Source organism: Intrasporangium oryzae NRRL B-24470 (genome assembly GCF_000576595.1).
In the GTDB taxonomy this organism is placed as follows: Bacteria; Actinomycetota; Actinomycetes; order Actinomycetales; family Dermatophilaceae; genus Intrasporangium_C; species Intrasporangium_C oryzae.
Genome location: NZ_AWSA01000028.1, coordinates 1 through 56547, shown reverse-complemented (window position 1 = coordinate 56547; position 56547 = coordinate 1). Strand labels below are relative to the sequence as shown.

At 70.6% G+C, this 56547-nt stretch carries 54 protein-coding genes (1 of these 54 only partly in view); 19 read left to right on the top strand and 35 right to left on the bottom strand.

The annotated features are described in order from the left end of the window. Both sigE and N865_RS13530 read right to left on the bottom strand, forming a co-directional pair. Positions 1-173: the beginning of an RNA polymerase sigma factor SigE gene (sigE, locus tag N865_RS13535; protein WP_034806893.1), read on the bottom strand. Its footprint begins 451 nt before the window's first position; only the first 173 of its 624 coding nucleotides appear in the window; the start codon lies at positions 171-173; the stop codon falls past the left edge of the window. A gap of 152 nt (positions 174-325) precedes the next feature. Then, on the bottom strand, positions 326-772 hold the full coding sequence (locus N865_RS13530) for a hypothetical protein (RefSeq protein ID WP_034806891.1): 447 nt from the start codon (positions 770-772) through the stop codon (positions 326-328). Between the two features lie 53 nt (positions 773-825). On the opposite strand from N865_RS13530, the gene N865_RS13525 reads away from it, so the two are divergent. The 6 genes from N865_RS13525 (at position 826) to N865_RS13505 (ending at position 6379) form a co-directional block, all read left to right on the top strand. Next, positions 826-1449, top strand: coding sequence for an O-methyltransferase (locus tag N865_RS13525; protein ID WP_034806931.1), 624 nt, complete (start codon positions 826-828; stop codon positions 1447-1449). A 213-nt stretch (positions 1450-1662) separates the two neighbouring features. Further along, a complete protein-coding gene (locus N865_RS22755) occupies positions 1663-1851 on the top strand; it encodes a hypothetical protein (protein ID WP_157557699.1) in 189 nt (62 codons plus the stop codon). Positions 1852-1927: 76 nt separating this feature from the next. Continuing rightward, positions 1928-2128 carry a hypothetical protein gene (locus tag N865_RS13520; RefSeq protein ID WP_034806889.1) on the top strand — a complete coding sequence of 67 codons (201 nt, stop codon included), beginning with the start codon at positions 1928-1930 and terminating at the stop codon, positions 2126-2128. 83 nt (positions 2129-2211) lie between these two features. Next, positions 2212-4779 (top strand): MinD/ParA family ATP-binding protein, encoded by a 2568-nt coding sequence (locus N865_RS21840; protein WP_157557698.1) that lies wholly within the window; start codon positions 2212-2214, stop codon positions 4777-4779. Between the two features lies 1 nt (position 4780). Then, positions 4781-5464, top strand: coding sequence for a hypothetical protein (locus tag N865_RS22750; RefSeq protein WP_034806886.1), 684 nt, complete (start codon positions 4781-4783; stop codon positions 5462-5464). 66 nt (positions 5465-5530) lie between these two features. Beyond that, entirely contained in the window at positions 5531-6379 is an 849-nt protein-coding gene (locus tag N865_RS13505; protein ID WP_169735743.1) for an AfsR/SARP family transcriptional regulator, read from the top strand. Here N865_RS13505 and N865_RS22300 read toward each other — a convergent pair. Further along, entirely contained in the window at positions 6372-6545 is a 174-nt protein-coding gene (locus N865_RS22300) for a DUF3117 domain-containing protein (RefSeq protein ID WP_076262632.1), read from the bottom strand. The two genes, N865_RS13505 and N865_RS22300, sit on opposite strands and share 8 nt — an antisense overlap. 140 nt (positions 6546-6685) lie before the next feature. Between N865_RS22300 and N865_RS13500 the strand changes: the two genes are divergently transcribed. Further along, the gene (locus N865_RS13500; RefSeq protein ID WP_084328218.1) at positions 6686-7525 is read left to right on the top strand and encodes an enoyl-CoA hydratase/isomerase family protein; all 840 of its coding nucleotides are present in this window, start codon (positions 6686-6688) and stop codon (positions 7523-7525) included. Positions 7526-7695: 170 nt separating this feature from the next. On the opposite strand, the gene N865_RS13495 is transcribed toward N865_RS13500, so the two are convergent. The 5 genes from N865_RS13495 to dapE all read right to left on the bottom strand — a co-directional run bounded on the left by N865_RS13495 (position 7696) and on the right by dapE (position 11788). Further along, entirely contained in the window at positions 7696-7986 is a 291-nt protein-coding gene (locus N865_RS13495) for a hypothetical protein (RefSeq protein WP_034806878.1), read from the bottom strand. A 259-nt stretch (positions 7987-8245) separates the two neighbouring features. Then, positions 8246-9484, bottom strand: coding sequence for a diguanylate cyclase family protein (locus N865_RS13490; RefSeq protein ID WP_051510562.1), 1239 nt, complete (start codon positions 9482-9484; stop codon positions 8246-8248). Beyond that, positions 9481-9906, bottom strand: coding sequence for a hypothetical protein (locus tag N865_RS13485; protein ID WP_034806876.1), 426 nt, complete (start codon positions 9904-9906; stop codon positions 9481-9483). Before N865_RS13485 ends, N865_RS13490 begins: the two co-directional genes overlap by 4 nt. Continuing rightward, positions 9903-10673, bottom strand: coding sequence for an LOG family protein (locus tag N865_RS13480; RefSeq protein WP_157557696.1), 771 nt, complete (start codon positions 10671-10673; stop codon positions 9903-9905). The genes N865_RS13485 and N865_RS13480 overlap by 4 nt, the downstream gene beginning before the upstream one ends. 23 nt (positions 10674-10696) lie before the next feature. Next, positions 10697-11788 (bottom strand): succinyl-diaminopimelate desuccinylase, encoded by a 1092-nt coding sequence (gene dapE / locus N865_RS13475; RefSeq protein ID WP_034806874.1) that lies wholly within the window; start codon positions 11786-11788, stop codon positions 10697-10699. An 86-nt stretch (positions 11789-11874) separates the two neighbouring features. On the opposite strand from dapE, the gene dapD reads away from it, so the two are divergent. Both dapD and N865_RS13465 read left to right on the top strand, forming a co-directional pair. Beyond that, complete coding sequence (dapD, locus tag N865_RS13470) at positions 11875-12807, top strand: 2,3,4,5-tetrahydropyridine-2,6-dicarboxylate N-succinyltransferase (RefSeq protein WP_034806872.1); 933 nt, start codon at positions 11875-11877, stop codon at positions 12805-12807. A 65-nt stretch (positions 12808-12872) separates the two neighbouring features. Further along, entirely contained in the window at positions 12873-13724 is an 852-nt protein-coding gene (locus tag N865_RS13465; protein WP_245603760.1) for a hypothetical protein, read from the top strand. Between the two features lie 161 nt (positions 13725-13885). Here N865_RS13465 and N865_RS13460 read toward each other — a convergent pair whose 3' ends face one another. The 3 genes from N865_RS13460 to fdxA form a co-directional block, all read right to left on the bottom strand. Further along, positions 13886-15169 (bottom strand): citrate synthase, encoded by a 1284-nt coding sequence (locus tag N865_RS13460; protein WP_084328212.1) that lies wholly within the window; start codon positions 15167-15169, stop codon positions 13886-13888. 135 nt (positions 15170-15304) lie between these two features. After that, positions 15305-16426 (bottom strand): succinyldiaminopimelate transaminase, encoded by a 1122-nt coding sequence (gene dapC, locus N865_RS13455; RefSeq protein WP_281173499.1) that lies wholly within the window; start codon positions 16424-16426, stop codon positions 15305-15307. Beyond that, complete coding sequence (gene fdxA / locus N865_RS13450) at positions 16423-16749, bottom strand: ferredoxin (protein ID WP_034806868.1); 327 nt, start codon at positions 16747-16749, stop codon at positions 16423-16425. Before fdxA ends, dapC begins: the two co-directional genes overlap by 4 nt. Positions 16750-16816: 67 nt before the next feature. Between fdxA and N865_RS13445 the strand changes: the two genes are divergently transcribed. After that, entirely contained in the window at positions 16817-17866 is a 1050-nt protein-coding gene (locus N865_RS13445; protein WP_245603759.1) for a GNAT family N-acetyltransferase, read from the top strand. 38 nt (positions 17867-17904) lie between these two features. On the opposite strand, the gene mshB is transcribed toward N865_RS13445, so the two are convergent. From mshB to N865_RS13425, 4 genes are read right to left on the bottom strand one after another with little or no spacing between them, the layout of a single operon-like run. Next, positions 17905-18789: an N-acetyl-1-D-myo-inositol-2-amino-2-deoxy-alpha-D-glucopyranoside deacetylase gene (gene mshB, locus N865_RS13440; protein ID WP_034806864.1), complete on the bottom strand. Its 885-nt coding sequence runs from the start codon at positions 18787-18789 to the stop codon at positions 17905-17907. A gap of 12 nt (positions 18790-18801) precedes the next feature. After that, on the bottom strand, positions 18802-20559 hold the full coding sequence (locus N865_RS13435) for an ABC transporter substrate-binding protein (protein ID WP_245603758.1): 1758 nt from the start codon (positions 20557-20559) through the stop codon (positions 18802-18804). 19 nt (positions 20560-20578) lie between these two features. Beyond that, complete coding sequence (typA, locus tag N865_RS13430) at positions 20579-22483, bottom strand: translational GTPase TypA (RefSeq protein WP_034806860.1); 1905 nt, start codon at positions 22481-22483, stop codon at positions 20579-20581. Positions 22484-22496: 13 nt separating this feature from the next. Next, positions 22497-22955 (bottom strand): NUDIX domain-containing protein, encoded by a 459-nt coding sequence (locus tag N865_RS13425; protein WP_034806858.1) that lies wholly within the window; start codon positions 22953-22955, stop codon positions 22497-22499. Between the two features lie 108 nt (positions 22956-23063). Here N865_RS13425 and N865_RS13420 point away from each other — a divergent pair, with 108 nt between their 5' ends. Next, the gene (locus N865_RS13420) at positions 23064-23384 is read left to right on the top strand and encodes a 4a-hydroxytetrahydrobiopterin dehydratase (RefSeq protein ID WP_034806856.1); all 321 of its coding nucleotides are present in this window, start codon (positions 23064-23066) and stop codon (positions 23382-23384) included. A 7-nt stretch (positions 23385-23391) separates the two neighbouring features. On the opposite strand, the gene N865_RS13415 is transcribed toward N865_RS13420, so the two are convergent. From N865_RS13415 to N865_RS13395, 5 genes are all read right to left on the bottom strand, one after another. Next, the gene (locus N865_RS13415) at positions 23392-24585 is read right to left on the bottom strand and encodes an ABC transporter ATP-binding protein (protein ID WP_157557695.1); all 1194 of its coding nucleotides are present in this window, start codon (positions 24583-24585) and stop codon (positions 23392-23394) included. Beyond that, positions 24585-25637 (bottom strand): ABC transporter ATP-binding protein, encoded by a 1053-nt coding sequence (locus tag N865_RS13410; RefSeq protein ID WP_051510560.1) that lies wholly within the window; start codon positions 25635-25637, stop codon positions 24585-24587. Before N865_RS13410 ends, N865_RS13415 begins: the two co-directional genes overlap by 1 nt. A gap of 28 nt (positions 25638-25665) precedes the next feature. Further along, positions 25666-26682 (bottom strand): ABC transporter permease, encoded by a 1017-nt coding sequence (locus tag N865_RS13405; protein ID WP_034806854.1) that lies wholly within the window; start codon positions 26680-26682, stop codon positions 25666-25668. A gap of 112 nt (positions 26683-26794) precedes the next feature. Beyond that, positions 26795-28558 (bottom strand): ABC transporter substrate-binding protein, encoded by a 1764-nt coding sequence (locus N865_RS13400; protein WP_034806852.1) that lies wholly within the window; start codon positions 28556-28558, stop codon positions 26795-26797. A gap of 104 nt (positions 28559-28662) precedes the next feature. After that, positions 28663-29673: an ABC transporter permease gene (locus N865_RS13395; RefSeq protein WP_051510559.1), complete on the bottom strand. Its 1011-nt coding sequence runs from the start codon at positions 29671-29673 to the stop codon at positions 28663-28665. Positions 29674-30035: 362 nt separating this feature from the next. Between N865_RS13395 and N865_RS13390 the strand changes: the two genes are divergently transcribed. Then, on the top strand, positions 30036-30755 hold the full coding sequence (locus N865_RS13390; RefSeq protein WP_034806841.1) for a DsbA family oxidoreductase: 720 nt from the start codon (positions 30036-30038) through the stop codon (positions 30753-30755). A 1-nt stretch (position 30756) separates the two neighbouring features. Here the strand turns inward: N865_RS13390 and N865_RS13385 are convergent, their stop codons facing one another. From N865_RS13385 to N865_RS13365, 5 genes are all read right to left on the bottom strand, one after another. Beyond that, positions 30757-31497 carry a winged helix-turn-helix transcriptional regulator gene (locus N865_RS13385; RefSeq protein WP_084328211.1) on the bottom strand — a complete coding sequence of 247 codons (741 nt, stop codon included), beginning with the start codon at positions 31495-31497 and terminating at the stop codon, positions 30757-30759. A 164-nt stretch (positions 31498-31661) separates the two neighbouring features. Continuing rightward, the gene (locus N865_RS13380; protein ID WP_034806839.1) at positions 31662-32480 is read right to left on the bottom strand and encodes an ABC transporter permease; all 819 of its coding nucleotides are present in this window, start codon (positions 32478-32480) and stop codon (positions 31662-31664) included. Positions 32481-32491: 11 nt separating this feature from the next. Further along, on the bottom strand, positions 32492-33304 hold the full coding sequence (locus tag N865_RS13375) for an ABC transporter permease (RefSeq protein WP_034806837.1): 813 nt from the start codon (positions 33302-33304) through the stop codon (positions 32492-32494). Positions 33305-33468: 164 nt separating this feature from the next. Then, positions 33469-34683 carry an ABC transporter substrate-binding protein gene (locus tag N865_RS13370; protein ID WP_034806911.1) on the bottom strand — a complete coding sequence of 405 codons (1215 nt, stop codon included), beginning with the start codon at positions 34681-34683 and terminating at the stop codon, positions 33469-33471. An 11-nt stretch (positions 34684-34694) separates the two neighbouring features. Beyond that, positions 34695-35762: an ABC transporter ATP-binding protein gene (locus N865_RS13365; protein ID WP_034806835.1), complete on the bottom strand. Its 1068-nt coding sequence runs from the start codon at positions 35760-35762 to the stop codon at positions 34695-34697. A gap of 99 nt (positions 35763-35861) precedes the next feature. On the opposite strand from N865_RS13365, the gene N865_RS13360 reads away from it, so the two are divergent. After that, positions 35862-36629, top strand: a complete 768-nt coding sequence (locus N865_RS13360) for a FadR/GntR family transcriptional regulator (RefSeq protein ID WP_051510558.1) — start codon at positions 35862-35864, stop codon at positions 36627-36629. Beyond that, a complete protein-coding gene (locus tag N865_RS13355) occupies positions 36626-37354 on the top strand; it encodes a cache domain-containing protein (RefSeq protein ID WP_051510557.1) in 729 nt (242 codons plus the stop codon). The genes N865_RS13360 and N865_RS13355 overlap by 4 nt, the downstream gene beginning before the upstream one ends. On the opposite strand, the gene N865_RS13350 is transcribed toward N865_RS13355, so the two are convergent. From N865_RS13350 to N865_RS13340, 3 genes are all read right to left on the bottom strand, one after another. After that, positions 37341-37847, bottom strand: coding sequence for a GNAT family N-acetyltransferase (locus N865_RS13350; protein ID WP_051510556.1), 507 nt, complete (start codon positions 37845-37847; stop codon positions 37341-37343). The genes N865_RS13355 and N865_RS13350 overlap by 14 nt on opposite strands. A gap of 153 nt (positions 37848-38000) precedes the next feature. Next, positions 38001-38801 (bottom strand): ABC transporter permease subunit, encoded by an 801-nt coding sequence (locus N865_RS13345; RefSeq protein ID WP_034806833.1) that lies wholly within the window; start codon positions 38799-38801, stop codon positions 38001-38003. Further along, on the bottom strand, positions 38791-39702 hold the full coding sequence (locus N865_RS13340) for an ABC transporter ATP-binding protein (RefSeq protein ID WP_034806832.1): 912 nt from the start codon (positions 39700-39702) through the stop codon (positions 38791-38793). The genes N865_RS13345 and N865_RS13340 overlap by 11 nt, the downstream gene beginning before the upstream one ends. 145 nt (positions 39703-39847) lie before the next feature. On the opposite strand from N865_RS13340, the gene N865_RS13335 reads away from it, so the two are divergent. Next, positions 39848-41470: a serine/threonine-protein kinase gene (locus tag N865_RS13335; protein ID WP_034806830.1), complete on the top strand. Its 1623-nt coding sequence runs from the start codon at positions 39848-39850 to the stop codon at positions 41468-41470. Positions 41471-41654: 184 nt separating this feature from the next. Here the strand turns inward: N865_RS13335 and N865_RS13330 are convergent, their stop codons facing one another. After that, entirely contained in the window at positions 41655-43235 is a 1581-nt protein-coding gene (locus N865_RS13330) for an alpha/beta hydrolase (protein WP_245603757.1), read from the bottom strand. A gap of 431 nt (positions 43236-43666) precedes the next feature. Here N865_RS13330 and N865_RS13325 point away from each other — a divergent pair, with 431 nt between their 5' ends. After that, complete coding sequence (locus N865_RS13325) at positions 43667-43984, top strand: carboxymuconolactone decarboxylase family protein (RefSeq protein ID WP_034806828.1); 318 nt, start codon at positions 43667-43669, stop codon at positions 43982-43984. Between the two features lie 32 nt (positions 43985-44016). Here the strand turns inward: N865_RS13325 and N865_RS13320 are convergent, their stop codons facing one another. The 3 genes from N865_RS13320 to N865_RS13310 all read right to left on the bottom strand — a co-directional run bounded on the left by N865_RS13320 (position 44017) and on the right by N865_RS13310 (position 48709). Further along, positions 44017-45744, bottom strand: a complete 1728-nt coding sequence (locus N865_RS13320) for a SulP family inorganic anion transporter (RefSeq protein ID WP_051510555.1) — start codon at positions 45742-45744, stop codon at positions 44017-44019. 155 nt (positions 45745-45899) lie between these two features. Beyond that, positions 45900-46631 (bottom strand): response regulator transcription factor, encoded by a 732-nt coding sequence (locus tag N865_RS13315; protein ID WP_245603756.1) that lies wholly within the window; start codon positions 46629-46631, stop codon positions 45900-45902. Further along, the gene (locus N865_RS13310; RefSeq protein WP_034806826.1) at positions 46628-48709 is read right to left on the bottom strand and encodes a sensor histidine kinase; all 2082 of its coding nucleotides are present in this window, start codon (positions 48707-48709) and stop codon (positions 46628-46630) included. The genes N865_RS13315 and N865_RS13310 overlap by 4 nt, the downstream gene beginning before the upstream one ends. A 182-nt stretch (positions 48710-48891) precedes the next feature. On the opposite strand from N865_RS13310, the gene N865_RS13305 reads away from it, so the two are divergent. After that, the gene (locus tag N865_RS13305; protein ID WP_034806824.1) at positions 48892-49626 is read left to right on the top strand and encodes a hypothetical protein; all 735 of its coding nucleotides are present in this window, start codon (positions 48892-48894) and stop codon (positions 49624-49626) included. Between the two features lie 109 nt (positions 49627-49735). Here the strand turns inward: N865_RS13305 and N865_RS23560 are convergent, their stop codons facing one another. Next, positions 49736-52546: a hypothetical protein gene (locus N865_RS23560; RefSeq protein WP_034806822.1), complete on the bottom strand. Its 2811-nt coding sequence runs from the start codon at positions 52544-52546 to the stop codon at positions 49736-49738. Positions 52547-52821: 275 nt separating this feature from the next. Here N865_RS23560 and N865_RS13295 point away from each other — a divergent pair, with 275 nt between their 5' ends. Beyond that, on the top strand, positions 52822-53217 hold the full coding sequence (locus N865_RS13295) for a tautomerase family protein (RefSeq protein ID WP_034806820.1): 396 nt from the start codon (positions 52822-52824) through the stop codon (positions 53215-53217). Between the two features lie 233 nt (positions 53218-53450). Next, entirely contained in the window at positions 53451-54206 is a 756-nt protein-coding gene (locus tag N865_RS13290; protein WP_051510554.1) for an IS5 family transposase, read from the top strand. Here N865_RS13290 and N865_RS13285 read toward each other — a convergent pair. Further along, positions 54176-55597 carry a sialidase family protein gene (locus tag N865_RS13285; RefSeq protein ID WP_157557694.1) on the bottom strand — a complete coding sequence of 474 codons (1422 nt, stop codon included), beginning with the start codon at positions 55595-55597 and terminating at the stop codon, positions 54176-54178. The two genes, N865_RS13290 and N865_RS13285, sit on opposite strands and share 31 nt — an antisense overlap. Next, positions 55576-56547: DUF4192 domain-containing protein (locus N865_RS21835; RefSeq protein ID WP_157557693.1), on the bottom strand; the 972-nt coding region annotated here is incomplete at its 5' end. The genes N865_RS13285 and N865_RS21835, both read right to left, overlap by 22 nt.

Below are 56547 nucleotides of genomic sequence, written 5' to 3'. Positions count from 1 at the left end.
AGCGAGCGGAAGACGCGCAGGAAGACGTCGTGCGTCAGGTCCTCGGCGTCGTGGGGGTTGCCCGTGAGGCGGTAGGCGAGCCGGTAGACGCGGGCGGAGTGCTGCTCGACGATCTCCTCCCACGTGGGAGGGGTCCACGTCGAGTCGGTCTCGCTCGTCACTGGGGTGGTCAAGATGAACTCGGCCTTTCACGGGAACTGTTGACCGGGTCAACGCCCGGGCACGGTCATTCGTTCCCCACCATGGTCGCGAACCGCCGTTGGGCCCACCCTTGGATAGCCTGTGGATCCGCTGTGGATCGCCGCGGACGGGCGGGACCTCGCGGTCAGGCCTGGTCGGACCCGTCGTGGGGCGTCGCCTCGTGGTGCCGCCTCCCGTGCGTGCGCAGCCGCTCCTTCATCTCGGCCTCGTAGAGGTGCCGACGGCCCCCGACGAGCTCCTCGCGGGCGGCGGCCTCGAGCCGCTTGAAGGTGGCGTAGTAGCCGTCGTCGTACTCCTCGACGAGCTGGAAGGTCCAGCGACCCTCGATGACGTTGCGCCCAACGAGCTCCTCGGCGATCCGGTCGGCGAGCGCGCCGTGGCCCGCCTCGCGGAGCAGGTCGACGGCCTCGCCGAGCGTGAGGTCGCCCATACCGGTGAGGCGGTGGAAGCCGTAGAGGTGTCCGCGGGCGTCCTCGACGACCTCGAGCGCCTCGCTCAGCTTGCCGAGCGCCTCGACGGTCGCGTCGGTTGTTCCGGCGGGTCTGCGGTGCGCGGGAATCGGCTCGTCCATGAGGGCACCCTAGGCGCCCGGACGGCCCGGTGGTTCGCAGTAGGGTGACGGACATGAGCACCCAGAAGGTCGCCGCCTGGTCGCACGCCGAGGGGTTCGTCGCCCCGACCGCGGAGATCGAGCAGGCCCGGAGCCGTGGCGAGGCGCTCGGCGCGATGCCTGTCGGCGCCGGTGTGGGGGCTCTCCTGCAGGTGCTCGCCGCGGCGATCGGCGCCAAGGCAGTGATGGAGATCGGCACCGGGGCCGGCGTCTCGGGGCTCTGGTTGCTCGGCGGGATGCCCGTCGACGGGGTCCTCACGACGATCGATCTCGAGGCCGAGCACCAGTACGCCGCCCGCGACGCCTTCGCGGCGGCCGGCATCGCCCACCAGCGCACCCGGGTCATCACCGGCCGCGCGCTCGACGTCCTCCCTCGGATGACCGACGGTGCCTACGACCTCGTCGTCGTCGACGCCGACAAGCAGGAGTACCCCTCCTACGTCGAGCAGGCCGCGCGCCTGCTCCGTCATGGCGGCACGCTCGTGCTCACCTGGAGCGACGCCGAGTCCGACCCGGCCAACCGCGACCCCCAGACGCGGACGCTGCGCGAGGTCGGCCGGACCCTGCGCGAGCGTGACGACTTCGTCGTCGCCCTCCTCCCGGCCGGCGACGGGGTCCTCGTCGCCGTCAAGCGCTGAGCGGCCCGGTCGAGCCGCCTGACATCCACCCCACCCCGCGGGTATGCCGCTGAGCCGGCCCGCGCGAGCCGGCTCAGCGGCATACGTGCCTCTTTGTCGGGCGTTATCGCGCCGCTTCGGACTGCCTGATAACGCCCGTGTCACGTTGACATCACGGACGGGTCACGGCGCGCTCGCTCTAATGGTCGGCACAGGGGAAGGGAGGTGAAACACATGACCCCAATCACCATGACCGAGCTCGAGTCCGAGAGCATCGAGCTGCTCCCGGAGAAGGAGACGCTCTGGTTCAACACGAAGTGGGCCGGCATCACGGCAACGAACTCGTCGCTCGCACTCAACGCGGCAACGTTCTTCTCGAACGCGACGGCGACGTCGCAGCAGATGATTTCCGTCAACCAGTGAGCTTGCACCGTCCGGTGTCGCGACGCGCGCGAGGGGCGCGAGCCGCGACGCCGGGCGCCGACGGAAGAAGGTTGTCATGCTGACACCGACCGTCGTCACACACGACGACATCGACACGCAGCTGGTGGAGTGCCTGCCAGAACGGGAGACGCTGTTCCTCGACATCACCATCGCCCCGGTCATCGGGGTGAACCTGGCGGTGGCGGTCAACGCGGCCACGATCAACGGCACCGCAACGGCGTTCGCGACCCAGCAGCTGACCAGCTTCATCCACTAGGACGAGGCGAAGTGCTGGTGCGCGGCCCCCAACCGCCGCGCACCAGCACTTCTTCGTGAGCGACCACCGAACGGGGGGACGCCGTGGGGGAACCGGCGCAGGTGCAGGGGGTCGAGGCGGCAGGGTCTGCCGACGCGACCGAGGACGTCCGCTGGGCGCGCACCGAGGGTGTGTCCCTGCTCGGGGCGGTCCGCGACTCGGGGCTGCAGTCGACTCCCCACCTCGTCCGTCGGGCGGACGGGCAGGTCATCCAGGTCTCCCAGCTGCTCGGGCTCGTCCTCGCCCGGATCGACCCCCGGCGCCCCGTCGAGGACATCGCGCGGGCCGTCAGCGTGGCCTACGGGCGCACCCTGCCCCCGGACGGCCTCGACTACCTGCTCCGGACCAAGCTGCAGCCGCTCGGCGTCGTCGCGCCGCTCGGCCCGCACCCCGCACCGGCCGTGACGGCCGCGCCCCGGGCAACCCCGGTCCTCAGCCTCGGCCTGAGGGGAACACTCATCCCGCAGTCCGTGGTGCGCCCCCTCGCCCGGGCCCTCTCACCCCTGTTCCACCCCGTCGTCGTCGTCGCAGCGCTCGTCGCCCTCGTCGTCATGGACGTCCGGCTGCTCCTCAGCGGGGACGTCATGAGCGCCCTGACGGACGTGCTCGCCACCCCGACCCTCCTGCTCGTCCTCTTCGCGCTGTCGACGCTCGGCGCCATCGCCCACGAGCTCGGGCACGCGACCGCCTGCTCGTACTCCGGCGCCGACCCCGGCCGCATCGGCTTCGGCGTCTACCTGCTCTTCCCGGCCTTCTTCACCAACGTCACCGACTCGTATCGGCTCGGTCGCGCCGGACGCCTCCGCACCGACCTCGGCGGCCTCTACTTCAACGTCCTGTGCCTGCTGGCGTTCGGCGCGGTCCACGCGGCCACCGGCAGCGGCCTGCTCCTGCTCCTCATCGTCCTCACCCACGTGGAGATGGTCGAACAGCTCCTGCCGACCGTCCGGTTCGACGGGTACTTCGTCCTCACCGACCTCACCGGCATCCCGGACCTGTTCTCCCGGATCCGGCCCGTGCTGCGCACCCTCGTTCCCGACGGGCGGCCGCCGGACCCCCGCGTGGCCGAGATGTCGGCCACGGCGCGCCGGGTGGTCGTCGCCTGGGTGCTCGTCGTCGTCCCCCTCATCGCCGTGGGAACGGTCTGGACCCTCGTCCACCTGCCGGAGATCGTCCGGACGACGCTCGAGTCGATGGTGACCCAGGTGGAGCTGTGGCGCACCGCCTGGGCGCAGGGCGACTACGCCGCGGTCGCCCTGACGTCCATATCGGCATTTCTGCTTCTCATCCCCCTTGCAGGTCTAGCGTTGTTTTTGTACCGGATCGTTCTGTTGGTGGCCAGGGCCGCGCGTCGGCGGCTAGGCCTCGTCTCCAGGCAGGGGCTCATGAGCACGACCGACCCAGCACCGACGTCCACTCCCGTGATGCCCGTCAACGGCCAGGCACCACCCGCACCGGGGCCGGTCGCCGCACCGCCGCCACCGGCAGCCGCGCCCGGATCGGGTGCCACGGCGGAGCGGGTGCCCCCCGGAGCGTCCGTCGGGGCCACCGACTCCGGGCGCGCGAGCCAGCTGCCCGTGGACGGGGGCAAGGCGGACCAAGCGGATCGGTCGGGACCGCCCGACGGCGCCCCGGAGGCGACCCCCGAGGGCGCGAGCAGGCGTGCCGACTGGTCCACCTGGTTCAGCGCCGACGAGCTGACGGACGACACGTTCTTCGGACCGGAGCGGCCCGTCGCCCGGTCGGGGTGGCGACGTGCGGTCGGCGCCGCCACCGGCGGGAAGATCGCCCTCGGCCCCGGCGCTGCCGAGCAGCGACGCGACGCGATTGCCGCGCGGGTCAGAGCCCCCATCGACGGGAGCCGGCGGATCGTCGTCATGAGCCGCAAGGGCGGCGTCGGCAAGACGACCGTGACCGTGGCGTTGGGCGCCACCTTCGCGATGCGGCGCGGTGACCGTGTCGTCGCCGTCGACGCGAACCCCGATGCGGGCAACCTCGCGCGGCGCATCGCCGGCGACTGCCCACGCACCATCACCGACCTGCTCGCAGACGTGGAGGCGGTCGACACGTTCTCCGCGATGCGGCGCTACACGTCACAGTGCGACGAGTCCCGGCTCGAGGTCCTCGCCTCCGATGACGACGCCCGGATCAGCCAGGGCCTCGACAGGCCGGGCTACCGCCGGGTCGTGTCCCTTCTCGACCACTACTACAACCTCATCCTCCTCGACACGGGGACCGGGATCCTCGACAGCGCCAACCAGGGGCTCATCGCCGAGGCCGACCAGCTCGTCCTCGTCCTGCGCCCTGCCCTGGACGGGGCCAGGGCAGGTGCGCAGACCCTCGACTGGCTCGACCAGCACGGCTACGCCGACCTCGTCTCGTCCGCGGTCGTCGTCATCAACGCCGTCACCCGCCCCGAGGACCACACGGTTCGCATCGTCACCGACCACTTCGCCCAGCGCTGCGCTCACGTGGCGCAGGTCCCGTGGGACCCCGCACTCGAGACGGGCGGACGCACGACGCTGTCCCGGATGGCGCCGCGGACGCAGGAGGCGTTCGTCGACGTGGCGGCTGCGGTGGCGGACCGGTTCTCCACGATGGGCGGTCGCTGACATGGCCGGCAGATGGGCCCGCGGGGCCATCGCGGCCCTGGCCGTCATGGGGGCGGCCCTCGTGCTGCCCTCAGGCGACGCCGCAGCCGAGCACTCACGGGCCATGGTCGTGGCCGCGGCGCACGCCGGGCCGGGAACTCCCGACGACTCCGACACCCAGACGCTGTGGTCCCAGGTCGGGCGCGGGGGGCGCGCCACCGCAACCGCCACCGCCTCGTCGACCTGTGACGGGTGCTCCGGCCGAGCCGACGCCGTCGAGGTGGTCCGGGCCCACGGGGGCGTGACCGCCGAGAACGTCGCGGCCGCGTGGTCCACCTGTGTCGACTGCTCCGCGCGGGCCGTCTCCGTCCAGGTCGTGCTCGTCGCCCAGGATGGCCCGGTCACCGCGACCAACCGCGCGCTCGCCGTCAACGCCGCGTGCACTCGCTGCTCGACCGAGGCCGTCGCGGTCCAGCTCGTCCTCGTGGGGGCTCGACCCGAGGGGCTCCCTGCTTCGGCCCGCAAGCTGCTCGACGACCTCGTCGCGACGCTCGGCGCCGACCCGGCACCCTCGAGCAGCGCCCGCAGCGCCCGCCCGGGCGGGACGAACGAACCTGCCGTCGCCGCCACCGCCCGAGAGCTGCAGAACGCTGCCGGTGCGGCCTCTGTCACGATCCACGTCGATCGGAAGACCGGATCGACCTGATCCATCCGAAAGGGTGTGTTCGGCCTCGGGGGAGGGGGCGTCCGCACCATGACCGAGGGGGATGTCATGGCACGTCCGACCAGGCTGCGCGCAGCGCGGCCCGTCAGGGAGCCCCGGTGGAAGCTCGGCCTCCTCGGCGACTGGCGCCTGCAGGACGGCGAGGGGAGGGTGGCCCTGCTCCACCGCGAGCGCCTCCTCGTCGCCTTCCTCGCCCTGCACGGGTCCCGGCCCCGCGGCTACGTCGCGGGCATCCTCTGGCCCGACGCCAGCGATGCGCACGCCCGCGCCAGTCTCCGGCAGGCGCTCCATGCGGTCCGGGCCCAGGCTCCGGGGCTCGTCGAGGCCGGCGCGGACTCCCTGTCCCTCGCGTCCGGGGTGTGCAGTGACGTCGACGTCCTCCGGGAGTGGTGCGACCGGGTCGAGCGCGGCGCCGAGCACCTCTCGCCACAAGCGGCCGTCGAGGCCCTGCGGATCCTGCCCGGACCCGAGCTGCTCCTCGGCGAGTTCGAGGAGTGGGTCCTGACGGAACGGGGCCGCATCCAGCGCGCGCGCCTGCGGGCCCTCGAGGCGCTCGCCGTCCGCCTCGCGTCGTACGAGCTCCACCAGCACGCCATCGCCGCCTGTGAGCGTGCTGCCGAGATCGAACCGCTCCAGGAGGGCCCGGCCCACACCCTCGTCTCGATCTACGTCGCCCTCGGCAACCGGGTCGACGCCATGCGCGCCTACCACGCGTTCCGAAGGCGCCTCTGGGACGAGCTGCAGGCCGAGCCGTCGCCGAAGATGACGGCACTGCTCGCGTGCGGGCACCCAGCGGCATACGACGTGCTGGCCGAGCTGCGCGAGGCGGGAGACGCAGAACGGCTCCCGACCGTGGGGTCGGGAGCCGTTCTGGAGAGAAGGGGAGGCTTCAGCTGACGCCGTCGCACCCCTGGATCGCGTCGCGGAGCGCCGCGGCCTCGTCAGGGGTCATCTCGACGACGAGCCGTCCGCCGCCCTCCAGGGGCATGCGAAGCACGATGCCGCGACCCTCCTTGACGACCTCGAGCGGTCCGTCTCCGGTCCTCGGCTTCATTGCTGCCATGGTTCCCCTTCCATAGGAATCCGCGTCTTTGACCCCCATTATTCCGTGTCGCAGGGACGAGACCTAATCGGGATGTGACAGAGGGCACGCCCATGGCCGTCCGCTTCCGTCGGGGCGACGAATGGGACAGAGTGACCACCATGACGCAGCCGCCCACTGGACCTGACGACGTGACCAGCCCGCAGCCTCCGGACGACCGACCGGTCGTCGTCGAGACCTCGGACGGGGTCGCCTGGGTGCGGCTCAACCGGCCCGAGGCGATGAACAGCCTCAACCTCGCCATGAAGGAAGCCCTCCTCGCCGCCCTGCGCGAGGCGGCAGACGACCCGGCCGTGCGGTGCGTCGTGCTGACGGGCACCGGTCGGGCGTTCTGCGTCGGGCAGGACCTCAAGGAGCACGTCCAGAGCCTGGCGAGCGCCGACTCGACGCTGGCCACGACGGTCACCGACCACTACAACCCGATCGTCACGCTGCTCGCCACGATGAACAAGCCCGTCGTCGCCGCGCTCGGGGGGGTCGCGGCCGGGGCGGGGCTCAGCTTCGCGCTCGCGTGCGACGTCCGCATCGCCGCCGAGGGGGCCGGCCTCAACACCTCGTTCGCGGGCATCGCGCTCTCGTGCGACTCGGGCGCCTCGTGGACGCTCCCCCGGCTCGTCGGACCGGCCCGGGCCAAGGAGCTGCTCATGTTCCCCCGCACGGTCCCGGCCGAGGAGGCCCTGTCGCTCGGGCTCGTGACGCGCGTCGTCCCGGCGGCCGACTTCGAGGACGCGGTGCGCGAGCTGGCGACGACGCTGGCGCAGGGCCCGACGCTCGCCTACGGGTCGATCCGCAGGGCGGTCGCGGTGAGCTCGGGTGCCGATCTCGCCACCTCGCTCGCGCATGAGGCGCAGCTGATGGAGCTGACCGGCCGCAGCGCCGACCACCGGGCCGCCGTGGACGCGTTCCTCGCCAAGGAGAAGCCGGCCTACACCGGCACCTGAACCTCGGTCCCGCCTGGCGGCCGGCCGTATGCCGCATCGTCTGCACGACACGGGGGTGAGCACCCCCGACTACGTCAGATGAGGCAGCAGGGCAGCTTCGAGCAGGAGGCGTGCGGGCAGCGCACGGGGCTCGTGTCGCCGCACTGACCCGCTCGGGCCGCCGGTCCGCATCAGCACCCCGCCCCGGGAATCCCGGGTAGGGCGGGGCGCCGTAGGGCCGTGACCGCCGGTCGCCGATCGTCTCGGGCCGCCTCGCGGTGGGCCCGCTCGATGCGGACCAGCTGGCGTCGGGGGTCGGCCGCCCGCGCGGCCCGGGTGACTCCGATGACCGTGATCCCCGCCAGCGCGAGATCGCTGCCGCTCTGCTCGAGGTCGTCGAGCCGGACGAGCCGTCGCTGGACCGCCTCGATGAGGATGGCCCTCGCCTGCCGTCCCCCGGCGACGGCCGCGGCATCGACCACGGCCCTTGCCGCCGAGCAGGAGGGCGGCGACGAGGCGCTGCCGCTCGGTGGGCAGGCCGGTGTCGAGCATGAGAACGCCGGGCAGGAGCAGGCGCCAGTCCCGTCCGAGGCGCCATCGGAGGAGCGCGAGGGGTACGCCTCGGACGCGGGGTCGTCTGCCCGGAACGGGGGTCCGAACCCCCGCGACGGGCAGACGACGACGCAGCGCACTCCGGTGCGGGAGGGGGTGCGCAGTCGCCGGATCAGACCTCGCGAACCATCACGGCGGGTAGTCGCTCGGGGGGACGAACCGCCACAGCTCGTCGGTCCACCAGTACTGGCAGACGACGAAGACGACGAGCAGCGGCACCGCCCGCACGAGCAGGCGCGGCCACGTGTTGCCGCGGCGGTCGGACCACCCCGCCCCGAGCACGACGACGAGCAGGGGGAAGAGCGGCACGAGGTAGCGGAAGATGCTCGTGAACGGGTCGAGAACCACCCCGAGGTAGGCCGGGTAGGCGAGCGACCACGTGCGCAGGTCGGCACCGAGCGCCCTGGCCCACGGCCCCGCGACCATGGCGACGATGACGATCGGGGTGACGATCAGCCAGAACGGACCCCACGTGTCACCGAGGAAGTAGCGCGCCTTGTCGAGCCACGGCACGAACGGCTCGACGGTGGCATACCCGCGCCAGGCCGCCATCGTGTCGGTGTAGGCGCTCGAGACCCCCGTCCGCCACCAGGCGATCGCCGGCCAGAGCAGCCCCGCGACACCACAGCCGACGAGCGCAGCGAGCATGGCGGCATACGTCCTCGGGGCGATGGGCCGCTCGGCCCGCTCCCGCCAGCGCAGCACCACGACGACGAGGGTGACGATCCCGAGGGGCACGCCGATGGGGCGCGAGAGCCCGACGAGCACGGCGACCACGGTCGCCACGAGCCACCGCTCGCGCGAGAGCGCGTAGAGGTAGCCGACGAGGAGGAGCATCGCGAGCGACTCCGTGTAGGCGAGCTGGAGCGTCACGGAGGCGGGAAAGCTGGCCCAGAGGACCACGACGAGGTATGCCGCAGGGTCGCCGATGCGGTCGCGGAGCAGCAGTCCGATGAGCACGGCTGCCCCGAACCCGCAGAGAAGCGCCACCGTCGATCCGACGACCGGGAAGTCGAGGCCGGTGACCGCCATGCCCGCGCGGGCGAGGAAGGGGAAGAGCGGGTAGAAGGCCCAGGGGTTCTGCTGGACCTTTCCGGTGCCGTCGGTCGGGAGGGTGTCGGGGTAGCCGTGCTGGGCGATCCACTGGTACCACTGGCCGTCCCAGAGGGCCGTGAACGGGAAGTAGGTGACGGGCACGTCGTCGCCGCCGGTCATCCCGCTCGGCACCTGGTGGGGCATGACGAGCAGCAGGATCGTCGTCGTCACGACCCGGCACAGGGCGTAGGCGACGAGCACCCACGCCACGAAGGTACGCGTCGGGACCGCGGTGACCGGGCGCCTCGTGGCGAGGTCCGGAAGGGTCGTCATGCAGGCTCCGCGGGCTCCGTCGGCTCCGAGGTGCGCTGTAGCTCCGGCTCCGGCTCCGGCCCCGGGTCCGGCTCCGGCTCCGGCTCCGGCTGCGCAGGTGCGACCTGCTCCCCCGGCTCGACCCGTTCGACCGGCCGCGCGACCCCGGCCTCGCCCCGGAGCACGGCGATCTCCTCGTCCTTCTCGCGCAGGGCTCGCCGGAGCCGGTCGACGACCCCGTCGACCTGGCTCATGCGGTAGCCGCGGGCTGTGACGTCGAAGACGAGCTCGTCGAAGTCGGCGTCGTCGATCTCGCCCTCGGGCAGCGGCTCGTGGCTGAGCGACGAAGTCGGACGGCCCATACCCCCGCCGACGAGCCCGAGCAGGAGCGCGACGACGAAGCAGATGACGACGATCCCGACGAAGAGGATGAACCAGTTCACGACGACGGCCCCTCGTGCTCGATGATGGTCCGGACGGCGACGTGCGGGTCGTCGGTCAGCGTGAGGCGCTCGATGTCGCCGGGGCTGATCATGCCGTCGGCCAGGACCCGCTCGCGGAGCCAGTCGACCAGCCCCTGCCAGTACGCGGTGCCCATGAGCACGACCGGGAACTGCGTCACCTTCTGCGTCTGGGCGAGCGTGACAGCCTCGAAGAGCTCGTCGAGGGTGCCGAAACCGCCAGGCAGGACGATGAACCCCTGGGAGTACTTGAGGAACATCGTCTTGCGCGCGAAGAAGTAGCGGAAGTTGATGGCGAGGTCGACGTAGTCGTTGATCCCCGTCTCGAACGGCAGCTCGATCCCGAGACCGACGGAGGTCCCCTTGGCCTCGTAGGCGCCCTTGTTGGCGGCCTCCATCGCGCCGGGACCGCCGCCGGTGATGACGGCGTACCCCGCCTCGGCGAGCAGCCTGCCGATCTCGATCCCCAGGGCGTATGCCGGGTCGTCGGGTCGCGTGCGCGCCGACCCGAAGACCGCCACCGCCGGGCCGAGCTCGGCGAGTGCGCCGAAACCCTCGATGAACTCCGACTGGATGCGCATGACGCGCCACGGGTCGGTGTGGAGCCAGTCGCTCGGCTGGCGCTTGTCGAGCAGGCGCTGGTCGGTCGTCGTCGACGGGACGCGGCCGCGACGGAGGGTGACAGGACCGGTCTGGCGCCGGTCGAGGCGCGGTGGCACCTCGGGTGCGATGTCTTCGCTCACAGGCACACCTTAGGCGGCGCCGGCCGAGGTCAGGCGAGCCACCGCAGGAGCGCGCGCTCCGCGGAGACGTACTGCTCGACGGGGCACCGCTCGTCGTCCATGTGCGCGAGGTTGGGGTCGCCGGGGCCGTAGTTGACGGCCGGGATGCCGAGGGCCGAGAACCGCGCCACGTCGGTCCAGCCCTCCTTGGGGTTGACGCCGCGCCCGAGGGCCTCGACGAACTCCTTCGCCGCCGGCAGGTGCAGCCCGGGCCGGGCCCCGGCCGCGGCATCCGTGAGGACGACGTCGAAGCCCTCGAAGACGTGCTGCACGTGGGCGAACGCCGCCTCGACGTCCTTGTCGGGCGCGAACCGGTAGTTGACCGTCACCGTGCACCGGTCGGGGATGACGTTGCCGGCGATCCCGCCGCGGATGCCGACCGCCTGCAGGGCCTCGCTGTAGTCGAGGCCGTCGACGTGGACGACCGCCGGCTCGTAGGCGGCGAGGCGGGCGAGGACGACCGCTGCGTCGTGGATGGCGTTGTGGCCCTTCCAGGGGCGGGCCGAGTGCGCCGCGATGCCCTTCGTCGTCACCTCGGCCCGGAGCGTGCCCTTGCACCCGCCCTCGATGGAGTCACCGGTCGGTTCGAGCAGGACCGCGAAGTCGCCGGCGAGCAGGTCCGGGCGGGTGTCGCCGACCCGCGCGAGGCCGTTGAACCGCCCGTCGATCTCCTCGCACTCGTAGAAGAGGAACGTGAGGTCGCGCGACGGCTCGGTCAGCTGGGCGGCGAGGCGGAGCATGACCGCGACGCCCCCCTTCATGTCGACCGTGCCGCGGCCCCAGAGCTCGCCTCCGACGCGCCGGGTCGGCAGGTTGGGCGGGGTCGTGAGCGGCACCGTGTCGATGTGCCCGGCGAGGATGACGCGCTCGGGCCTACCGAGCGTCGTCCGGGCGATGATCGTGTCACCGTCGCGGACCACCTCGAGGTGGCCGAGCGGCCGCAGCACCGCCTCGATCGCATCGGCGAGAGCGGCCTCGTCCTGGCTGACCGACTCGATGTCGCAGACGGCGGCGGTGAGCGTCGTGACGTCGCTGCTCAGGTCGAGGACGGCGGGGGCGGGCGAGAGGTCGGTGGGCGGCATACGGCGAAGGCTAGCCGTTTCGACCGACCGTTCCGCGGTCCGGCCGCGGTTCGCCGCCGGACGGGCTGCCGCATACCCTTGGGGCCATGTCGGAGCAGCGCAGCGCATGGGGACACGGACTCGTCACGAGCACGGACGGCGGACAGGTGCTCGACACCTGGTACCCCTCCCCCGCGCTCGGCGAGCCGACGGCCGAGGCAGAGGCTCCCGAGGGACTCGACGGGCTGGCCGCCACCGACGCGCTGAGAAGGGTGCGCACGGAGGTCCGTCGCGTCGTGATCGACCTCGACGCCGCCCCGGCCGACGTGCCGGACGCCTACCTGCGCCTCCACCTGCTCTCCCACTGCCTCGTGGCCCCCAACACGATCAACCTCGATGCCATCTTCGGGATCCTGCCCAACGTCGTGTGGACCAACCACGGCCCGTGCGCCGCCGACGGCTTCGAGCAGACCCGGCTGCGCCTGCGCGCCCGCGGGCCGGTCCAGGTCTTCGGCGTCGACAAGTTCCCCCGGATGACCGACTACGTCGTCCCGCCGGGGGTGCGCATCGCCGACGCCGACCGGGTCCGCCTCGGCGCGCACCTCTCCCCCGGCACGACGGTCATGCACGAGGGCTTCTGCAACTTCAACGCCGGAACGCTCGGCACCTCGATGGTCGAGGGACGCATCGTCCAGGGTGTCGTCGTCGGCAACGGTTCCGACATCGGCGCCGGAGCGTCGATCATGGGCACGCTCTCCGGCGGCGGCACGGAACGCGTGAGCATCGGTGAGCGTTGTCTCGTCGGTGCCAACGGTGGCATCGGGATCGCGCTCGGCGACGACTGCGTCGTCGAGGCGGGCCTCTACGTGACGGCCGGGACAAAGGTGACGATGCCCGACGGCGCCGTCGTCAAGGCCCGCGAGCTGTCGGGTGCGAGCAACATCCTCTTCATCCGCAACAGCGAGTCCGGCGCGGTCGAGGCCCGAGCCCGGAAGGGGACCGGGATCACGCTCAACGCCGCGCTCCACGCCAACGACTGACCGCACGACGACCGCCACGACGACGACCTAGGGACACCATGCTGCTCGACCGACAGGAACCGGCTGTGGCCGATTCCCACCGGCCGCACCGGACCGAGCGCCAGAAGCGCCGCGGGCGGATCGCGCTGCTCGTCATCGTCCTCATCGTGGCGTCGGCGGGCTTCCTCGGCACGCGGTTCCTGTGGAAGAGCGTCCAGACGCCCGAGTGCACGATCACGGCCGGGGGCATGACCGAGACCTTCGACCCCGAGCAGACCGGAAACGCGGCCCTCATCTCGGCGCTGTCGATGAAGCGCGACATGCCGCCCCGGGCGGCGACGATCGCCCTGACGACCGCTTTCCAGGAGTCGAAGATCCGCAACATCCGCTTCGGCGACCGCGACTCGGTCGGGCTCTTCCAGCAGCGGCCGAGCCAGGGCTGGGGCACGACCGAGCAGATCCTCGACCCCGTCTACGCGACGAACAAGTTCTACGACGCGCTCGTGAAGTACAAGGGCTACGAGACCGCCGACATCACGAAGATCGCCCAGCGGGTCCAGCGGAGCGGCTTCCCTGAGGCCTACCGCGACCATGAGAGCCAGGGCCGGGTCCTCGCCTCGACGCTGACCGGGCACTCCCCCGCCGGCCTGACGTGCCGCCTCGACGAGGCCACCGCACACGCCGCGCCCCGGGCTGTCGCCGCGGACCTCGCCCGCCAGATGGGCATCACGACGGCGACCGCCGGGGACGGCGTGCTCACCGTGACGGCACCCGACGTGCGTCGTGCCTGGGCCGTCGCGCACTGGGCGGTCGCGCGCGCGGCGCAGTACGGCGCGACCGCCGTCTCCGTCGGGGACCGGACGTGGGAGCGCTCGGGGGGCGACGCGGGCTGGTCCGGCGGCACCGACTCGACGACGGTCACGATCAAGCTGGCCTGAGCCCGGCGGCATACGCCCGGTCCCTCGGAAGCCCGAGGACCCGGCGCCCTTCACGTATGCCGCTGGGCCCGGGACGCCCGAAGGCCCGCCCCTGCTGGGGCGGGCCTTCGGGCGCTCGCTCGGGGACTGGCTCGGTCTCGCGCGGCGGGACCGCCCGTTGATCAGGAGGCGGGGTAGTCGCGCTCGGGCTCGCCGATGTAGATCTGGCGAGGGCGGCCGATCTTCGTCTCGGGGTCGTTCATCATCTCGCGCCACTGGGCGATCCAGCCGGGCAGGCGGCCGAGGGCGAAGAGGACCGTGAACATCCGCTCGGGGAAGCCCATCGCCTTGTAGATGAGGCCCGTGTAGAAGTCGACGTTGGGGTAGAGGCGACGCTCGACGAAGTAGTCGTCGGCGAGGGCGACCTCTTCGAGCTGCTTGGCGATGTCGAGCAGCGGGTCGTTCTTGCCGAGCTTGCCGAGGATCTCGTCGGCGGCCTTCTTGATGATGGCGGCGCGGGGGTCGTAGTTCTTGTAGACCCGGTGGCCGAAGCCCATGAGGCGGACGCCGTCCTCCTTGTTCTTGACCCGGTCCATGAAGGCCTTGGGGTCCTCGCCGCTCTCGTGGAGCTGGCCGAGCATCGACAGGACGGCCTGGTTGGCGCCGCCGTGGAGCGGGCCGGAGAGGGCGTGGATGCCCGCGGAGACCGAGTTGAAGAGGTTGGCGTGCGCCGAGCCGACGAGGCGGACCGTCGAGGTCGAGCAGTTCTGCTCGTGGTCTGCGTGGAGGATGAAGAGCAGGTCGAGCGCCTTGACGACCGTCTCGTCGAACTCGTACGGCTCGGCCGGGAACCCGAAGGTCATCCGGAGGAAGTTCTCGGTCAGGCTGAGCGAGTTGTCCGGGTAGAGGAACGGCTGGCCGACGCTCTTCTTGTAGGCGTAGGCGGCGATCGTCGGGAGCTTGGCGAGGAGGCGGATCGTCGAGATCTCCACCTGCTCCGCGTCGAAGGGGTCGAGGCTGTCCTGGTAGAACGTGCCGAGCGCCGAGACGGCCGAGCTGAGGACCGGCATCGGGTGGGCGTCGCGCGGGAATCCGTTGAAGAACGCGCGGAGGTCCTCGTGCAGCATCGTGTGCCGGCGGATGAGGTCCTCGAAGTTGCCGAGCTCGTCGGAGGTCGGGAGCGTGCCGTAGATGAGCAGGTAGGCGACCTCGACGAACGTCGAGCCCGCGGCGAGCTGCTCGATCGGGTACCCGCGGTAGCGCAGGATGCCCTCGTCGCCGTCGATGTAGGTGATCGCGCTCTTGCACGAGGCGGTGTTGACGAAGCCCACGTCGTACGTCACGAGCCCGGTCTCCTTGAGCAGGGCGCCGACGCCGAGCCCGTTGTTGCCGTCGACGGCCTCCACACCCGGGAACGTGAGTTCCTTGTCTGCGACCGAGAGAGTCGCGTCCACTGCCTTCGTCACTGTCTGTTCGCCTCCTGTCGGTCCGGCACCAGGACGCCGGACGTGTCCGCACGCGACGTTACCCCAGCGGGGTCCCGCAAGAGAAAACCGCCTCGGACGCCGGGCAGCCCTCCCACCGCCGGGCTGACCGGGTGGTCAGAGCCGGGCGCAGGCCGCGGCGACCCGCTCGTCGGTGGCGGTGAGGGCGATCCGCACGTGCTGACGTCCGGCCTCGCCGTAGAAGGCGCCGGGCGCGACAAGGATCCCCCTGTCTGCAAGATCGGAAACCGTTGTCCAGCAGTCCTCTTCGCGCGTCGCCCAGAGATAGAGGCCCGCCTCGGAATGGTCGACGCGCAGCCCGGCGCGGGCCACGGCGTCGAGCAGGAGGGCCCGCCTCCGGGCGTATGCCGTCCGCTGCGTCTCGACATGCGTGTCGTCGCCCAGTGCGACCGTCATGGCGTGCTGGACGGGCGCGGGGACGATCATGCCGGCATGCTTGCGGACCTCGAGGATGCGTCCGATGAGCTCGGGATCGCCTGCGACGAACGCGGATCGGTATCCAGCGAGGTTGGACTGCTTGGAGAGCGAGTAGACGGCGAGGAGCCCGTCGTGACTTCCTTCACACACGTCGGGGTGCAGGATGCTCGGCGTCGTCCCGACGGTGCCGTCGCGCCAGTCGAGCTCGGCATAGCACTCGTCGCTCGCGACGATGACCCCGTGCTGGCGCGCCCACCGCACCACCTTGCGCAGGTGCTCGACACCGAGGACCTGGCCGTGGGGGTTGCCGGGGCTGTTGAGCCACACCAGCTTCGGGGTGGTCGAGGGGGTGAGCGGACCGAGGCTCGTCAGCGACTGCGCCACGACGGCCGTCGCGCCGGCGAGGCGCGCCCCCACGTCGTAGGTCGGGTAGGCGATGGCCGGGATCCCGACGAGGTCGCCGGCGCCGATCCCGAGCAGGGTCGGCAGCCAGGCGACGAGCTCCTTCGAGCCGATCGTCGGCAGGACCGCCCCCGGCTGGAGGCCCGTGACCCCGCGGCGCCGCTCGAACCAGGCGCAGATGGCCTCACGGAGCTCGTCGGTGCCGGCCGTCGTGGGGTAGCCAGGGGCGTCCGCGGCCGCTGCGAGCGCCCGCTGCACAACCTCCGGGGTCGGGTCGACGGGGGTGCCGACGGACAGGTCGACGATGCCGTCCGGATGCGCGACCGCTCGCGCCTTGTAGGGCGCGAGCGAGTCCCAGGGGAAGTCGGGCAGGCCGAGCGGCGTCAGCGCGACACTCACTCGTCGTGTTCCTGCGGCGGGAGGGCCGCGATGATCGGGTGGTCCTTGTCGATCATGCCGAGCTTGGCAGCGCCGCCGGGGCTGCCAAGGTCGGTGAAGAACTCGACGTTGGCGGTGTAGTAGTCGGCCCACTGCTCGGGGACGTCGTCCTCGTAGTAGATGGCCTCGACCGGGCACACCGGCTCACAGGCGCCGCAGTCCACGCACTCGTCGGGGTGGATGTAGAGCGACCGCTTGCCCTCGTAGATGCAGTCGACCGGACACTCCTCGATGCACGCCTTGTCCTTCAGGTCGACGCAAGGCTGGGCGATGACGTAGGTCATGGGAGAGCGGACCTCCTGCTTGGAGAGCGGTGCGAGAGCGGATGCTGCACGGCCTAGTATGCCGGACATGAATGGCGACACGGCGAGTGACCCCAACCCTGAGACGGCAGGACACCGGCTGTCCGCGGGCCTGACGATCGGGGGCCGTGTCGTCGTGCGCTACCGCCTCGAAGAGGGGTCCGATGCGAGCGCGACGGACTTCGTGGGCGAGCTCATCGCCCGCAACGACGACTTCCTCATCGTCGACACCCGCACCGAGCGCGTCAAGCTCATCCGGGCCGACGTGATCGCGGCCAAGGACGTGCCGCCGCCCGCCAGTCGCGCGGGCCGCCCGCACGAGCGTGTGTCGGCTGACGACCTCGAGAAGCTCATGGCCAAGGGCTGGGAGCCGGTCGAGCGCGGGGGGCTCGGGGACTGGATCCTTCGGGCTGCGGCCGGCTTCACGGGGCGGGCCAACTCCGTGCTTCCCGTCGGCGACGCGAGCCTGCCCCTCGACAAGGCCATCGACTTCTGCGAGCGGTGGTACGCCGAGCGCGACCTGCCGACGATCTTCCAGGTGCACGGCGAGCCGGGCTTCGACGTGACCTCGGTGCCGGTCGGCGACGCGCTCCTCGAGCGCGGCTACCTCGCCGGTGGCGGACGCGACGACTGGGACCGGGTCCTCGTCATGACCGGGGCGTCCGCGGCCGTCCCGCCGCTCACGATCGAGTCGGCGCCGGTCGTCGCCGACGCGGCGCTCAGCCCCGAGTGGCTCCTCGCCTTCGGCGAGCAGCGCCCCATCGTTCCGGGGGCCACCGAGGCGGTCCTCACGGGCAGCGACGGGCAGCTCTTCCTGTCGATCCGTGACGAGGAGAGCGGCCGCATCGTCGCGCTCGCGCGGATGGCGATCCATGTGGGCTGGGCGGGCATCTTCGGGGTGTGGGTGCACCCCGAGCACCGGCGCCGCGGCCTCGCGACGACGCTCGTCTCGGCCATCGCCATGGTCGCGCGCGAGAACGCCATGCCGGCCATCTACCTGCAGGTGTCGGCCGACAACGCCCCGGGGGTCGACTTCTGGCGTTCGCTCGGCTTCGACGTCCACCACGAGTACACCTACCTCGTCCAGCCGTCCGCCTGACGGTCGCCGGGCCCCCTCCCCCGCGCCGGGTCGGGGGCTCAGCCGGCGAGGTCGGTGCCGCTCGCGCCGGGCACGCGGGCCCACGTGCGTGGGTCGACCCGCGCGAAACCCTCCCGAGCGGTCGTGCGGACCGCGATGAGGTTGGACAGGGCGTGGACGTCCTCCGAGGCGACGATGACCTGCGTCGCGTGCGCCCGGAGCGCGTCGTTCTTGACCGTGCGTGCCCGATCGTCGACGACGTGGTGGCTCACGAGCCCGTCGTCGACGACCGACGGAGGGAAGGGGTCTCCCTCGGCAGGGAGGACGAGCGAGGGCGCCGGCGCCGGCCGGTCGTATGCCGCCGGGTCCTGGTCGTGCAGCCACGCGCGGTCCTCGCGAGCCCAGGACGTGGGGGTGACGATCTCGAACGCGGCGGCGGGCAGCTCTGCGGCGCCGAGCATGGCCAGCGCGGCGCGGGTCACCCGGTGGGTCTGGATGTGGTCGGGGTGGCCGTATCCGCCCTGCGGGTCGTAGGTGACGACGACGTCGGGACGCACGTCGCGGATGACGGCGACGACGAGACCGGCCGCCTCGTCGAGATCGGCGTTGACGAAGGCCTCCGGTCGCGCCGCGGCGGGTGACCCGGCCATCCCGGAGTCGCGGAACCGGGAGAGGCGCCCCTCCGCCGCGCCGAGGACGCGCAGGTGGGCGCCGATGCGGCGCAGGGCCTCGGTCAGCTCGGCATGCCGGTGCGGACCGAGGAGGTCGTCCTCGTGGCCCTCGAGCTCGGCCAGGTCCGGAGGGATGACCTCACCCTCCTCGCCGAGGGTGCACGTGAGCACGTGGACCTCGTCGCCGAGAGCGACGTGGTGCGCCATGGCGATCCCGCACGTCAGCGTCTCGTCGTCGGGGTGGGCGTGGACGAAGAGGAGTCGGCGTGGCAACGGGGCCTCCGGTCAGCGGACGGAAACGGTGGCGAGGTCCACGATCCCACCGACGGCATGCTCCTCGTAGTGCCGGACGCTGCCGCCGTGGACGTGGAGGGCCTTCGTCGCGCAGAGGGCGACATAGCCTCCGCGCTCGCGGATGAGCGCGTCGGCCTGCTCCCAGATCCGGCCGCGGGCGGCCTCGTCGGCGGTCGCGTCGGCCTGGTCGATGAGCCTCTCGACCGCCGCGTCGCCGAAGTAGCCCGCGTCCTGCCCCGGGCCGCTCGAGTCGACGTTGATCCTCGCGTCGAAGAGGGCCGGGATGACGGCGCCCGCCGAGGGGTAGTCAGGGGTCCACACGCCGCGGAAGACGTCGTAGGCGTTGACCGACGTCGCCTTCTCGATCGTCTTGTAGTACTCCTCGGGCTGAACCGGGACCAGCTCGATGTCGAAGCCGGCGCGTTCCCACCCGGCGGCGAGGGCGGCATACGCCTTGTCGGCGAGGACGGACTGCGCGTGGACGACGCGCACCTTGACCGGGAGCCTGAGACCCGAGCTCTGGAGGAGCGCCCGGGCCGCCTGGGGGTCGCCGGCGACCTTGCCCGCCTTGCCGGGATCGGTGCCGACCGAGGAGATCGCCGGGCCGAGGATCGACCAGCTCGGCGAGCCGGCACCCTCGCCGCCGTTGGCGGCGACGTAGGTCGCGCGGTTGGTCGCCAGGGCGAACGCCTCGCGGACCTTCGGGTTGGACATCACCTTGCTGCGCATGTTGAGCGCGAGGTAGTCGACGTTGCCGGTGTACGGGAAGGTGAGCCGCGCCTGGAGCATCGAGCCGGCCTGGTTGCGCAGCGTCGGCGACGCCTGGACCCACGACACGGCGTAGGCGTCCTGGTCCTTGTCGTTGAGCAGCCGCTGGATGATGGTCGGCTCGTCGAGGCCGGACGTCACGGTGATCGTGTCGGGGTAGGCCTTGCGGATCGGGTCGCTCGCCGGGTCCCACGCGCCGTTGCGGACGAACGTGCCGCCCTTGCCGACGACCCAGGGCTTGGCCAGCTTGTACGGGCCGGTCGACATGACCGAGAACGTCGCCTTGGCGTCCTTGGTGTCGGCCGAGGCCTTGCGGGGGGCGAACTCGGGCAGCGCGACGATGTGGGCGAAGTCCGGCTCGGGCTCGCGCAGGTGGAAGACGATCGTCCGGCCCTTGCACACGAGGGCCTTGTCGAAGGCGGCCTGGTCGGCCTTGTCACCCGGCCCGCTGTAGACGGGCTTCTCGAGCCCCTCCGCGGTGACGGCCGTCGGCACGTCGAGCAGGAAGCTCGCGTAGTTGGTGCCGGCGATGTGGGTCGTGCGGTCGAACGTGCGGGCCACGCCGTGGCGGATGTCCGCGCACGTCACGGGTGAGCCGTCCTCCCACGTGATCCCGTCACGGAGGGTGAAGGTCCACGTCCGGCCGCCGTCGCTCGGGGTCCCGGCCGACGTCGCGAGGTCGCCGACGAGCGTGCGCTGGTCGGCGCCCGTGCCGTAGGCCGTCAGGGTCCGCACGAAGGTCCGCTCGGCGAAGAACGCCTCCGGCCCGACGTACATCAGCTGGGGGTCCCAGGTCGCCACCTCGCCCGCCACGAGGACGCTCAGGTCGCCGCCGGGCTGCGGCGCGCCCTCGGGCGCGGCGGCGAGGCGGTCCGCCGCCCCTCCGCCGACGAGGTCGGTCGAGCAGGCGGCGACCCCACCGACGATGGTGAGCACCACGACGACCGCCGCCACGAAGGCGGCCCGGACCTGACGCGTCACCCCGTCTCGCACCGGCGCCTCAGCCCTCCGAGCGCGCAGCGGCCCGAGCCCGCGCTGCCGTGCGGGAACGCTCGTTGGCGTCGAGCACGACCTTGCGGATCCGGACCGCGTCGGGGGTCACCTCGACGCACTCGTCCTCGCGGCAGAACTCGAGCGACTGCTCGAGGCTGAGCGCGCGGGGCGGCACGATCTTCTCGAAGTTGTCGGAGGAGGAGGCGCGCACGTTGGTCAGCTTCTTCTCCTTCGTGATGTTGACGTCCATGTCGTCGGCGCGGGAGTTCTCGCCGACGATCATGCCTTCGTACACCTCGGTGGTGGGCTCGGTGAACAGCGTGCCACGCTCCTGCAGGTTGACCATGGCGTAGGCCGTGACGACTCCGGCGCGGTCGGAGACGAGCGAGCCGCTCGTGCGCGTCGTGATGGTGCCGAACCACGGCTCGTAGTCCTCGAAGACGTGGTGGGCGATGCCGGTGCCGCGCGTCTCGGTGAGGAACTCGGTCCGGAAGCCGATGAGCCCACGCGACGGCACGAGGAACTCCATCCGGATCCAGCCGGTGCCGTGGTTGGTCATCTGCTCCATCCGGCCCTTGCGGGCCGCCATGATCTGGGTGATCGGGCCGAGGAACTCCTCGGGCGTGTCGACCGTCAGGCGCTCGACCGGCTCGTACGTCTTGCCGTCGACCTCGCGCGTCACGACCTGCGGCTTGCCGACGGTCAGCTCGTAGCCCTCGCGCCGCATCTGCTCGACGAGGATGGCCAGGGCGAGCTCGCCGCGACCCTGGACCTCCCAGGCGTCGGGCCGCTCCGTGGGCAGGATGCGGAGCGAGACGTTGCCGATGAGCTCCTTGTCGAGGCGGTCCTTGACCATGCGGGCCGTGACCTTCGTGCCCTTCGTCGGGCCGCGGCCCACGAGGGGCGAGGTGTTGGTGCCGATCGTCATGGAGATCGCCGGCTCGTCGACCGTGATGAGCGGGAGCGGGACGGGGTTCTCGGCGTCGGCGAGCGTCTCACCGATCGTGATCTCGGGGATGCCCGCCACGGCGATGATGTCGCCGGGGCCGGCGCTCTCGGCGGGCTTGCGCTCGAGGGCCTCGGTCATGAGCAGCTCGGTGATCTTGACCCGCTGCTGGGTGCCGTCGGCACGGCACCACGTGACCTGCTGGCCCTTCTTGATCGTGCCGTTGTGGACCCGCAGGAGCGCCAGGCGACCGAGGAAGTTGGAGGCGTCGAGGTTGGTGACGTGGGCCTGCAGCGGCGCCTCGTCGTCGTAGGTCGGCGCCGGGATGGTGTCGAGGATCGTGCTGAAGAGCGCCTCGAGGTCGTCGCCCTCAGGCAGGCCTCCGTCGGCGGGTCGGTCGAGGGAGGCGCGGCCGGCCTTGGCCGAGGCGTAGACGATCGGGAAGTCGATCTGGTCCTCGCTCGCGTCGAGGTCGAGGAAGAGCTCGTAGGTCTCGTCGACGACCTCGGCGATCCGCGAGTCGGGACGGTCGACCTTGTTGATGCAGAGGATGACCGGCATCTTGGCGGCGAGCGCCTTGCGCAGGACGAAGCGGGTCTGGGGCAGCGGGCCCTCGGAGGCGTCGACGAGCAGGACGACCCCGTCGACCATCGAGAGGCCGCGCTCGACCTCGCCGCCGAAGTCGGCGTGGCCCGGGGTGTCGATGATGTTGATCGTGACGCCGTCGGTGAGACCCGCGTCCTGCGCCGCCTTGCCCGTGTAGTGCACCGCCGTGTTCTTGGCGAGGATCGTGATGCCCTTCTCGCGCTCCAGGTCGCCGGAGTCCATGGCACGCTCGTCGACGTGCTGGTGCTCGCCGAACGCGCCGGACTGCCAGAGCATCTTGTCGACGAGGGTGGTCTTGCCGTGGTCGACGTGAGCGACGATGGCGACGTTGCGGATGTCCGCGCGGGTCTTCATGGGCATGAGGGACAGTCTCTCAGGAATTCGGGGATGCTCCGAACCGGGCCTCGAGCCGCTCGACGATCGGCAGGTCGGCCGGGAGCCAGGCGACGTCGAACAGGTGCCCTGCACCGAGCCAGCGCACCTCGTCGTGGTCCTCGATCGCGGCAGGCTCACCCTCGACGACGACCGCCAGCCAGACGAGCATCTCGTAGCGCTCCCCCAGCAGCCAGGATCGACCGGGCAGCGGGCCGTCCACCGGCGGCCCGACCTCCACGACGACCCCGAGCTCCTCCCTGAGCTCGCGGTGCAGCGCTTCGAGCGGTGTTTCGTCGAGCTCGACCTTGCCGCCGGGGAGCTCCCACCCACCGGCAAGCACCGAGGGACCTGTGCGGCGGGCGGCGAGCAGCCGGGTCGGCGTCCGCAGGTCGTCGACGACGGCCGCAGCCACGACGAGGGCGCGACCCGAGGACGGAAGGTGGGGTGACAGGTCCATGGCGCCCACGATGGTGTCACATGCACTCCGCCCGTCGGCGGCCTGGTCCTGCCTGCTCGTGATCGGGCTACCCGGGCGACATCCCCTGCACAGGGGTTTACTGGGGACATGGCACGACGACTCGACGGCGAGGAGATCGCGCGGCAGCTGCGGGACCTGCCCGGCTGGACGCGCGAGGGCGACACGATCTGGGCCGTCTATGTAGCCCCCGACTTCCTTACCGGAATCCGGCTCGTCGAGGAGGTGGCAACCGACGCCGAGGCGATGAACCACCATCCTGACATCGACATCCGCTGGACCAGCGTCCGCTTCTCACTCTCGACCCATTCCGAGGGCGGCCTGACCCAGCTCGACGTCGAGCTGGCGCACCAGATCGCGCAGGCGGCCTCGCACCGAGGTGCGCGGCCGCCTGCGGCTGATCAGGAGTAGCGGGCGGTCAGAAGACCTCCACCTTCGGCGGGCCGGCGAAGTGGCACGCAACCTGGTGGCCGTTCTCGACCTGGATGACCGGGGCCTCGGTTGTGCAGCGCGTGCGCTCCGACTCGCTGAGCTCCTCGCGGAACCGAGGGCACCGCGTGTGGAAGACGCATCCGCTGGGGGGGTTGATCGGGGAGGGCAGGTCACCCGTGAGCAGGATGCGTTCCCGCTTGTTCTCCCGACGGGGGTCAGGGATCGGCACCGCCGACAGGAGCGCCTGCGTGTACGGGTGCAGGGGGTTCTCGTAGAGGTCCTGGCGCGAGCCCATCTCCATGATCTTGCCGAGGTACATCACTGCGACGCGGTCGCTGATGTGGCGCACCACGGCGAGGTCGTGGGCGACGAAGACGTAGGTGAGCTCGAACTCGTCCTGCAGGTCCTCGAGGAGGTTGACCACCTGAGCCTGGATCGACACGTCGAGTGCGGACACAGGCTCGTCGCAGACGATGAGCTTGGGCCGCAGGGCCACCGCTCGCGCGATGCCGATGCGCTGTCGCTGGCCGCCTGAGAACTCGTGCGGGAACCGGTTGTAGTGCTCGGGGTTGAGCCCCACCCGCTTCATGAGGCTCTGCACCTCGGCCTTGATGCCCCCCTCGGGGGTGATTCCCTGGATTCGGAACGGCGCCGCGATGATCGTCCCGACGGTCTGACGCGGGTTGAGCGAGCCGTAGGGGTCCTGGAAGACCATCTGCATCTCGGTGCGGAGCCGACGCAGCTCCTTGCCCTGGACGTTGGTGATGTCCTTGCCCTGGTAGCGGATGGTGCCACCCGTGGGCGGCAGCAGCTGCAACATCGTGCGTCCGGCGGTCGACTTGCCGCATCCCGACTCGCCGACCAGACCCAGGGTCTCCCCCTTGCGCACCGAGAAGGAGATGCCGTCGACGGCCCTCACCGGGTCGGCCGCACGGTGGACGAGGCCGGAGGTGTGCATCGGGAAGTACTTCTTGAGGTCGGTGACCTCGAGGATCACCTCGCCCAGCGCCACGCCCTCATCCGTGGCCTTGCGGCGTTGACGCATGAACCGCTTGCCGCCCGCGGCGCCGGTCTTGTCGTGAGAGGCACTCGGCGTCGTGACAGAGGCACTCGGCGTCGCGACGGGAGTGGCCGCCGGCTCGTCGTCCGGCACCTGGGTCGACGGGGAAAGGTCGGTCATCATGCCGTCCTGGTCTTGGTCTTGGCTTGGGAGATCGCGCGACGCTCACCCTCGGGAATGAGGCATCGTGCCGGGTGCTCTGTGGAGATGTCGAACTCAGGGATCACGCTCGAGCAGCCCAGGCGCGCGTCGTCCCGGAAGGCGCACCGCGGGTGGAATGCACAGCCGGGGGGCGGGTTGATGAGCGACGGAGGGTTGCCGGCGATCGGCACCAGTCGCTCCTTCTTCTCGGAGTCGATGCGCGGCATCGACTGGAGCAGTCCCCACGTGTAGGGATGCATGGCCTCGTAGAAGATCTCCTCGGCCTCCCCGCCCTCGACCGCCTTGCCGGCGAACATCACCATGATGGAGTCCGCGAGCTCCGCGACGACGCCGAGGTCGTGGGTGATGATGATGATCGCCGAGCCGAACTCCTTCTGGAGGTCGACGAGCAGGTTGAGGATCTGCGCCTGCACGGTGACATCGAGAGCGGTGGTCGGCTCGTCCGCGATGATCAACCGGGGGCTGTTGACCAGCGCCATCGCGATCATCGCGCGCTGTCGCATGCCGCCGGAGAACTCGTGTGGGTACTGGTCCACGCGCTTCTGCGGGTTGGGGATACCGACGCGGTCGAGCATCTCGATGACGTGGGTCCGGGCCGCCGCCTTCGTCACGTCGTTGTGGACGCGGTACGCCTCGACGATCTGGTTCCCGACCGTGTAGTACGGGTGCAGGGCGGACAGGGGGTCCTGGAAGATCATGGCGATGTCACGGCCGCGCATGCGGCGCAGGTCCTCGTCGACGATCTTGATCAGATCGCGCCCGTCGAAGACGATCTGCCCCTCCACCATGGCCCGAGTGCCGCGGTGCAGACCCATGATGGCCTGACTGGTGACCGATTTGCCCGATCCGGACTCACCCACGATCCCGATGGTCTCACCGGCGCGAAGGTCGAAGGTCAGGCCGTCGACCGCCTTGACCAAGCCGTCCTCGGTGGGAAACGTGACCTTGAGGTCGCGCACCGACAGAAGCGCGCCGGAACTTGCGGGGTCCGCGGAGGCCCACCTGCTCATAGGGTGTCCAATCTGTTGAGCTCGTCGATCAGGAGTACTTGACCCGCGGGTCGATCACGGCGTATAGCACGTCGACGATGATGTTCGCGGTGATGATGAAGGCCGCTGCGACGAGGACGATGCCCACCGTGGTCGGCAGGTCGTACGTCGTCGCCGCCTGGACCGCCAGCTTGCCCAGACCGTTGTAGTTGAACACAGTCTCGGTGATGATCGCACCCGCGAGGAGCGCGCCGAGGTCCAGACCCGCAACGGTGGCGATCGGTGTGAGGGCCGCGCGCATGGTGTGCTTGCCCATGATCTGTCGCTGCGGCAGACCCTTGGCTCGAGCCGTCCGGATGTAGTCCTCGCCCATGGACTCGAGCACGAACGCCCGCGTGAGACGGATGTAGCCGGCGATGTAGATCAGCGCCAACGTCAGCGACGGCAGGAAGAGGCCGGACAACCACGCGCCGACCCCGCCCTCACTGATCGGCGTGTAGACCGGGATCGGTGTCAGCTGCCACTTGATGGCCACGAAGATATACAGGGACAGGCCGATGAAGAAGGTGGGGAAGGAGTAGACGACGAGGGCACTCCCGACCAGCGCCCGATCGGCGAACCGCCCCTTGTACAGCGCGGCTATGATGCCGCCGGATATGCCGAACACCATCCACATGAGGAACGCCATGAACGCCAACGAGATGGAGATCGGTGCCGCCTCGGCGATGAGTGAGGTCACCGTCGCACTCTGCAGCGGCGAGTAGCCGAGACAGGGGGCCGGGCAGCTGGCGATGGTCTCGGGAGCGGACTTCTTGAGCTCGGGGTCGTCGGGGAACTCGCGCCCGACGAAGACGCCCTTGACGAACTCGCCGTACTGCACCAGCACCGGCTTGTCATACCCGAGCGCCTTGCGGTTCTGCTCGATGAGCTCGGGCGAGCAGTTCTTGCCACAGGTGTACCGGGCGGGATCGGAGGGAGCCGCGAAGAAGAGCAGGTACGTCACCAGGCTCATCACGAAGAGCATGATGACGCCGACGAAGATGCGGCGAACGACGTAAGCAAACATGGTTGTTCCACCCTAACGGGCTCGAGGGTGCGGGGGCACTGACCTCACAGATGGTGGGAGCCCGGAAGGGGCTCCCACCACCTGGTTACGGCTGGTTACCGCAGGATGAGGGTCACTTCTTCACGCCGATCGAACCGAGGTCCGGGTAGCCGCTCGTCGCGGCGCTCTGCGCATAACCCGTGATCCCGGAACCGTGCAGGAAGTAGAACTTCTCCACGGTCAGCGGGATGTACGCGACGTCCTTGCCGAGCTGGTCGTCGGCCTGGGCGTAGACCGTCGCGGCAGACTGGACGTCCGCGGCCTTCGCGGCCTGGTCGAACAGGGAGTTGACCGCGTCGCTCTTGTAGTTGCCGTAGTCCTGACCGTTGGACTTCGGGTTGGTGCCGACACCGTTGACGCGCGAGTCGAACAGCGGAGCCGTGACGGTCGCAGCGGAGGGCCAGTCAGCGCCCCAGCCACCCCAGTACACGTCAGACTTCGTGTTCGGGTTCTGGATCACGTCGTAGTACGTGTCCGTCAGCGGGTCGAGGGTCGTGGAGAAGCCCGCCTTGTCCCAGCCCTGCTTGAGGGCCGCGGCCGCGTTGTCGGACTCCGGCGTGCCACCGCTGTAGGTGTACTTGATCTTGACCGGAAGCGTGACACCCGCCGACTGGAGCATCGCCTTGGCCGCCGCAGTGTCACCCGCGTCGGGCCCGGTGAAGGCAGCGTTGTCCTTGTAGCCGACGATGTCCGGGTTGACGATCGACTTCGCCGGGACGCCGTACTTGTCGCCACCGGACGCGGTGATGTAGGCCGTCTTGTCCGTCGCGAGCTTGAGCGCATCACGGACCTTCGGGTTCTTCATCACGTCGGAGTTGAAGTTCGGCAGGAGGTAGTCGACGAACGGCGCGTTGACGAGCGTCGAGCGCGACTTGACCGTCGGGTTGCTGTCGATCTGGGAGTACATCGAACCCGGGATCTTGCGGTCGGTCACCGCGTACTTGTCGTCGCCACTGTCGGCGATGAGTCGCTGGTTGATGATCTCGTTGGTCAGACCCTCGGTGATGACGATCTTGTCCGGCAGCGCCATGCGGCCGGTCTGGTCCGTCTTCGGGTCGTAGTTGGGGTTGCGGACGAACGTGCCGCCCTTGCCCTTCTGCCACGTGCCCTGCAGCTGGTAGGGACCGCTGCTGAAGATGGCGTAGTTGGACTGGTCGCCCTTGTCCTGGTCAGCCCGGTAGGGCGCGAACGACCGCAGCGAGGCGATCGCGAGCGGGAAGTCGGCCCACGGCTTGTTGAAGTGGTACGTGATCGTCTTGCCCTCGCACGCCACAGCCTTGTCGAAGTCGGCCTGCCCGGTCTTCTTGTACGGGCCGTTGTAGACGGGCAGGCCGTCCTTCTGCGGGACGTCAAGGTAGCCGAGCTGGTAGTTCGGGCCACCGGTGATCACGTCGGTCGCGAAGCCACGCGACAGACCGTACTTGAGGTCCTCACACGTGATGTCCTTGCCGTCCTGCCACTTCACGCCGTCCTTCAGCGTGAACTTCCAGACCTTGCCGCCCTCGCTCGACGTGCCCGTGTCGGTGGCGAGGTCCGCCACCGGCTTGGTGGCCTCCTCGCCCGTCTTGCCGACTGGGAAGGACACGAGGTCGCGGTAGAACAGGCGGTTCTCGTTCGCGAGGTCGCGACCGATGTAGGTGCGCTGCGGGTCGAGGTGCTCGGCGGGCCGCTTGGTGAGCCAGTAGACGGTGCCCCCCTTCTGCCCAGCGGCGGCCGAGCCGGTGGCGGACCCGTTGCCCGACCCGGTCGTCGTGCCTCCCCCACCGCACGCGGCAACGCTGAGGACCGAAGTCACAGCGAGGACCGCGAGGGCCGTCGTCCTTCTGCTGATGGTCATTCCCTCTCCTTCGTTGAACGCACCGTGTTCACGGCGCTTTGCCCCTCAGTCGATCGCCGAGGGAATTCTCATCGCCCCATGCCTGCGGGCGAATGCGTGGTTGGTCAGCGGTCCGCCTTCGGGTCGAGCGCGTCCCGCAGCCCGTCGCCCATGAGGTTGAAACAGAGCACGAGGGTCGCGATCGTGATGGCGGGGAACAGGAAGAACGTGACGTCGGAAGCCGCATAGTTGACCGAGTACGTCAGCAGGTTGCCGAGCGTCGGGGTGGGCGGCTTGATGCCGACACCGAGGTAGCTCAGCGCTGCCTCGGCCGAGATGTAGGCGGGCATGAGCAGCGTCCCGTAGACGAGCAGCGGTGCCCACAGGTTGGGCAGGAGCTCTTTGAAGAAGATCCGCCCGTTCGACGCACCCAGGCTCTTGGCCGCCTCGACGAACTCACGCTCGCGCAGCGAGAGGACCTGACCACGGATGATGCGGGCGATCGTGGGCCAGCCGAAGAGGCCGAGCACCAGCACGATGTACACGCCGTTGCTGGGGTTGCCGGCCGGGACGCCGGCGTTGGTGATGATGTCGATGAACATCCCGGAGAGCGCCAGGAGCATCAGGGTCTGCGGGAACGACAGGACCATGTCGATGACCCGGCTGATGGCGAAGTCGGTCCTGCCGCCGAGGAAGCCGGCCACGAGACCGGCGACGGTCCCCAGCACCACCGTGATGATCGTGGCGCTCAGCGCGACGGTCATCGAGAACGTGACGCCGAGCACGATCCTCGACAGGACGTCTCGGCCGGTGCCGGGCTCGACGCCCAGAGGGTGCTGCCACGAGATCCCGCCGCCCCCGTCGATGGGGAGTCCGCCCGTGTTGGGGTCGATGAGCTCGGGGTGGAACGTCTCGGGGTCGAGCACGCCGAGGGCGGTGAGGACGGGGGCAAGGATGGCGATAACGATCGATGCGATCACGATGCCGGTGACCACCATGGTGATCTTGTCGCGACGCAGCCGCGCACGCGCGAGCTGCCACGGGGTGCGGCCCGCGATCGCCTTCTCATCGGTCGACCCCAGCGTCTCCACAGCAACGCCGGAACCGAACTCCATGTCCCGCTGGGTCTCGGACATGAGGTGGTTCCTCCTCTGATCTCGTCCGCGCCGAAGGTGCACGGCCGGACGTTCTACGACAACGGTCCCGATGTACGGAAGAAGTTCCGTAACTCGATGCGTCTCGGGGACGCTAACGCACACTGGTGCAGGTTTGAAGGGGCAACCGGCGGCTTCCGTCAAATGACGGCCGTGCAGATACCGAACCGTTACCCCTCTGCGACCTGCGCCCCCGCAGCCTAGCCTTCGGTGCTGGAGATTGCCGACTACCGGACCAATCGAGACCCCGGTACCTCGTGGCCTCCGCCGAGCCTGGGGAAGGGCGGGAAGGGGCCGGCGAAGGGGCCGGGAAGGTTTGTCCCGCTCGGCAGGTTGAGCGGGACATGGAGATCGACATCTGGTCCGACATTGCCTGCCCGTGGTGCTTCATCGGCAAGCGCCGGTTCGAGGCTGCCCTCGCGGACTTCCCGCACCGGGACGCCGTCACGGTGACGTGGCACAGCTTCCAGCTCGACCCCACGCTGCCCGAGCACTATGACGGTACCGAGCTCGACTACCTCGCGACCCGCAAGGGCCTCGCCCCGGAGCAGGTGCGTCAGATGTTCGACCACGTGCGTGAGGTCGCCGCGCCCGAGGGGCTGGACTACGACTTCGACACGCTCGTCGTCGCCAACAGCTTCGCCGGCCACGAGCTGCTGCACCTGGCCACTGCGAACGGGGTCGGGGCAATCGTCAAGGAGGCTCTGCTCTCGGCACACTTCGAGCACGGCGAGGACATCGGTGCCCGCGAGGTCCTCCTCCGGATCGGCACCGAGGCGGGACTCGACGCCGACACGATCAGCACGGCCCTCGACGAGGGCACCTACCGGGACGCCGTCCGCGCCGACATCGACGAGGCACACCGGCTCGGCATCCGGGGCGTGCCGTTCTTCGTCATCGACCGGAAGTACGGCATCTCCGGCGCGCAGCCGACCGAGCTGTTCGGTGAGGCACTCGACCAGGCCTGGCGGGAGTCGCACCCGCTCGTCATGCTCCAGCCGACGCCGGGCACCGCGCCCGCGGAGGCAGACCTCGCCTGCGGACCCGACGGCTGCGCCATCTGACTCAGCCCGCGGAGTGGGCCTCCGGCCGCCCGGCACCTGCCGTGGCGGGGTCGCCCATCGCGCCACGAGCCTCCTGGGCAGCGGTGACGAACGACGAGACCGGGCTCAGCCGCAGCATCTCGGAGATCCGCCCGGTGACGGCCCGAGGCCCGTCCAGCAGGACCCTGCCGCTCCGCAGCGCGGTGGACAGGGGGAGGTGGCCGAGCCAGACGGCATACAGCGACGCCACGTCGGAGCGGATCGTCAGGTCGACGGGGAAGCCGGGGTCGGCCATGCAGACCGACGGGACGCCGTGGTCGACGAGGATCCAGAAGCGGCGGGGGTCGTCCGCGAAGCGCAGATGGAGGACGTGCCGCTCGCCGACGAGCCCCGAGGTGTCCACGCGGGTGTGCATCCACCACACGAGCAGCTGCGCGTCGAGCTCCTCCGGCTGCGGCTCGCCGAAGACCCACTCCGCGCCCCACTGGGCCATCCCGAAGACGATCGGCTCGAGGGCGCGCCCGGCCGGGGTGAGCACGTAGTGTGAGCCCGCCCGCTCGACGACGCCGCAGCGCTCGAGGTGGCGAAGCCGTTTCGTCAGCAGGCTCCGCGACAGGCCGGGCAGGCCACGGGCAAGGTCGTTGAAGCGCGTCGTGCCGACCAGGAGGTCGCGCACGATGAGCAAGGTCCAGCGCTCCCCCACCACGTCGAGAGTGCGGGAGACGGGGCAGTACTGCCCGGCCCCCGGGTCGTGTCGTCCCATGCGGCCCTCCTGACCTGCTGGCGGCGCCCAGCCCCACCAGTATCGGTCTCGAACCTGGACCGCGTCAGTCCACGTCGTGGACTGGGTGCCCCGAAGGCCCCTCGTCGGTGGGGTGCCGGCGCCGGCACGTCGGCCCGGCGGCATACCCCGTGGTCGTCGTCCGGCTAGAGACGGCTCTCGGTCGCGTCCGTGCCGCCGAGCCGCTGGGCGAGCCAGACCGGGAAGATCGACAGGACGACGAGGACCACCGCGACGACGTTGACGACCGGTGCCTGGTTGGGCCGGAAGAGGTTGTTGAAGATCCAGATGGGCAGCGTCTGGCTGTCGGGACCCGCGGTGAAGGTCGTCACGACGATCTCGTCGAAGCTGAGGCCGAACGCGAGGAGCGCGCCGGCGATGAGGCTCGAGCGCAACAGCGGGAAGGTGACCCGCCGGAAGGTCGTCCACGGTCGCGCACCGAGGTCGGCCGACGCCTGCTCGAGCGACCCCCCGAGGCGGCGCAGTCGGGCGGTCACGTTGTTGAAGACGATGACGATGCAGAAGGTCGCGTGGCCGACGATGATCGTGAAGAGTCCCGCGCTGATGCCGAAGACGGGGCTGAGGATGTTCTGGATCACCGACTGGAGCGCGATACCGGTGACGATGCCGGGCAGGGCGATCGGCAGCACGACGAGGATCGAGATCGAGTGCTTTCCGAAGAAGTCGTAGCGGCTCAGCGCGAGCGCGAGGAGGGTTCCGAGGACGAGCGCGATGGCCGTCGCGCCCAGGCCCGCCTTGATCGAGACGAGCAGCGCGTCGCGGGGTCCCTGCGCCTCGAAGGCGGCCTGCCACCACTGGGTCGTGAAGCCCGGTGGCGGCCAGCCGAAGGTCTTGTCGCTGTTGAACGAGTTGATCGCGACGACGCCGAGCGGGACGTAGACGAAGGCGAGCACGAGCACGCCGAAGGCCGAGAGCGCGATCCGGGCGCCGCGTCCGAGTTTCATGTGCGAACCCCTCAGAGGTTCTCGAGGGCGCCGGCCCGGCGCACCGCGAGGAGGTAGAGGACCATGACGACGACCGACGAGGTGCCGAGCGCCGCGGCGAAGGGCAGGTCGAGCGTGATGTTCTGCAGGACGGCGGTGCCGAGGACCTGGAGCTTGCCGCCGACGATCGAGACGGCGATGTAGTCGCCGAGGCTGAGCGAGAAGGTGAAGACCGAGCCCGCCGCGATCGCCGGCCAGAGGGCGGGGACGACGACCCGTCGGAAGGTCGTCCACGGCCGCCCGCCGAGGTCGGCCGACGCCTCGAGGTGGCTCTCGGGGAGCCGCTCGAAGGCCGCGTAGACCGGCAGGATCATGTACGGCAGCCAGAGGTAGCTGAGGGTGATCACGACCGCGGCGAACCCGTAGCCGGGGGTCGTGCCGAACACGCTCTCGAGCACCCCGCTCGGCTGGAGCATCGCCCGCCACGCGTAGGCCTTGACGAGGTAGGAGGCCCAGAGCGGGACGAGCACGAGCGCGAGCAGGAGGCTGCGCGACCGCGCCGGGGCGACCCGGGCCATGAAGAAGGCGAACGGCACGGCGACGACGACGCAGAGCACGGTCACGAGGGCGGCGATGAGGATCGTGCGGCCGATGATCCCAAGGTAGGTCGGGGTCCGCAGCTCGCGGAAGTTGTCGAGCGTGAAGGTCCGCACGACGAGGTTGGTGAACGGGTCGGTCGTCCAGAATGCCGTGGCGAAGATGGCGACGAGCGCGCCGAGGTAGGCGACGACGAGCCAGAGCATCGGCGGGGTGAGCAGGGCGGCGAGACCCAGGCGTCTCCGCATCGTGGCCTTCCTCGGGTGGGATCGGGGATCCGGTCAGGGATCAGGTGTGCAGGTGGGCAGCCGGCTCACGGTGGGCAGCTGGTTCACGCGGTCACGCCCGGTCGGGCGTGAGGGTGCGGCGGCCGTCCGTCAGGGGTCCGGGCGGCCGCCGCGCTCAGGGGAGATCAGCTGTTGCGGATCTCGGTCCAGGCCTTGGTCCATGCCGCGTAGTCGGTGCACTTGACGTTGGTCCGGCCGTCGAGGCACGCGCTGATCGGCGTGTTCCAGTAGTGGACTTTGGCGAAGTACGCCTCGTCCTCGGCGTGGTAGGTCTTGCAGTGGTTCGGGTCGGCCGTCTCGGCGCACGCCTTCCGGTTGGCCGGGGCTTCACCGAAGTACTCGGCGATCTGGGCGTTGACCTTCGGCGAGACGATGTGGTCGATGAACTTGTAGGCGCAGGTCTTGTGCTTCGACTTGGCCGAGACCATCCACGTGTCCGACCATCCGGTCGCGCCCTCCTTGGGCAGGATCGCCTCGACGGGCGCCTTCTCCGCCTGGGCGACGTTGGCGATGACCTGCCACGTCGTCCCGACGGTCGAGGTGCCGTTCTTGAAGGCCTGGACCTCCTTGAGGTAGTCGCTCCAGTACTCCGAGACGTTGGCCTTCTGCGCCTTGAGGAGGTCGACGGCCGCGGCGAGCTGCTTGTCGTCGAGGGCGTAGGGGTCCTTGATCCCCAGCTCGGGCTTGGTCGACATGAGGTAGAGCGCGGCGTCGGCGATGTAGATCGGCGAGTCGTATGCCGTCACCTTGCCGGCCTGGGCGCCCGCCTTGTCGAAGACGGCACCCCACGAGTCGGGGGCCGGCTTGACGAGGTCGGTGCGGTACATGAGCAGGTTGGCGCCGCGCCCGTGCGGGATGCCGTAGGAGACGCCGTTGACGGAGTTCCACGGCTGGTTCTTGAGGGAGTCGAAGATGTCCGGGTAGTTGGTGATGAGCGAGGTGTTGACCGGCTCGACGTCACCGGCGGCGATGAGGCGCAGCGTGGCGTCACCCGAGGCGGACACGGTGTCGTACTCGCCGGTGCGCATGAGCTGGACGGCCTCGTCCGAGGTGCCGAACGTCTTGACGGTGACGTTGCAGCCGGTGGACTTCTCGAAGTCGCTGACCCAGTCGACCTTGGGGTCGTTGCTGCCATCCTCGACGTAGCCGGGCCACGCGAGGACCTTGACCTCGCCCTCGGGGGTGCCGAGCTTGTCGAGCGGCTTGAGGTCGGGGACCTTGAAGCCGCCGGCACCGGCGGTGGAGCCGCCGCCTGCCGGCGTGCTGCTGCCACAGCCGGCCAGGGCGAGCACGGCCACGGCAGCGAGCGCCCCGAGGCCCTTCTTCTTTGACGTTCGCACGCCGTTCTCCTTCACTTGCTTGTTGTTTCGGGCACGTCGATGACGTGCTCGGGGTCCCAGTCGAGCCGGACCCGGTCGCCGCGGCGCAGGGCTGCGCCGGCCGAGCCGGACCCGGAGTTCTGCTCGAGCGCGGTGAGGCGGGCCCCCGCGTCGAGCTGGACGACGAAGCGTGTCGTCGGCCCGCCGTAGACGACCTCCTCGAGCACACCGGTGGCCGTCGGGCGCCCCGGGGCCGCCGCACCCGCCGTCCCGTCCACCGGGGTGACGACGAGCTTCTCGGGGCGGATCGCGAAGGAGCCGTCGCGGCGCACGACGGTGCGGGCCGCCTCGCCGGTCAGGAGGTTGGAGGTGCCGACGAAGCCCGCCACGAACGCGGTCCTCGGGCTCTCGTAGACCTCGCGCGCCGTGCCGACCTGCTCGATCCGTCCCGCGTTGAACACGGCGATCCGGTCGGAGAGGGTGAGGGCCTCCTCCTGGTCGTGGGTGACGAAGAGGAAGGTGATGCCGACGTCCCGCTGGATCGCCTTGAGCTCGACCTGCATCTGCTCACGCAGCTTGAGGTCGAGGGCACCGAGGGGCTCGTCGAGGAGGAGCACCCGGGGGCGGTTGACGAGGGCGCGGGCGAGGGCGACGCGCTGGCGCTGGCCGCCCGAGAGCTGGGACGGACGGCGCGCTCCGTGGTCGCCGAGGCGGACCTGCTCGAGGGCCTCGGCGACGCGGGTGCGGCGCTCGGCGCGGCTGACCTTCTTGACGAGCAGGCCGTACTCGACGTTGTCGGCGACCGTCATGTGGGGGAAGAGGGCGTAGTCCTGGAAGACCGTGTTGACATCGCGGTCGTAGGGCTGGCGGCGCGTCACGTCCTCGCCGTCGAGCTCGATGCGCCCGGCGGTCGGCTCCTCGAACCCGGCGATCATCCGCAGGACCGTCGTCTTGCCCGAGCCCGAGGGCCCGAGCATCGAGAAGAACTCGCCCTGGCCCACGTCGAGGTCGACGTCGTCGACCGCGACGACGGGCGGGGTACCGGTGAACTCCTTGCGGAGTCGGTCGAGCCGGATCGCCGGCGGGGGTGTCGCCGTCATGTGTGGCTCCTCGAATCGATGGCCTGAGGTTCTGGACGCAAAAGGTATGGGTCCATATGTTTACGCGCAAGGGATTCGGGAAATTGATTCGGAGGTGTGATGGTCGACCGCTCGCTGCCGCTCGGTCCGTATGCCGCGGTCTTCGCGCCGCTGCCCGCCGAGGGCCGCGCCGAGGCCGTCACCCGCAGGCTCGGCGAGGCCATCGCCCTCGGCCTGCTCCCCGACGGGTGCATGCTCCCCCACGAGGGGGACCTCGCCGACCGGTTCGGCGTCGCCACTGTCACCGTCCGAGAGGCGCTCGGCGCGCTCCGCGAGGCGGACCTCATCGTGACGAGGCGCGGCCGCGGCGGCGGGTCCTTCGTCCGCTCCCCCGCCGACGGAGGCCGGGCGGCCATGCTCGCCCGTCTCGCGCACCTCGGGCTCGGCGACCTGCGCGACCTTGCCGACCACTACACGGCGATCAGCGGCCGGTGCGCCTACCTCGCGGCCGAGCGAGCCGACGAGGACGACCTGACGCGGCTGCACCGGCTCGCAGCCCAGCGGGCGGCACCCGACGAGCCCGGCGGCATACCCCGGCTGGAGGGCAACTTCCATCTCGAGCTCGCCGCGGTCGCCCAGTCGGCGCGCCTGACGCGCGAGGAGATGGCGCTCCAGCGCCAGGCCGGGCCGCTGCTCTGGCTCGCCCACGCCGAGGCCGGCGGGGCCGCGGCAACCACGGCAGCCCACGAGCGCATCGCCTCGGCCGTCGCCGGTGGCGATCCCGGGACGGCACGGGCCCGCGCGGAGGACCATGTGAGCGAGCTGTTCGACTCGGTGCGGACACTGCACCGGCACGCCCGCGGCAGCCGGACGAGGAGGACCCCATGACCGTCGTGACGAGGCAGGAGGACGTCGCCCGGTGGGTGGCGGACTTCGCGCACGACCTCTTCGAGCGCCTCGACGTGCTCGCGGCACGGCTCGCGGACGACGTGTCGCGGGATGCGCCACGACGGGCCGACCTCCGCCTCGAGCAGCTCTGCCGGTCGATGCTGACCGACCCGACCGTGCCGGTCGCGGGCGCCGGGGCCGTCATGGCACCCGGGGTACTCGCCGACGCCCCCTACTGGCTGGAGTGGTGGGTCGTCGACGGCGCGTCCAGGCCGACCGTGTCCAAGCTCGCGGCCGAGACCGACACGCGGGCGATCGGATTCCGCGACTACACCGAGCTGCCTTGGTACTCAAGACCCTTCGAGTCGGGCGAACGTCACATCACCGGCCCCTACGTCGACTACGTGTGCACCGACCAGTACACCCTGACCTTCACGCAGCCCGTGCACGTCGCCGGCGAGTTCGTCGGGATCGTCGGAGCCGACGTCCTCGTCGCGTGGTTCGAGGAGCACCTCCTCGAGGTCCTCGACGGGATCGAGCCGCCCTGCCTCGTCGTCAACGCGTCGGGCCGCATCGTCACGTCGTCGGACCCCGCCTGGGTGACCGGCGACCTCGTGCGCGGGCTCCCGCTCGCCCGGTGGCTCGCCGGTGACGACGCGCCAGACGCGCCGTGGCGGGCGACCCGGTGCGACGACCTTCCCTTCTTCGCGATCAGCCGGCGCTGACCGCGCGGGACTGCCACTCGGCGCGCAGGATCGCGTAGAGCCAGCCGTCGTGGTACGTGCCATCACGCCACTGGGCTCCCCGGGTGATGCCCTCGGCGCGCATGCCGATCTTCTCGAGCGCGCGGCGCTCACCGAGGTTGTCGACGTCGGTGTGGGCCTCGACCCGGTTGGCGGCGGTGTGCCGGAAGAGGAGGTCGACGACGAGGCGCTGGGCCTCGGTCCCGACGCCGTAGCCGCGCGCGCTCGGCCGGAGGTAGATGCCGATCATCGGGCAGCGTGACGCGGCGTTGGGACCCCACTGGTTCCACCGCCAGCCGACACCACCGACGACCTGGCCCTCGGCGACGACCGCGAGGGAGCCGTTGTCGTCGACGCGGCACGACGGCGGCTGGCTGTAGCCCGGCCGGGGCCCGAAGTCGTCGAAGTCGGACTCGCCCATCCGGGCCTCGGCGAGCTCGCCCGGACGGAGGGGACGGAGGATCACGTCAACCATGCCGACACCCTAGGCCGGATCGGGACGCCCGACGTCGCGAGCGCCCACTTCCGTCACGCGGTATGCCGCCCGGCCCGGCCACGCTGTCACGCGGGCGCCCGTGGGAGCCGGCTCGACGGCATACGGCCGGGATGGGTTCGGGCAGTCCGAGGTTCAGCCGCGGACGTCGCGGCGCCGGAAGCCCCACACCGCGACAGCGAGCAGGACGACGACCGTCGCGACCGCGACGAGGACGGACGGCCACGACACCCCGTGACGGAGCGGGTCGTGGGCGACGTACTGGTAGAAGGGCGAGTAGCGCTGGAGCGGCTCGAGCCAGGAGACCATCGGGCCGAGTCCGTTGACGAGGTAGGCGACGACGGCGACGAACGCGGGGATGCCGCGCGCCAGCGCCGGGCGTCCGGTCACGGCCCCGATGGCGAGCGCCATCGAGCCGAAGACGAGACCGAGGAGCGCGAGGTGGAGCATCGCCGCGGCCACCATCCCCGGCGGCAGGCTCATGTCGAAGAGCCTGCCGAAGAAGAGGAGTGAGACGCCCGTGACGGCCGCGATGAGGACGGTCCCCACCACGAGGGCGGCGGCCTTCTCGAGGACGACCTGCGTCCGGCTGACCGGGTTGGTCAGGAGCAGGTCGAGCGTGTGACGGTCCTCCTCGCCCGCAACGGCGCCGGTCCCCTGGGTCACCGTGTAGAGCAGGACGAGGATCGGGCCCATGAACGACATGAGCTCGATCTGGAGGTAGCCGGCGGGGGTGGACATGTCCGCACCGGAGGTCGCGAAGAGGGAGCGGAACGCCTCGGGCATCTGGTCGAGGAAGTCGTTGAGCGAGGGCTGGTCTCGGATGCTCGGCCAGATCGCGGCATACATGAGCACGACGAGGACGATCGCGACCACCCAGCCGAGCAGGCTGCGCTTCTGGTCGCGCAGCGTCTTGACGAGCACGTCACCGAACACCGGGAGCCTCCTGACCGTAGTACGCGAGGAACGTCTCCTCGAGGTCCGCCTCCGCGCACTCGAAGTCGACGACCGTGTGTCGCGCCGCCGCCTTGACGATCGCGTCGATGGCCACCTCGGGGGCGCTGCAGGCGACCGTGTGGTCGCTCACGACGAGGTCCCGCACCCCGGTGATGCCGAGGAACTCCCGTGCGTCCACGGAGTCCGAGAAGGCCACCCGGACGTGGTGGAGCGAGCGCCCGCGGAGGGTGTCCAGCCGCTCCACGGCGACGAGCGCGCCCTCACGCAGCACCCCGACCCGGTCCGCGACCCGCTGGACCTCGCTGAGGACGTGCGAGCTGAGCAGGACCGTCCCGCCCGTCGTCGTGTGCTCCCGGACGATGTCGTAGAACGCCTGCTGCGCGAGCGGGTCGAGCCCGCCGGTCGGTTCGTCCAGGACGAGCAGCTCCGGTCGGGACATGAGCGCGAGAACGAGCGCGAGCTTCTGCCGGTTGCCCTTCGACAGGTCCTGGGCCGGCCGGCCCAGGTCGAGGTCGAAGCGCCTTGCCAGCGCCTGCGCGGGGGCTGTGTCGCGCGTCCCGCGCAGGCGGGCCAGGTAGGAGGCGTGCTGGAGCCCGGTGAGCCGTGGGTAGAGACCCGGCTCGCCGGAGAGGTACCCGACCCGGCGGTGCACCTCCACCGACTGGCTCCACGCATCGAGGCCCAGGACCTGGGCAGTGCCGCTCGTCGGGCGGAGCAGACCGACGAGCAGCCGGAGGGTCGTCGTCTTGCCTGCGCCGTTGGGACCGAGGTAACCGAAGACCTCCCCGCGATCGACCTGCAGGTCGAGCGACTGCAGCGCGAGGGTCGGGCCGTACGACTTCGTCAGGCCTCGCGTGCTGATGACCGGTGCGTCCACCATGACTTCAGGCTCGCCGGTGGTGGTGACCCTGGACAGGGCCTTTGGACCTGTTCCGTCGTCCGGGCCGCGATCCCCAGCCGGGCGGCTCGATGTGGTTCGCTGTCACGATGACCTCGCCCCGACGCCCACGTGCAGGACGCCAGCGATGAGCCGACGCGACGACGTCGTCGACGGGCGCTACCGGCTGCTGGAGCGGATCGGCACCGGAGGCATGGGGTTCGTCTGGCGGGCCACGGACGAGCGGCTCGGAAGGGACGTGGCCGTCAAGCAGCTGCACCTGGCGCCCGGGTACGACGAGGCGGAGTCCGAGGTCTGGCGCCAGCGGGCCATGCGGGAGGCACGGATCACGGCGCGTCTGCACCACCCGAACGCCGTGGCGGTCTTCGACGTCGTCGCCAACCACGGCGAACCGTGTCTCGTCATGGAGTACGTGCCCTCGCGCAGCCTGCACGAGATCCTCCGCGAGCGCCGGACGCTGCCACCCGTGACCGTGGCGCGCATCGGCAGCGAGGTGGCGTCGGCGCTCGCGGCCGCGCACGACGTCGGCATCGTGCACCGTGACGTCAAGCCGGGCAACGTCCTCATCGCGGCCGACGGCACAGCGAAGATCAGCGACTTCGGCATCGCCCACGCACTCGGCGACGTGTCGTTGACCTCGACCGGCATGGTCACCGGCACGCCCGCGTACCTCGCGCCGGAGGTCGCACGCGGTGGCGACTCGACCCCCGCGTCGGACGTCTTCTCGCTCGGGGCCACCCTCTATGCCGCCCTCGAGGGGGCACCGCCGTTCGGCACCCACGAGAACCCGATGGCCCTGCTCCACCGTGTCGCCTCGGGCACGATCATGCCTCCCGCCGAGGGAGGACCGCTCACTCCTCTCCTGCTGCACATGCTCGCCCCCGAACCGGGCGACCGGCCGTCGATGGACGAGGTGGCCCGGCTGCTCCGGGGCGCGCCCGCGGGGTCCGCCGAGGAGCTCGGCACCACGCTGGTCCTGCCCGAGGCACCCGTGCCCGGCACCGAGCCGTCGGCGGGCCGCGCGGCCCCCACGGCGACGGTGCCCGTCGGGGCGACAGGGGCGGCCGAGGAAGGCGCTCGAGGGGCGACCCACCCGCCTCACGAGGCCCTCGCCGCCGCTCTCCTCGAGCCCGCGGGACCACGGCGGGGGGAGGCAGGCACGGAGCCGCCCGACCGCCACCGGCGACGAGACGCACTCGTCGGGCTCGCCCTGCTCGTCGCCCTCGCAGTCCTCGTCCTCGCCGTGCGCTCGCTCCAGGTCGATGCGCCCACCCCCGCGCGCGCCGCGGGGAGCTCCTCCGCGGGCACGAGCACGTCGCCCTCCCCGAGGCCGAGCTCGAGCGCCCCGACGGCGCGCCCCTCCACCTCGACTCCCCCGCGATCGTCCCCGTCCACGTCGGCCCCCGCCTCCGGGGCCGGCGCCCCCACGGCTGCCCAGCTGGCGCGAGCGGTCGAGGACTACTACGCCGTGCTCCCAGACAACCTCGACGCCGGGTGGGCGCGCCTCACGGAGCGCTACCAGCGCACCACGTCGAAGAACCGCGAGACGTATGCCGCCTTCTGGGGCTCGATCGACCGTGTCGGGGTGTCCGACGCTGCAGGGTCCCCGCCCGGCTCGGCGACGGCGACCGTCACATACCACTTCTCAGACGGCCGCATCTTCGTGGAGCGGACCTCCTTCGGCATGGTCGAGCAGGACGGGGTCCTCAAGATCGACCGGTCGAAGGTCCTCAGCAGCACGCAGAGGTAGGGCTCGGTTCGCCTACCACGGCACGTGCGCGACGTACCCCCTCAGCCGGGCGTGGATCACGACGGGCTGGCCTCCCTGGGTCTGGTCGCCGACCCGATGTCGATCCCCGCCTTCTCGGCGTCGCTGAAGTCCGTGGACGGGTAGCCGGCGACTGGGCCCCATGGCGAAGGAGTGACGCGACGGCTTACCCCGAGGCCGCAACGGCCTTCCTGACCGCACTGAGGTCGTCCGCCTGGAACCCGACGGGACGCATCACGGCGTACCAGGCATCGACGTACTCCGTCGTGTACTTGTGCCCATGGCCGGGCGGGACCCCGGTCGAGAACGGGAGATCGGCCGTGACCTGCCAGAAGGTCACGAGGGGCATCCACACCATGCTCTCGAGCACGTCGCTGCCCGGGGCCTCATGGATCCAGTCCGGCTCGGTGAAGAGCAGGTTCGGAGACCACCAGACGATCGGGTCGGACGGGTGCATCAGGTAGAGGACCCGCGTGCCGTCCCAGGGCTGGCCCGGAGGCGGTATGGCGGTGCTGGCGTCCGAGGCGAACCGCACCGTCCGGCCGTTCCGGTACACCGGCTGGGTCTCTGGACTGCCCGCGTCCCGGTGGTCGCTGAACTCGCGGAAGAGGGTGTTGAAGTTCGGTGGCCCCGCGAACACCGTGCCTGCGGTGCGGTTGCGCAGGTCGTACTCGCCGCTGAAGGCCGTCTCGCCGCCGAAGCTTCCGAGGCTCTCGCCGGCGACATACAGCTTGGGCCGCTGGTCCTGTGGCAGGTGTGACCAGCGGTCGTAGACCGCGTCGAAGAGCTCACGCCCCGCCTCCCGAGCCTTCGTCTGGTCCACGAGGAAGGAGAGCCACGACGGCAGGTAGGAGTACTGGATCGCCACGGTGGCCGCGTCGCCGCCGCTCAGGTACTCGAAGGGGGCGACCAGCGCGGGGTCGACCCAGCCGCTGCCCGTCGTCGTCACCACGAGCAGGTTGGCGCGCTGGAAGCCGCCGGCTCGCTCGAGATCGTCGACAGCCAGGGCCGCTCGGCGTTCGGCGTCGTCGGCCGACTCAAGACCCGCATACGTGCGGATCGGTTCCTTCGCCGGATGGTGCACGATCGTCTCGATGTCCTGGGCCGTGGGGCCAGAGCCGACGAACGTGCGGCCCTCCCGGCCGAGCGTCTCCCAGGCGACGAGCGATCCCGGGCCGCCGGAACGGAGTCCGGTCGTGGGTCGCACCACACCCTCCTCGGTGATGGTGTTGCGCACCGAGAATGCCTCGTCCATCGCGCTCACCAGGCCGTCGAGGAGGATGCCGCTGACGACGAGGTAGACGGTGACCGCCACGAGGATCCAGCCGGTCGCGGCGGCCGCGCGCCGCCCGAACCGGCGACTGAGCAGCTCCGCGACCCATCTGTAGACGCGACGAATGCCCCGCCCCATGAGCAGGAACAGCCCGAAGAAGAACGCGGCGACGAAGGGCGACGCGATGACCAGCGCGAGGTTGTACTCGGTGACGCCCATCAGCGACCGGATCTCGTGCTGCCAGTACTGGCCCAGGCCGAAGGCGACGATCAGGAGCACGCTGGCGCCGATGAGGAAGACACGCCAGGACGAGGGTCGCGGCACACGCGCCTCGCGATCGGCGAAGGCGCGCCAGATCCAGGCGACGAACACTCCGAGCCCGTATCCGATGGCCGCGGTGATGCCGCACACGATCCCTTGGAGGACGCCTCCGCGCGGAAGCAGCGACGGCGTGAACGACAAGGCTGCGAACACGACGGCCCCCCAGCACCCGGGGAGGGTGGCATGGAGAAGCCCGCGAAATCGCCGTGAGTGTGACGCTTGCACGGGAGGCGTCGTCGCCTCCCCGGGCGGCGCGCCGGAGACGTCGGGAAGCGGTTGACCGGCTGCCACCTGACCCGTCATGACGTCCTCGATCCGATCCAGGTCATGAAACCTCTCGGGCACACGCTGCCACAGCCGGTGGCCGAAAGTGGGTGAATGCGGGCAACGGCGAGATCCTCTCGGGCACCCGCTGGCCGGTTCGGCCCCGGCTGCGCCGCTGGCTCATCCACCCGGGATGACGCAGCCGCTTCACGCCGTGCCTAGGTTCGAGGCTGTCGGGCGGTCTCTGGTCAGCGTCACCGGCGACCTGGCCGGAGACGGCCTGACGTCCCGTCATCTCACCCACCACCGAGGGAGTCCATGTGTCCACCCAGGATGAAACCCCAGTCCTCGACGTCATCGGCGCCATGACCGCCGCCTCCCTGGAGCGGTCCACCCTGCCGCCGGACAGCCTGCTCATGGTGCGCATCGCCGCCCTGGCCGCCGTCGACGCCCGTCCCGTCTCCTACCTGGCCCACGTCGGTCCCGCCGTCGAGTCGGGCGTGACCATCGACACCGTCCAGGGCATCCTCGTCGCGATCGCGCCGATCATCGGCACCGCGAGGACGATGAAGGCAGCGGCCAACATCTCGGACGCCCTGGGCTACGCCATCGCGATCCTCGCCGCCGAGGAGGAGTAGCGAGCCGGGGCCGCGAGAGAGCGACCAGGGGCTCAGACCTCGGTGGGCAGGCCACCGGCGCCGCCCGCGGACGCCGCGAGTTCTGCCTCCACGGCTCGGTAGACGTTGCCGTGGACCCGGTCCAGGCCGATCCGCTCGATGACACCGTCCCTGTCCAGGGTCGCTCGGACGTCCGGCTTCAGCCGGGCCAGTCGCAGGCGGACGGCGGACTCGTCGGCGAGGGTCGCGAGCTCCGCCATCTTCGCGACACCCTGCGAGTCGACGAAGTTGATCCCCTCGCAGTCGAGCACGATCCCCGTGAGGTCAGGCGTCGAGTGGATGAGTTCGCGCAGGCGGTCATCGAGCGCATCCGCGGTCGCGAAGAAGAGGCCGCCATCGAGCCGGATCACGGCCACCCCGGACACCACCTCGTCACCGGGGTGCTCGTCGACCTCGCGGAAGACCTGAGTTCCGGACTGGCGCCCGAGGGTGGGCATGGCCGGGTGGGTGACGACCCAGACGAGCCAGACGAGCGACAGGCAGATCCCGATGATCACGCCTGCGAGCACCCCGAAGACGAGCGTGCCGAGGATCGCCGCGACCGCGATCCAGAAGTCGAACCTCTGCACGCGGGCGAGCCGTCGCATCTCGGGGAGGTTCATCATGCCCATGACGACGGCCTCGATGATGAGCGCGGCGAGCACCGGAGTCGGCAGGCTGGAGAAGACCGGCGCGAGGAACAGCAGCGTGAGCAGGACCGTCACGCCGGAGGTGATCGAGGCCAGACCGGTCTTCGCCCCCGAGTGGTCGTTGAGCGAGCTCGCCGACAGGCTCGTGGAGACGGGCATGCCCTGGAACAGCCCGGAAGCCGTGTTGGCGAGCGCCTGCGCCGTCGACTCCTGGTTGATGTCGACCTGGTAGCGATGCTTGGCCGCGAAGGACCGTGCGTCCCCCGCGGTCTGGGAGAAGCCGATGAGCAGCAACGCCACCGCCGCCACCGCCGTCGTGCCGATGTTGTCCCGCAGGAGCTGGCCGTCAGGAACCTGGAGCGAAGGCAACCCCCTGGGCACCTCCCCCACGACGGCGACTCCCTTGGCTCCGAGGTCGAGCAACCAGTCCGCCAACAGGCCGCCGACGACGAGGACGAGCGCCCCGGGGACCGCGGGCGCCACGACCCTCAGGCCGAAGACCACGGCCAGGGAGACGGCGGCCACCACCACGGTCGCGCCGTGCGCCTGGCCCAGGGTGCCGAGCCACGACCACAGCTCCTGGATCGGGTTGGAGCCGGAGACGTCGGTCCCCGTCAGCTTGGGGAGCTCTCCGATGACCACGTCGACGGCCGCACCGAAGAGGAAGCCGGTGACCACGGCCCGCGAGAGGAACTGGGCGATCCAGCCCATCCTGAGCAGTGCCAGGAGCAGGAAGAGCAGGCCCGAGGCCAGCGTGATCCCCGCGACGAACGAGGCGACCTGCTGCTCGTCGGTGATGCCTGCCGTGAGCACCGCGCTCGCCGCGACAGCCGCGAGGCCCGAGCTCGGCCCCATCGAGATCTGCCGGCACGTACCGAAGACGGCATAGAGGATCGCGCCGGCCGCCGCGGCATAAAGGCCGTTCTGCAGGGGGATCCCGGCGATTCCGGCATACCCGAGGTTCTTGGGGACGATGAGCGCGGCGACGGTGACCCCGGCGACGAGGTCGCCCCTGAGCCACGACCGGTCGTAGGAGCGGAGCTGGCCGACAAGGGGGACCAGAGCCAGGCTCGCCCGGTGCGACTTCTTCATGGCGCATCCATCTCGAGGTGTAGGCCGCGCCCCGGTTCGCTGGGGCGGGGCCCCGGTGGGCACGGTGTCCGAGTAGGTTGTGACGCTAGTGGATCCGGCCTGACCACAACGAAGAATGCCTCAGGCCGGTGTCGGCCGCCCCTCGTGAGCGGGGTTCAGTCAGGGTCCGCGCGCAGGTAGGCCAGGACCGCCGCGACCCGACGGCTCACGCCCTGCTCGGCGCCGAGCCCGAGCTTGGTGAAGATCGCGTTGACGTTCTTCTCGATCGCCGACTCCGACAGGTGCAGGCGCGCCCCGATGGCCGCGTTGGTCCGCCCCTCGGCCATCTCGCGGAGCACCTCCCGCTCGCGAGGCGCGAGGGTCTGGAGCGGCGAGGCGCCCTGACGCACCCGCTGGTCGACGAGCCGCTGGACGACGACCGGGTCGACGACCGAGCGTCCGGCGACGACCGAGCGGATGGCCGCGAGCAGCTCGTCGAGGTCGGCGATGCTCATCTTGAGCAGGTAGCCGAGCCCCTCGGTCCCGTCCCTGAAGAGCTCCGTGGCGTATGCCGCATCGGAGTGCTGGGACAGGACGATGACACCGATGCCCGGGTGATCCCGGCGGATCGTTCGAGCGGCATCGATGCCCTCGGTCCCGTGGCCCGGAGGCATGCGGATGTCGGTGATGACCGCATCGGGCTGGAGGGCAGCGACGGCAGCGAGCAGGTCGGTCGCGTCGTCGACAGCGGCCACCACATCGACCTCACCGGAGTCCTCGAGAAGCCGGCGAGTGCCCTCGCGGACAAGGTAGTTGTCCTCGGCAATGACGACCCGAAGGGGCTCTCGGCGCGGCTCGCCCTTCAGCGGTCCCGTCGAGGACCGTTGAGAGGCAGACGGAGCGGTCACGACGGCGTCCCTTCCGGGATGGTGAAGGACAGGGAGGCACCGGAACCCGGCGCGCTGGTCACAGTGAGTCGTCCACCGAGGGCCTCGATGCGGTCGGTCAGGCCCAGCAGTCCCCTCAGACCGACCCGCTCCGTGTCGAACCCGTGGCCGTCGTCTGTGATGTCGATGCGGAGGGCTGCATCGCTTCGCTCGATGTTGACCACAGCGCTCGAGGCACCGGAGTGCTTGACCACGTTGGTCATGGCCTCGGCGATGGCGAAGTATGCTGCGTGCTCGACGTCGCGCTGAAGACGCCCACTCCCGTTGAGCCCGCTTCGCACGTCGACCGGGATCGGCATCCGGGAGGCGCGCTCGCGGACCGCCTCGACCAGGCCTCGATCGCTGAGGAGCGGGGGATGGAGGCCGCGGGACACCTCCTGGACCGCGAGGAGGGCTCTCTGACCGTCTCGTGCCACCTCGAGGAGGCTTGCCTCCGCCAGAGCGCTGTCCCGACGGATCTGGTTGCGCACCAGACCGACCCGGGCGAGCAGGGCGACGAGATCCTGCTGCACGCCGTCGTGGAGATCACGCTCGAGCCGGCGCCGCCCCGCCTCCTCGGCCGCGACGAGCCGGGCCCGCGAGGCTGCGAGCTCGTCGACACGGGCCTGGAGCTGGCCGGCCAGCCACCCGTTGTGGATCGCGAGCGCGGCCTGCTGGCCCAGCGAGGTGAGCAGCTGGACGTCGCTCGTCGAGTAGCGCCCCTCGATCTTCGGCCCGCACTCGATGGCCCCGATCGTGGCTCCGCCACGGACCAGCGGGACCCGCAGGGCGGGCGCCGCCGCCTCCGGTACTGGGCCTGCCGCCCCGACCACCTGGCCGCCCAGGTGCGATCCGGCATCGGGATCGACATCCCGGTCGGCATCCGGGTCGACGACGACGCGCACCCACGAGGCCTCGATGCCCACGCGGACGTCGCCCGCGACCTCGGGCGCAACCTGGTCAGGGGTCGGAGCCGCCTCGAGACGGTCGCCGAGCCGCGTGATGAGCTCGTAGCCCGAGAGCCGCCGGCCGTGCACGACCCGATCCGCCAGGCGCTCGAGGCGACCGCGCAAGGGGGCGAGCAGGAGACTCGCCGCCACGGTCAGCCCGATCGCGGCAGGCAGCGGCAACGTGGTGCCCGCGAGCACCCCGAGTCCCAGCGCCGCGCCGACGCAGAGGGCGCCGACGAGAACCCACAGGACGGCATACGCCATCGACCGTCGGATGGCGGCATCGATGTCGAGGACGTTGTCGCGCACCATGCCGAGGCCAAGGCACATGGGCAGCGCGAGGGCGGCTGGGGCATAGAGGACGTAGACGAGCCACGTCGGCAGCGTCTGGACCCAGGGGCCGAGCGCGCCGAGGGTCACGCCCGTCACGACAGTCACGAGGGCACCGAACGCGAGCCAGCGGATCTGGCGTCGCTGCGCCGGCTCGGACCCTCGAAAGCGCAGGACAAGCAGCAGGAGACCCGCGAGAAGGCACACGGGGAAGCTGGCCTGGTAGGCGATCTCGGCGACCGGACCGAGCCAGGCGAGACCGGGTTGGACAGTCGGGTTGACGGCGCTGACACGGTCGCCCCAGATGAAGGAGCCGGGATAGGTCGGGCGCGTCGCGCCGAAGCGCGCGGCCAGGACGACGGCGGCCGCCACGGCCGCGAGAGCCCGGACGGCCGTCCGGTCGGCATCCGAGCGGTAGTGCCCGTCGGGGAACACGGCCAGCAGGCCGAGGAGGGTGAGCGCCTGGCCGATCTCGAGGGCCTGGAGCACGATGACCGGCTGCCAGGCGGGGGCGCCGCCGTCGAGGCGGTGGGCGGAATAGGCGGAGCCCACCACGTATCCGACCGCCATGACGACGCCGGTCCCGAAGAGGCGGCGAGCACCGCGGTGTCGCGGCTGCGACAGCAGTGCGAGGGCGCCTGCGGCGAGGAATGCCGCGGTCTGCGGTAGGCCGCGGGCGCCTTCGGCGAGATGGCCCGCACGTGCTCCGACAACGGGTGGGATCGCGAGCAGTGCGACGCACGTGAGAGTCATCGCGATGCTGCGCCCGCGGATCGTCATCTCGCCAGTGTCGCGTCCGGATGCCCGTTCTGTCCCGCAGGTCGACCACACCGGGTGGTGCGGTTTTCCGCACCGGGTCATCCGGTCACGAGTGCGGCACGCACTCTCACGCGGCTGGGTGCGATCAGCCGACTCTGTGACGACAGCCGGCCGATGGGAGCCGGCCAGACGAAGGGACCACCATGTCTCACTCGACCACCGACGCCACGACCGCATCCACCGCGACCGCACCGAGCCCCACCGATGTTGCGAGAGCGGACTCCTTCCGACGCCGCGTTGCCGGCTGCTGCCTGGTCCTCGCCCCCGTCGCCTTCAGCGCCGCTGAGCTGCTCGCGCCCGAGGCGGGCAACGACGCGGCATCGGTCTATGCCGGCTGGGCCGGGCACCGCGCACCCGGGCTGGTTGCCGCGTTCGTCGGACTGGCGGCCACCATCCTCTTCCTGCCCGGCTTCTTCGGCCTCCTGGGGCCGGTCGTGGGGCGGGGGCGCCGAGTCGGCCACATCGCGATGGGGACCCTCCTCTACGGCCTCGTCATGGCGCACGCCGCTCTGACCGGGGTCAATCTCGTGTTCTATGCCGCGACGTCGCCGAGCGTCGACCGCGCGTCGGCTCTTCGCGTCATGGACTCGCTGATGACGGATGCGGGTGCCGCTGCTCCGCTCCTGCTCGGGCACTACGTCTTCACGCTCGGCGTGCTGCTGGTCGGCGTCGCGGTGGTGCGCTCCGGGCAGTTCTCCCGGTGGGCCGGGTGGACGGTCGTCGCCGCCGTCGTCTCCGACGTGGTCGTCGGCTTCCTGCCGGTCGACGGTGTCGTCGGGGACCTCGTCAGCGGCGCACTGCTCGTCGCGGGATTCGCCACCCTGGGGGTGCAGCTCATGGGCCGCCGGCCGGCAGTCGGGGACCGTCTGGCCCAGTGAGGCTTGCCGCAGGGCGTCGGCGCCCGGGGCGGTGACGTCACCGCGCCGGCCAGCTGGCGGCCATCGGTGCAGGACGGGACCTCCTCCGGTCGGGAGCCGACCAGTCTGGTCAGGGATTGTCAGCGGGCTCCGCGGGCTCCTTGGGCTCCTTAGGCTTCTTGGGGTCCGGCTTCGCCTCTGGTTGCTGCGGGCCCACCCCACCGGGCTTCTCGTCGCCCTTGCCGTCTTGGGGCTTGCCGTCGCCGGGCTTGCCGTCGCTGGGCTTGCCGTCGCCGGGCTTGTCCTCGCCGGGCTTGTCCTGGCCTTTGAGGAGGTCGGCCAGCTTCTCGGGGGTCAAGCCGGCCTGGAACAACGCCGACTGCTGGAGCAGGGTCAGCGCGTTGGCCATCGCCACCGGGTCCGGTGCGGCGGGCGGTTGGACGATCGCGAGGCCGGGACCGAGCGCCGTCGCGCCGAGGTCAACCGCCTGACTCCGGGTCGCGAGGCTGAGACCGGTCAGTGGGTCGGCCGTGTCTGGGATCGGGGACGTCTGCCAGTCCCAGAACCGCGTGCCATCGATGACTTCGGAAGCGTTGGACTGGCCCAGCTTGGCCTCTGCGAACACGCCGCGCGTGGGGAGGCTGATCAGCGTCTCGTCCGAGGTCTCCTCGCCTCGGTAGTCGATCTCGTCGAGCAGGTCCCCCGAAAGAGGCATCACGACCTCGTCCCCGACCACGTCGACGATGACGTTGTCGACCGCTTCGAAGAAGTCGTGCTTGACCCCCGCGATCTCCAGCTGCAGACCGCCGTTCGCGACGAGTCGGGCCCCGGGCTCCTCGCGCATCCAGATCTGCCGCCAGTAGTACTGACGGTTCGAGTTGAGGTGGGCCAGCAGTCGCAGGAAGAGGGTCCGGTCCTCGATGGTGAGGTGGTCCATCGCGCTCTGCCTCCCTGGCGGGTCGGGTGCGCTGATGACGCGGTGGAAGAACTCCTTCGGCGCCACCCCGATCACGGTAGGGGGCCGGTGGTCGTCGACGATGATGATGTCGCTGCCCTTGACCGTGCGGACGTCGACGCGGAAGAACTCGTACTCGCAGTGGGTGTCTTTACGCGCCGCGAGGGTGATCTCGAACTTCAGCGAGAGGAGGTCTCGCTGGCAGAGCCGTGGCGGCAGGTTGCTGCCGTCCACTGCCGTGTCGGGAAGCACGGCGAGCACCATCTCGTCGTTGTGCGGAAGCTGCATCATGGGCGGGTCGGAGAGGTCGTCCAGCGCGTGCTCGTCGGGCATGAGTCGTTGCAGGTAGGCCTCGTGGGATATCCCCGCCTCGTCCCGGTAGGTGATCGAGCATCGGTACCGGCCGCCGACGTCGGGGTTGTGGAGCGTTCCGGTGCGCAGGTAGATCGTGAACAGCGTGATGGGCTCGCCTCCGGGGTCCGGCGGCGGCGCGGCCTTGAGGAGGGCGGCCGACACCAGGGTCTCGGCGATGGCCAGTCCTCCCACCATCGAGCCGTCCAAGAGGCACCGCTCCAGCACAGCCCGGTGAGCGAAGATCGTCGCGTGCGTGAACGCCCTGAGCTCGCGCTTGAGGAGGATGGCGGGTCTCCCGGCATCGGCGCGGACCGTCACCCGGAAGTGCCGAAGGACCTCGTAGTAAAGGACCGTCATCGCGTGCGAGTGGTTGTAGTTGCGCACCACGCGGGACCTGCCCTGGGTGATCTCCTGCTGCGACGAGGTCACCACGACAGAGGAGGTGAGTTGCCGCTGGGCGGTCGAGTGCTGGCGGAACTGGTCGAGCAGCTTGTTGGTCGTGTTGGCAGTGGTCTCCCGAGTGCCCGCGCTCAGTGAGGAGGAAGCGCTCATCCCCAGGGTCTGGACGGCCTTGCTCGCCACGCCGGCCGTGACACCGTCCGCGATCGACCCGAGCAGCCCGGTCGTACCGGAGACCTCGCGCGCCGATGCCATGACGACTTCGCTGACGGCTCGATCGCGTGTCTGCTCGTGGTCCAGGACCTCCCCGCTGACCACCTGCTGCACCTTGCTGTCGGTGGACCGGCGGGCCCAGTCGATCACGGCGACCCGGACCATCTCGGCCGGCGCGAGTGGCAGGCTGTAGACGACTTCGCCGAGGCCGTGCCCGACCGGCACCCACGTGACGTCGTAGGTGACGATGGCTGCGAAGCGGATGTGGCTGTTGTCCTCAACCTTGAACTTCGTGAACTCCTCCGATCCGAGATCCAGATTGCTGACCTGGATACTGGGGTCTTGGGTGGCGAGGTCCATCGCCGTCACCGCGGTGGTGGGGAAGAAGTGCACGCCCAGCTCGGAGGGGCTCTTCCAGTCGGGGTCCGACGCCAACGTGGCCTGATACCGCTTGGCCAAGGGAACGGTCTGGACGAACTGGAAGTGGCTGTGCGCCGCCGTGCTCGGCAGAAGGGTCTCGGTTCCAGCCTCCCCCACGACCTCCGCGGGGAGGTATGAGAAGGACGCCGGGGAGAGATGCCAATCGGTCAACGACCCGTCCTGAAGCGCAGGCAACGAGCCACGCGGGGAGACCACCACGGCGGCCCGCTCGACGGCGGCCGTGACGGCGAAGGCCGCGCCCTGCGCCTGGTCCACCCGCAGCAGGTCGATGGGTGCCAGGCCCGTCGATGCCACGTCAGCGACTATCGCGTCGACGTAGCACGGGACGGCCTGTCCGGCCGGTTGGGTCAGCATGTCCGACAGCCGCCGGCGCACCGGCGAGAGGTCCCACGAGGCGAAGCCCACGTGGTCGGTCCCGAGCAGCCCGAGCGGCACGTCCATCGGTGACGAGCCCTCGATGCGAAGGGTGGCGTGGGCGTACACCGGGGCGCACTCGATCGGGGCGCCGGTGCTGTGGTCGCGCAGGAAGAGGGCGGCTCTGCGAGGCAGGTCCGAGGAACGCTCGATACGCAGGGACATGGCTGCCGCTTCCTCACGTCAAGGCGGTTGTCTCCATGACGGTAGGGACGATCGAGCGGCCGGGCAATAGCGGGGGACGTGGGGCGCACGAGGGCCAGCCCTCAACGGATCAGGTACCGCCAGCCAAGACCGGATACAACGCTGACCGGACGCTGACGTGCGCGCTGAGACTGGAGCCCTTTATGGCGGGCGGCCGCTGCCCGGTTCGAGAGGCCGGGTAGCAGCGTACCGATCTGGATCCTCGCCTCAGGCGTCGCCCCGACTAAGGTCGGCCCATGCCGAGTTCCCTTGTCGAGGTTCGTCGTTCGTACACCGTGGCCGAGGAGATCGCCCTCATCGATGCCGTTCACGACTCCCTGGTGGCCGCCTTCAAGATCCCGCCGGAGGACAAGCACGTCCGGCTCGTCAGCTACGAGCCGCACCGGTTCACGCACTCACCAGGACGATCCCAGCCGGATCGCGTCACCCGTGTCACGGTCGACTGCTTCCGTGGACGGTCGGTCGAGGCGAAGCGCAACCTCTACCGCGAGATCGTCGAGCGGCTCGAAGGCTTGGGCATCCCGCGCGACCACGTCTCGATCCTCCTGCGCGAGAGCGACACCGAGAACTGGGGGATCTCCGGAGGCCAGGCGGCCTGCGACATCGACCTCGGCTTCGACGTCAACGTGTAGGCACGGCAGTTCGAGGCTGCCGTAACGAATGGGCTGCCGGCGTCGTTTCACATCCGAGAGGCGCCCACCCCGCACCCCCCCTCCGCCCGGTGGGCGCCTCCCCTTTCCCACCCCCGGCCTTAGGCCTGTTACGAAAGTGGCGGATGTGGCGTCGGCGTGTCATCGGGCATGAGGTGAGGCCTCCGGAGTAACGCAGTTGGTGTCGAATCACCCACGCCGCTGCGGGAGGCCTCGTGTCCACGATATCCGCCGCGTCCCGCCATGACCTGAGCGACGCCCAGTGGGCGCTGTTGGAGCCGCTGCTGCCGACCGCTTCGACCCGGGGACGGCCGCGCCGATACCCGCTGCGAGCCCTGGTGGACGGTGTCCGGCACCGCACCCGGGTGGGCTGCCCGTGGCGGGACGTGCCCGAGCGGTACGGGCCGTGGTGGCGGGTGTACGCGCTGTTCGCCTGCTGGCAGCTGCTCGGGGTTTGGGAACGGATCGAGGCCGCGTTGATCGCGGCTGCGGACGCGGCCGGCAAGCTCTCCTGGCAGGTGTCGGTCGACTCGACCACCTCCCGCGCCCACGTCCACGCCGCCGGCGCGAGGCGCGACAGCGTGGATCTCGTTGCCGGAGAGCCGGATCACCACGCACTGGGCCGCTCCCGCGGCGGCCGGTCGACCAAGACCCACCTGGCCTGCGACCAGCACCGCGGGGTCCTCTCCTTCCTCCTGACACCCGGCCAGGCACCCAGTGCCATGCGGACCAGCGCGCGAAGGCTGATCCGGATCCATCCGCCCAGGCTCCGAGTTGCCATGGCGGGGTCGAGCCGCTCGATGACGGCGCCGGCGCCGCCCGCGGGCGGGCGTGGCCGAGAAGGATGTGGAGATCGCCATCAAGGCGGTGCGGGCGCGGCACTGTTTCGCGTGGCCGCCTACAACCTTGCCGGCGCCGCCGGCAGCTGCCGCGGTGCGGGCTACCCGGCGGCGGGCAACACGGCTGTGTAGATGTCCAACTGGTGCAGCGCCCCGTCCGGGTTGTTGCCCGTGCTGTTGGAGTTGTCCGACCAGACGGGGTGGGCGAGCCCGTGGTCGAAGGCGAGCCCGGAGTAGTCGCCGTAGTCGATTCCGTTGCCGGAGTCGCGCGAGTTCGATGTGCCGGCGCTGATCTGACGGTTGGGCCCGAAGGTGTTGCCGCCGTCTGTGCTGAATGCTCCCCAGAACTGCGCGTCGTCGTTGTTCAGTCCGTCGGTATCGCCGGGGGCGCCGCTTCCCTGGTCGTTGCGGGCGTCGTACCAGACCACGGCGAGGTCTCCGGTCGACTGATCAAGCGCGATCTTGGGGAGGAACTGGCTGTTCTGGGTGGCGTCGTCGTTGACTCGCGTCTGGGCACTCCAGGTGGCTCCGCCGTCATCTGAGTGCCGGACGTAGACGTCGGTGTCGTCGCTTTCGTTCTTGGTCTCTCGGGTGTACACCATCGATACGCGGCCGTGGTGCGGGCCGCCCGTCCGGTCCCACGCCAGACCGACCTCGGCGTCGACGGAGCGGTCCGGCTGTGCCGGGAGGAAGTCGTAGCCGCCGACGTGGGTCTCGGTGACGAAGATCCGGTCGCCGAATCCGGCAGGCCCGACCCCGTCCGGATCGACGTTCACGAAGATCTTCCCGCCGCCTTGTCCGCTCTCGGTCAGGTTGCACGCCTGCATCACCTGTCCGTTGGGGCCGATCGCGACGTCGCCGTAGGTGCAGTTGTTGGTCCCCGGTACGACCTCGACCGGAACGAACGTCCCTACCCGCCCGAGGCCGCTGACCGGGGCACCGGTGGCGACGATCGGCCCTCCGGCGTTGAACACCACCCACACCTGGCCCGCGCCCGACGTGATCGTGGGCTGGTCGACGAACCGGAACAGTCCGCGGCTGTCACCGGCGCCCTTCTTGGGCGGCAGGTCCGACTTGGAGATGTTCGCCATCACGCTGAACGACAAGCCGCCGTCCGTGCTCAGGGCGATCGGGACTGTGTCCTCCACTTGGTAGAGGTAGGTCATGAACAGGTTGCCGTACTGGTCGAAGGACAGGCTCGGGTCACAGCAGCTGTCGCCCAGCGGATCGCCGGCGCCGAGCCCGATCAGCTTCGTGGTCCACGTCTGCCCGCCGTCGAAGCTCGCCGCTTCGAACATTCCAGCGGTCAGCCCAGCCTCGCGATGACCGACATTGGTGACAATGACGATGTTGTCGGGGTTGGTCGGGTTGACCGCGACGGCTTCCTCCGACTCGTTGAGATGGCGCTGGCTGACGTCGACGTTGGCGGGGGTGGCTGCCGCATTCGCTGCGGCGGGCGGCACCAGCGCCGCCAAGGTCATTGCTGCGGCCAAAGCCGTGATCAGGGACGGTAACCGGCGCATGACAACTCCCAGTCCGTTGGAATCACGAAGAACGCCACGGCCGACCGTCCGCGGCACGAAGTCCTCCTCGGTGAATCGTACCGAGAGGCCGTGGCCGGCGGCCACGTTCGCCGAGATCCCGGGCACCTGCGCGACTCGGCTTGCCGGTCTTGATCACCGGCTGCATCACGCCCTCTTTTGAAGTGCGCGTCGAACGTCGGAGCCGCTGCGGCTCGCGCGACGAAACCCGGACCCAGCCGGGTCAGGGCGCCCCGGACGTGCTTGGGTAGCTCGGGCAGTTCGAGGGTGCCTGGGGTCAGCCAGCCGCTGATCCCGTCCCGCAGGGCGACGTCCCGCAGGGTCCGGGCGGCCCAGGCCGCGTCCTGGACGGTGATGTCCGCCGGGTCTGGGCCGTGGTCTTGGTGCACGTCGAGGATCCTGGCCCAGAGGCCGCCGATGACCCGCGGCTGGGGGACTCGGCGGGGCCGGCTCAGCAGCTGGCGGACGAGGCGGGCCTGGTCGGTGGGTTCGAGCAGCGCGGCGAGCGCGGCCGGGTCCGGCAGGGGCGCGATGCCCTGCCCGACGAACTCCGAGGCGACGGCCAGGCCGGCGCGGCTGCGCCCGATGGGGGTGCCCTCGGGTGGGCAGCAGCCCGGGTCGGTGCAGTCCAGGGAGCGCCACCGCCCGCCGGTGACCAGGAGCCGGTCCCGCAGGCCGATCCCGGCCCCCTGCAGGGCGGCGCCGAAGGCCTCGAGGACGGCGGCCGCGTGGCCGGGGGTGTCCTCGTAGCCGATCAGGATGACCTGGTCCGGGCCCTCGCGGCGCAGCGCCGGCATGAGCACCCGTGCGGCCCGTCCGGGCTCGCCCGGGTCGGGCAGGTCGATCCGGGAGGTGAGCCCGAGCCGGCCGTTCTTGAGGGCGACCGCGACCAGGGACCGGGCTGGTTCGAAGCCGAGGAGGTAGGGGATGGC

Bases quoted from the DNA above. Each gene is read 5' to 3' on its own strand.
- N865_RS13530 (WP_034806891.1), bottom strand. From the start codon at position 772: ATGGACGAGCCGATTCCCGCGCACCGCAGACCCGCCGGAACAACCGAC.
- N865_RS13525 (WP_034806931.1), top strand. From the start codon at position 826: ATGAGCACCCAGAAGGTCGCCGCCTGGTCGCACGCCGAGGGGTTCGTC.
- N865_RS22755 (WP_157557699.1), top strand. From the start codon at position 1,663: ATGACCCCAATCACCATGACCGAGCTCGAGTCCGAGAGCATCGAGCTG.
- N865_RS13520 (WP_034806889.1), top strand. From the start codon at position 1,928: ATGCTGACACCGACCGTCGTCACACACGACGACATCGACACGCAGCTG.
- N865_RS22750 (WP_034806886.1), top strand. From the start codon at position 4,781: ATGGCCGGCAGATGGGCCCGCGGGGCCATCGCGGCCCTGGCCGTCATG.
- N865_RS13505 (WP_169735743.1), top strand. From the start codon at position 5,531: ATGGCACGTCCGACCAGGCTGCGCGCAGCGCGGCCCGTCAGGGAGCCC.
- N865_RS22300 (WP_076262632.1), bottom strand. From the start codon at position 6,545: ATGGCAGCAATGAAGCCGAGGACCGGAGACGGACCGCTCGAGGTCGTC.
- N865_RS13500 (WP_084328218.1), top strand. From the start codon at position 6,686: ATGACGCAGCCGCCCACTGGACCTGACGACGTGACCAGCCCGCAGCCT.
- N865_RS13490 (WP_051510562.1), bottom strand. From the start codon at position 9,484: ATGACGACCCTTCCGGACCTCGCCACGAGGCGCCCGGTCACCGCGGTC.
- dapE (WP_034806874.1), bottom strand. From the start codon at position 11,788: ATGCCGCCCACCGACCTCTCGCCCGCCCCCGCCGTCCTCGACCTGAGC.
- dapD (WP_034806872.1), top strand. From the start codon at position 11,875: ATGTCGGAGCAGCGCAGCGCATGGGGACACGGACTCGTCACGAGCACG.
- fdxA (WP_034806868.1), bottom strand. From the start codon at position 16,749: ATGACCTACGTCATCGCCCAGCCTTGCGTCGACCTGAAGGACAAGGCG.
- N865_RS13445 (WP_245603759.1), top strand. From the start codon at position 16,817: ATGAATGGCGACACGGCGAGTGACCCCAACCCTGAGACGGCAGGACAC.
- typA (WP_034806860.1), bottom strand. From the start codon at position 22,483: ATGCCCATGAAGACCCGCGCGGACATCCGCAACGTCGCCATCGTCGCT.
- N865_RS13425 (WP_034806858.1), bottom strand. From the start codon at position 22,955: ATGGACCTGTCACCCCACCTTCCGTCCTCGGGTCGCGCCCTCGTCGTG.
- N865_RS13420 (WP_034806856.1), top strand. From the start codon at position 23,064: ATGGCACGACGACTCGACGGCGAGGAGATCGCGCGGCAGCTGCGGGAC.
- N865_RS13415 (WP_157557695.1), bottom strand. From the start codon at position 24,585: ATGACCGACCTTTCCCCGTCGACCCAGGTGCCGGACGACGAGCCGGCG.
- N865_RS13410 (WP_051510560.1), bottom strand. From the start codon at position 25,637: ATGAGCAGGTGGGCCTCCGCGGACCCCGCAAGTTCCGGCGCGCTTCTG.
- N865_RS13405 (WP_034806854.1), bottom strand. From the start codon at position 26,682: ATGTTTGCTTACGTCGTTCGCCGCATCTTCGTCGGCGTCATCATGCTC.
- N865_RS13400 (WP_034806852.1), bottom strand. From the start codon at position 28,558: ATGACCATCAGCAGAAGGACGACGGCCCTCGCGGTCCTCGCTGTGACT.
- N865_RS13395 (WP_051510559.1), bottom strand. From the start codon at position 29,673: ATGTCCGAGACCCAGCGGGACATGGAGTTCGGTTCCGGCGTTGCTGTG.
- N865_RS13390 (WP_034806841.1), top strand. From the start codon at position 30,036: ATGGAGATCGACATCTGGTCCGACATTGCCTGCCCGTGGTGCTTCATC.
- N865_RS13385 (WP_084328211.1), bottom strand. From the start codon at position 31,497: ATGGGACGACACGACCCGGGGGCCGGGCAGTACTGCCCCGTCTCCCGC.
- N865_RS13380 (WP_034806839.1), bottom strand. From the start codon at position 32,480: ATGAAACTCGGACGCGGCGCCCGGATCGCGCTCTCGGCCTTCGGCGTG.
- N865_RS13375 (WP_034806837.1), bottom strand. From the start codon at position 33,304: ATGCGGAGACGCCTGGGTCTCGCCGCCCTGCTCACCCCGCCGATGCTC.
- N865_RS13365 (WP_034806835.1), bottom strand. From the start codon at position 35,762: ATGACGGCGACACCCCCGCCGGCGATCCGGCTCGACCGACTCCGCAAG.
- N865_RS13360 (WP_051510558.1), top strand. From the start codon at position 35,862: ATGGTCGACCGCTCGCTGCCGCTCGGTCCGTATGCCGCGGTCTTCGCG.
- N865_RS13355 (WP_051510557.1), top strand. From the start codon at position 36,626: ATGACCGTCGTGACGAGGCAGGAGGACGTCGCCCGGTGGGTGGCGGAC.
- N865_RS13350 (WP_051510556.1), bottom strand. From the start codon at position 37,847: ATGGTTGACGTGATCCTCCGTCCCCTCCGTCCGGGCGAGCTCGCCGAG.
- N865_RS13340 (WP_034806832.1), bottom strand. From the start codon at position 39,702: ATGGTGGACGCACCGGTCATCAGCACGCGAGGCCTGACGAAGTCGTAC.
- N865_RS13335 (WP_034806830.1), top strand. From the start codon at position 39,848: ATGAGCCGACGCGACGACGTCGTCGACGGGCGCTACCGGCTGCTGGAG.
- N865_RS13320 (WP_051510555.1), bottom strand. From the start codon at position 45,744: ATGAAGAAGTCGCACCGGGCGAGCCTGGCTCTGGTCCCCCTTGTCGGC.
- N865_RS13310 (WP_034806826.1), bottom strand. From the start codon at position 48,709: ATGACGATCCGCGGGCGCAGCATCGCGATGACTCTCACGTGCGTCGCA.
- N865_RS13305 (WP_034806824.1), top strand. From the start codon at position 48,892: ATGTCTCACTCGACCACCGACGCCACGACCGCATCCACCGCGACCGCA.
- N865_RS23560 (WP_034806822.1), bottom strand. From the start codon at position 52,546: ATGTCCCTGCGTATCGAGCGTTCCTCGGACCTGCCTCGCAGAGCCGCC.
- N865_RS13295 (WP_034806820.1), top strand. From the start codon at position 52,822: ATGCCGAGTTCCCTTGTCGAGGTTCGTCGTTCGTACACCGTGGCCGAG.
- N865_RS13285 (WP_157557694.1), bottom strand. From the start codon at position 55,597: ATGCGCCGGTTACCGTCCCTGATCACGGCTTTGGCCGCAGCAATGACC.